Here is a 41,246-nt window from a genome sequence, read left to right on the forward strand (position 1 = left end):
GGCACACCCCAGCTCATCGTGGAGTTCACGGAAGCCCCTCTGGACGAATCTGCGCCGCCTCCCGGCCCGAGCTCCATCCGCTGGCTCACGCCCGGAGTCGACCGCGGCGATCCCTGCGCGCAGCTGAGAAGACCACGCTAGCGCGAACCATTCATGAGCACTGGTTGCCGGGACCTGACCCCCTCACCCTGCCCTCTCCCCCTTCGGGGGCGAGGGATGGAAAAGAATCCCTCAGCCTGCCTCGCTCTCCCTACGCGAGCCAGGGATGGAAAAGAATCCCTCAGCCTGCCTCGCTCTCCCTACGTGAGCCAGGGATGAAAGAGAATCCCTCAGCCTGTCTCGCTCTCCCTACGTGAGCCAGGGATGAAAGAGAATCCCTCAGCCTGCCTCGCTCTCCCTACGTGAGCCAGGGATGAAAGAGAATCCCTCAGCGTGTCCCTCTCTACTGGGGCGAGGGATCAAAAAGAATCCCTCTCCCTCGGAGAGGGAGAGGGTGGGGTGAGGGTGGCGTTGTATTCGCGGCTAGTTCGCGCTAGGCCGGCTCGGGGGCGGTATGGGCCTCGATGGCCGACATGCGGTTGTAGCTGATCCCCACCTTGCTGCCATCGTCCTGGTCGATCATCACGCCATCATCGGTCACCTGCGCGAGCGTGCCCTTGATGGGATCGGCGGCATTGCGAACCGCCACCAGCACGCGTTTGCCCAGGAGCGGCTGGGCCTCGGTCTTCCACATCGAATCGAGATCCCCAAGGCCTCCCGTGTTGGTGGGGGGCTTCAACTCGGTGATCCGTCCCATGCCGGGGACCACGAGGCCGGCCCGGCCGCCCGTGCTCTTGGGTTTTCCCGCCGCGAAGGGGCTTGGCCGGTGGGCGGGTGGCGTGTTTCTGGGCACTCCGGGCGCCGCCATCCCGGGCGTGGGCTCCACCGCCGCCGTCACCACGGTGCCGGCCGGCACCGCCGGCGGCGCGGGCTGCGCGTCGGCTTCTTCGAGTTCGCGGAGGATGGCGGAGAGCCGGGAGATCATGACCGAGTAGATATAGAAGCCGATCAGCGACATGACGAGCGCGGAGGCGAGGCCGATCTGGGCGACACTCTGGTGAAGCGCGTTGAGGGCGTACAGGGTATACACGAAGAGGAGCAGGGGGAGGATGGAGATCATGCAGAAGACGACGGACGAGGCCCGACGCAGGGTATACGTCCGCGCCTTCCCATTCTTGGCCATAGATCGAATCTAGCGCGTCAAGCCCTTCCGGCCAGCGGATTTTCGCCGGCCCCGCCGCGGCCCGCCCCGGCCGTTCTGGGCGCATGGTACGATGCCGCCGTGACCCGAGCCCGGCGCGGGCTGCGCGAAATGCGCGGCTTCATCTTCGATCTTGACGGCTGCGTGTGGACCGGCGACGTGCTCGTGCCCGGGGCCGCCGAGGTGCTGGCGCTCCTGCGCAGCCAGGGGCGCGCCCTGACCTTCCTCACCAACAACTCTCGCGCCCGTGCCGCGACCATGCAGGCCAAGCTCGAGCGACTGGGCGTGCAGGCGGCCACGGATGAGGTGCTGACCCCGCTCGAGATCCTGGGCCGCGTGCTCGACGGCCACGTGGGGCCCGCCTCTCGCGTGCTCGCCATCGGCGGCCCCGAGCTCGAGGCGGCCCTGGTCGACGGTGGCCACACCCTCGTCTCTGTCGCGGCGTATCGCGAGGCGCAGGCCGTGGTCGTGGGCAATGACTTCGAGTTCTCCTACGAGCGCCTGACCGCGGCCTCGCGCGCGGTGGCCGGCGGCGCGGCCTTCGTCACGCCCAACCTCGATCCGCGGCTACCCGTCGAAGGCGATTTTCTGCCCGGCTGCGGCGCCATCGTCGAGGCGGTGGCCGCGGCGGCGTGCGCTCGTCCGCTCGTGGTGGGCAAGCCGGAGCCGCCGCTCTTCGAGCTGGCGCTCGCCCGCATGCGGCTCGAGGCCTCGGAGGCCGCGATGGTGGGCGACAGCGTGGACTCGGATATCCGGGGCGCCCGCCGTGTCGGGCTGACCGCGGTGCTCCTGGCTCGCAAGGGCGCGCTCGACGGCGTCGCGCACTACATGGTCAAGTCCATGGCGCAGCTGAGGCGCCTCGTCGAGACGTACACGCCCTGATGCGCGTCCTGCTGCATTCGGGCGGACCGCTCGGCCCCGACGGTCGGGCGGGGCTATCGGCCTTCCTGGGCGAGCGCCGGCGCGTGGCCTTTGTCACCGCGGCCAGCCTTCACGATGAAGCGGCCTACTTCGCTCGGGTGAGCGCGATGCTGCAGCCGCCCCCGCCGGACGGGGCGGGGCTCGAGCTCATGCATCTCCGCTGGGATGACCGGCCGCTCGACGTGCTCGCCCGGACCGAGGCGCTCTTCATGGGTGGGGGCAATACCTATGCGCTCTTGAAGCGGCTCCGCGAGTCCGAGCTGCTGCCGGTTATCCGCGAGCGCGCGCGGGGCGGCATGCCTTATGTGGGCGCCAGCGCCGGCTCCAATGTGGCGGGGCCGACCATCCTGACCACCAATGACTGGAACGTGGTGGCCCTCGAGCGCTTCGACGCCCTAGGCCTCGTCGCCTTCAATATCAACCCGCACTACAAACAGACCGATCCCGCCATGGCGCCCTACAGCGAGACGCGCGACGATCGGATCCGCGAGTATCACGTGGTCAACGGTAATCCGGTGGCGGGGCTCGAGGAAGGCGCGTGGCTGACTGTCGAGGGCGGGGTGGTGACCGCGCACGGGACGGCGCGCATCAAGATCTTTCGACCTGGCCAGGAGCCCACCTGGCACCAAGCCGGCGAGCGCCTGCCCCTCTAGCCGGGGTCAGGTCTTGCAATGCCACATGAGGTAGGCGACTTCTCTGCGAAAATTCTACCCGATGTAGGATTGCAAGACCTGACCCCCGCTACTCGGCGCGCATGGTGGTCAGGGTGATGTTCTGGGCGCCCAGGGTGCCCGTCGCGCGATTGACCTGGACGATGACCTGAATGGTCACGAGGCGGTTCGGAGCCACCGTGGCGCCCGCCTGCACGACGGACCAGGCGCGGGTGATGCCCGGCTCGGGAGTGTCCGTGCCATTGAGCGGGCCGGGAGTGAAGGGCTGGTTGCGGAGCTGCTCCATCATCTGCCGGCCATAAGCGGTGGCCTTGGACTGGCCGCCGCCCGCGACCACGCTGACCGAGCCCTGCGTCAGCATGCTCAGCAAGGCCACCAGCGCCACCGCAAGGAAAGCCACGGCGAGCATGACCTCGATCAGGCTCATGCCCGCCTGCCCGCGCAGCCGACCACGCATTGCCGTCACCCCTATTGCTGGGACCAGGCGCCGCGCAGGAGGAGCACCCCCTGAGGCGTGCCGGGCGGCGGATTGGTGTTGAAGAGCGTGTCGTAGCTCCAGATCCGCTGAGGTGGGGTGTAGTACTGGGTGCCGCCGGAGCCGCAGCACTGCCACTGCCCGACGGCTTGGTGGCTATGCCAGAGGTCTACGATGGAGCCGCGGTAGGTGAACGCGTTGCCGTTCCAGTCCTCGAGGAAGCGGATATCGTTCTCGAGCTGGCCATTGCCCTGGTTGAGCACGGACTCCGCGGAGGGCCCCAGCGCGAAGCCCGCGTTCACTGTGGTCGCCGTGGCCTGCCGAGTATCGGTCGCGAGATTGCCCTTGCTGTCGCTATTGTTCGGCGCCCAGTTGTTCGAGAGCACGGTGATGGCATCGGCCAGCACCGCCGCGGGCACCTTGGCCACCGTGTTGTAGTCGCCCCTGATGTACATCGGGTTCTCGCTCACCACCGTGAGTCCCTGTGAGGGCAACTGTGAGCCATTGATCAGCCTCACCGCAGCTCCCGGCGTGCCCGTGGTCGCCACGTAGAGCACCCCGTTGGCGGGGGCGGCGCTCGCCGAGCGCAGGAGCCCGATGTTGACATCGGTTACGCTCATGGTCCGCTGCTCGCGCATGTCATAGAAGGTGTTGGTGGTAATCACGCCCGCAGGCAGGGTGACGGGACTACCGCCCATGTCGGTGGCCCCCCCGTTGACGATGCGCAGGCCGGACTTGGAATACATCTTGGCTGCCGCCAGGTCCGGGGCATCGCCGACGTTGGCGACCTCGATGAGCTGGTGCGAGACCACGTCAGGACTGGCCGGATTGTAGAAGAGCTGGGGGATGGGCGGGATGATCTGGCCCACGCCCATGGCGTTGTCGCGGACTGTGCCGCCGAAGGTGGCCATGGCCCGCGCCTGCCAGGCGGCCGCCGTCCAGCCGCTGCCGAACCCGGGCTGGAGCGCGCTGTCGAAGTTGAGCGGCTGATAGGTGCCGCCGGAGTCCTTGATGCGCGGGTTGTTGCCCCAGGGGATCGAGGTATCGCGCTTGATGCGGCGGAAGATGCTGCCGGCTGTCGTGATGGTCGAGTCGAAGTCGAGCGAGGAGCCGGCGCCCACATAGATATTGCTGTTCGAGTGCACGCGGCCATTGAAGGTCATGTTCGGGCCCGGCGCGATCTCGAGGTCGACGCCGGCGCCGTAGAAGACGCCGAACTGGAAGAGCGGCACCTGGACCTGACGGAGAATCTGGGTCAGGCGGGCGCGGGTGCCATTGTCGCCTCGGACCTCTGAGGTGATGAGGTAGTCTGTGACCTGGCCGCTGAAGCCCGCGTAGGGTCCGGTCGTGAACGTGGTCGCGTAGGAGTTGGGAGGCGTTGGCACGACCCAGGCCACCGAATAGGTGACGAAGGAGAGCTTGGGATCGCTGAGGGCGGGCGCCGTGATGCCGGCGAGCTGGGTGGCACTCGGGGTCTGGGTGCTGGCGAGGATGGTCCGCAGCGCGACCACACCAGACTCGATGCCGCCCTCGGCCGCGTAGAAGGCCGCGCTGTACTGCTTCCAGCTGCCGGAGATCTGCATCTCGGTCATGCCCATGGCGACCAGGGTGAAGCCCAGAATGGAGCAGAGCAGCATGACGATCATGGCCAGGGGCAGGGCCGAGCCGCGCTCGGACCGGCACGCGACACCAAATCCTTTGCGAATATTCATGGACGGGTCCTCCTCGCCCTCAGAGATTCCGCGGGCGGACGGACGACGTCAGCGTGAAGGAGCGGACCTCGTCGGTCCCGGCCGACTGGGCCGTTAGCGTGATCACGACGCGACGGATGATCCCGAGGCTCGCGGCCAGGCTGGCTACAGGAATCGCCACGTCGTTCGTGTCGAAGTAAGTGAGCTGAAACCCGGTGACGCCCGTGGCGAGCGGCTGGAAGCCGAGTCCCGTGCTCGTGTCCTTGAACAGCGTGCTGATCCCGTCCCACTGATAGCGGATCTGCTTGGGCCGCCCCACCTGGACGCCCTGGGGCAGGGCCACCGGGATCCCGGGGGTGGGGATGAGGATGGTGGTGGCCGAGGCGGAGGAGACGGTGACCGTCCAGAACTGGTCGGTGTTCATCAGATAGATCACATCGCCCGCCGTGAAACCCGCGCCGCTGGCGACGTTCAAGAGCGTGTCGCCCGCGTTGGCGTTGGCGGTGATCCGGGTGGAGGCATTGGTCAGGTCCGCCCAGAACGTGATGCCGGTCGGCGAGGCGGCCAGGATCTTCGGCTGGGCGGTGGGGAAGCCATAGCCCGCGAGCCGGAGCTCCTCCTCGACGATCATGGCCGCGCGCGCGGTCTGCTGAGCCTGAGCGCGGTTGTCACCCTCCACGCTGACCTGTCCGCCTGTGGAGAGCACGCCCGCCACCCCGGCCATCACGAGGCCGAGCACGCCGCACGAGACCAGCAGCTCGGGCAAGCTGAAGCCGCGCCGGTCACTCATGACTCGCGCAAGCCTCCACGCGGCCGGCCGCGACATCACGGGATGGTCACCTGTCCTGACGGCTGCACCGTGACGGTCAGGGTCTGGGCGCCGTGGCTCACGCTGATCACGCTGGGGACGCTCGCGGTGCCGAAGGGCGTGAAGACGGGGGCGGGCCCGCTCGCGATCACGTCATTCGAGACCATCGCGATGCCCGAGGCATTGGTGCTGGCACCGATCCAGGCGACGCCGCCGCAGCCGCCCTGGAGGTACTGATACCCACCCGTGACGGGCTGAGCGCAGATCGGCTGACGGGTGCTGATCGCCACCATCCGTGCCTGCATCAGCACCGCCTGGATCTCGCGCGCGCCGCTTCTCGCCTGGGCCGCGGGCAGGTAGTTGAGGCCCATGGGCAAGGCCACCGTAGCGAGGACACCGATGAGACCGGCGCTGGCCACGAGCTCCGGCATGGAGAAGCCGCCGGTCCAGCGGGCATGGGGGCTCGGACGCGGCCTACTCATGGGGCCCGCCTAGAGAGCAACTTCCCTGCCACCCGATGGCCTCCCGGGTGACTGACAAGGACCGATTAAGTCAGACGAAGTCGCGGTGTCCGCCCAGGGCAGCGGGGGCGGGCTGTCACGGGCGTTGTCAGACCCCTTGACACTGTGTCAGACGCCGGACAGACACGGCCGATGGCCAGCCAGGAGTCAAACCACTTTCGGCAGGACCTCGCGCGCGAACAGCTCGAGAGCGGAGATGTCCTCCTGATCGAGCATCTGGAGGAGCACCCGCTGAACCCCCACCTTTTCCCAGGCCTTGAGGTCCGCGACGATGCGCTCCGGCGAGCCCGCGAGAAAGGACGCCGCGTGCCAGGCCGCCTCGTCCGCAGGCAGGGCGGGGAAGAAGGCCCGGGCGGCCGCGATGCGCTTGGCCACATCATCCGCGTCGCGCCCGATGGCGAGCGGAATCATCAGGGAGCGGGCCATGGCCTCCGGATCGCGGCCGAAGGCGCGGCAATGCTCGGCCAGGATCTGGCGCTTCTGGGTGAAGGTCGCGTGGTCCACTCGCGTGACATTCCACTCGTCAGCGAACTCGGCCACGATCTTGAGCGTGCGCTTCTCGCCGCGCCCGCCGATGACGATGCGGTAGCGGCCCGAGGGCGGGCGCGGATAGCTCTCCGCGCTCTTGAGCGGGAAGAGCGGCTGCGGGAGCGTCACCGGCTGGCCTTTCTCGAGAGCGCGGATCACGCGCGCGCCCGCCTCGAGCCGATCGAGCCGCTCCTTGACGCTTCCGAACGGGATGCCAAACATCGCGTGCTCGTGCTCGTTCCAGCCCGCGCCCAGGCCCAGGTCGAGGCGGCCTCCGGACAGATTGTCCACGGCCGCCGCCATCTTGGCGAGCAGCGCGGGATGATAGAAGGTGAGGGGCGAGACCATGGGACCGAAGCGGATGCGCTTCGTCCGCGTGGCGAGCGCCGTGAGCGATGTCCAGGTCTCGAGAGAGGCCCGCTTCGAGTCTCCGCCGAGCCCCGTCAAGTGATCCGAGCGGCACAGCGAATGGTAGCCGAGGTCCTCGGCCGCCTGGGCCAGCCGGAGCCAGCGCTCCCACGTGAGGCCTTCCTGCGCTTCGATCATGATGCCCGCGTTCATGGATTCCCTCCCATTCAGCCCTCGCCTCACCGTGCTCCTCGCCTGCGGCTCGTCGGCCACGTTTCGGCTCGAAACTCAGTCGGTCGTCGAAGAGGCATTGGCTTGACACCTTACCGCATCGCGGGCCAAATGAGACGGCCATGTACCGCGACGAATGGATGAGCGTCAATGGCGTGCGGCTTCACTGGCAGGACTGGGGCGCGAAGGAGGCGCCGGCCATCCTGATGCTGCACGGGCTGACTCAGCAGAGCCACACCTTCGACCAGGTCGCCGCGCGCTTGGCCGGGCGCTACCGCTGCATCGCGCTGGATTTTCGCGGGCGGGGCGAGAGCGAGTGGGCCGCGCCCGAGACCTACGCGATCCCTCACTACGTGCGCGACGTCGTGACGCTCCTCGATGAGCTCGGGCAGCCGGCCGTGCATGTCCTCGGCACCTCGCTGGGAGGGCTCTGCGGACTGTCGCTCGGCGCTTTCGACCCGAAGCGCGTCCTGAGCCTGGTCCTCAATGACATCGGCCCCGAGATCGACAGGGCCGGGAGCACCCGCATCGCGGCCTATACGGCGACGGTGCCCGAGAGCTTTCCGAGCTTCGACGCCATCGTGGATTGGGCGCTCCAGCGTTATCTCTGGCTGCGCCGGCTGCCGCGCGCGGACGTGGATGAGGGACTGCGCGGGGCCGTCCGTGCGAATGCGGGCGCCTGGCGATTCAAGTTCGATCCGGCCATCGGCAAGCTGCCCCCGCCGACCGCGGCGGTGATGAAGGCGGCGGGCGAGCTATGGTGGCAGACGCTGGGATCGCTCCGTTGCGCGATGCTGCTCATCCGCGGCGCGGAGAGCGATGTCCTCAGCCGGGTCACCGCGGATGAGATGGCGCGCCGCCAGCCCGCCCTCGTGCGCGTCGAGGTGCCGGACATGGGACATGCGCCGACGCTCTCCGAGCCGGTCGCCGTGGAGGCGCTCGCCCGCTTCTACAAGGGCTGACCGTGGCGAGGCCGCGCCTCCTCCTGCTCGTGCCCACCACCACGTATCGAACGGAGGACTTCGTCGAAGCGGCGGGACGGCTCGACGTCGACCTCGTGGTGGCCGCCGAGAAGCCCAATGCGCTGGCCGAGGCCGTGCCGGAGCGGCTGCTCACCCTCCCCTTCAAGGACCCGGCGGCCAGCGTGCGGCAGGTCAGCGACTATGCGCGGAGATATCCCATCGCCGCCGTGGTGCCCGTCGACGACGCCACCACCGTGGTGGGCGCCGCCATCGGTCAGGCCCTCGGGTTGCGCGCGAATCCCATCGCCGCCGTGAGCGCCACGCGGAACAAGCTTGCCATGCGCGAGGCGCTCGGGCGCGTGGGCGTGCCCCAGCCTGGCTTCGCGGCCTTCGGAGTGGAGGAGGATCCGGCAGGGGTGGCCATGGGCGTGAGCTATCCATGCGTGCTCAAGCCCCTGGTCCTCTCGGCGAGCCGCGGCGTCGTTCGGGCAGACACGCCGGCCGAGCTCGCCGCCGCCTGGGCGCGGATCGCGGCCATTTTGCTTTTGCCGGAAATCCGCGAGATGGGCGAAGGCGCTTCGAAGATCCTGGTGGAGAGCTTCGTGCCCGGCATCGAAGTCGCCCTCGAAGGGATGCTGACCGCGGGACAGCTCCAGACGCTGGCCCTCTTCGACAAGCCCGATCCCCTGGACGGGCCCTACTTCGAGGAGACGATCTACGTGACGCCCTCGCGGCTCCCGGAGGCGAGGCAGGCCGCCGTCGCCGACTGCGCGGCCCGGGCCGCCCGGGCTCTTGGCCTCACCGACGGCCCCATTCACGCGGAGCTGCGAATCAATGACGCGGGCCCGTGGCTCATCGAGCTGGCCGCGCGCTCCATCGGAGGGCTCTGCGCGCGGACCTTGCGCTTCGGCACGGGCATGACGCTCGAGGAGATCATCCTGCGTCACGCGCTCGGCTGGCCCATCGCCTCGCTCGAGCGCGAGCGCCCGGCCGCCGGCGTCATGATGATTCCCATTCCCCGGGGCGGTATCCTGCGCGGTGTCGACGGGCTCGATCAGGCGCGCGCGGTACCCGGCATCGAGGACATCACCATCTCGATGCATGCGGGCCAGCGGATCGTGCCGCTGCCCGAGGGCTCCGAGTATCTCGGCTTCATCTTCTCCCGTGCCGCTTCACCCAACGAGGCCGAGGCCTCGCTCCGGCGCGCCCACGAGCTGTTGCGATTCCAGATCGGTAGCTAGCTCGGAGGGGGCTCCGCCCCCCTTCCGAAACCGGATCAGGCGTGCGCGTAGGCGAGGCCGCCGGGGGCCTCGAGACAGAAGACCGACCCCAGACCAAGCTCGGCGATCTCCGCCTCGGTGAGCCAGACCCCGTCCAGACAAAAGGCCCCGTTGCGGAAGAGCGCGTTCAGCGCGCTGCGCACGTCCTGGGGGCAGATGTGCAGCGGCCCCTGGAGGAAGGCCACGAGGTGCTGCCAGCCCTTGAAGCGGCGCGGGGGCCGGCCGAGGTGAGTCACCCCGATCGGCGCATAGGTGACCACGTAGTTGGCATTGGCGTCCCGCTCGATGTTGACCGTCCCGTTGAGCCTCATGTCCATTTCTCCCTTGGGCGCCCTCACGCGCCTCTCCTGATTGACCAGACGGGCGACAGGCCTCCGGTGTTTACGGCCGGTGGGCTGTAAACAAAGACGGACGGCCGCCAGTCTTACGGGCAGCAACAAGGAGAGCAGCAACAAGGAGAAAGGAGAGAGAGCGATGGTGCGGACGCCCCTGAAGACGATGCTGAACTTCGTGGTGGTCGTGTACCTGGTGACGCACGGGGTGTCGGTTCCGGCCGAGGGCCAGGCGGACCTAGTGAGCGGCTTCTGTTGTGCGACTCGCGCCTGGCTCGAGTCCCGCCTGGTCGACCTCAGCGCTCTCCTCGATTCCCGCGCGACCCTCGCCGGAGCCTAGCTCACCCGTCCTCTCGCTACCACTGCCGGTCGCGTTGTCAGAGGCCGGCCTCCCTCTCCTGTTGTGCGAGAGCGCCGCGGCCCGTCCGTGACTCCGCATGCGGGGGCTTCCCTACCCAGAGGATATGATGGCCAGGTACGGATGATTTCATGCACATCACCCCAATCCGTCACGGAGTCTTGATGGCTCGCGCCAAGGCTGGGAGCAGCGTCGCTCAACGCGGTGATTCGCGAGACGATCAGCGGTCCGCGCGCGCCCGGCCTCGTGGAGGAGCGAAGGTCAAGGGCCGCGTGCGACTCAGCCCGGCCGCGAAGCCCTGCCTCCGCGTGCTCCTCATCCAGTCCGACCCCGTGGCCACCCGCTCGCTCCTGGCTGCCTTCGGGCGGAGCCGGACTCCCGTCGTCGAGGTCCAGCAGGTGAGCAAGCTCGCCGAGGCTATCGAGCGCCTGGGGGGAGGAGACATCGAAGTCGCCCTGCTGGACCTGGGACTGCCCGAGATGTCGGAGGCCGATGCCCTCCACCAGATCCACGCGGCTGACCCCGGCGTGACCCTCATCGGCCTGGCCAGGCGTGACGATCCGAGCCTTTCCCGCCGCGCCTATCACGAGGGCGCCGACGATTGCCGGGTGATGAGCCGGGGCTGGGCAGGCCGGCTCGCCGTCGCTTTGCCCCACATCGTCGAGCGACACCGTATCCTGGCTGGGCTCCGCCTCCAGAGCGAGCAGCATACGGCCATCGTGGAAGGCTCGCTCCAGGGCATCGTCATCCACGAGGGTGGCGTGATCCGCTACGCCAACCCATCCATCGCGCGCCTCCTCGGCCACGAGAGCCCCGCCGACCTGCTCGGCCAGAGCGTGTTGGCCTTGGTGGCGCCGCATGACCGCGAGCGGGTCCTCGCCATGGCGCGGGCGCGCGAGCGGGGCGAGAGCGTCCCCGCCCGCTACGAGTTTCAGGCCTCGCGATCCGATGCCACCCTGGTGTCGCTCGAGTGCCTCGTCACCCCCATCACGTGGCGAGGCCGCTCGGCCATGGTGGCCGTGATGCTGGACATCACGGAGCGCAAGCGAACGGAAAGCGCCATGCGCGCCCTCGCCCACCGAGCGGCATGGCGCGCGGAGAACCTCGCCGTGCTCGCGCGGGTGTCCAGCGTCATCGCCGCCGCCACGGACAGCCAGCGCGTCTTCGAAGCGGTCGCGGGGGCGGCCGTTTCCCTTCTGGGCGCGAAGGTCGCGGGGGTGCTCGTCGACGATCCCGCCACCAAGGCCCTTCGCGTCGGGCAACACTACACGAGCGGCCCCGCGGCGTCGCCCGTGATGGTCGAGATCGCCGAGGTTCCCTACGGCCGGGGCGTGGCGGCGGTCGTGTACGACTCACGCCGCCCCATCTTCGTCGAAGATATCGACCACGAGCCGCGGTGGCTCAACCCCCACCTCGTCCAGGAGGCGGGTCTCCACGCCTACGCGGGGCTCCCGTTGATCGCGCGGGATCGAGTGATCGGCGTGCTGTCCATCTTCTTCGGCGAGCATCGGAAGTTCGCCGACGAGGAGCGGGAGCTGATGGGCTTCCTCGCGAGCCAGGCCGCCGTGGCCATCGACAACGCGTGCCTCCTCCAGGAGACGGAGCGGCGGCGGCGCACCGCCGAGGCCCACGCCGCCGTCGGCCGCCTGCTCGGCCAGTCGCTCGACCTCGCCGACGTCTCGGATCGCATCGTGGAGAGCGTCCGCACCCTCCTCGGCGTCGCGAACGCGGCCCTCTTTCGCCTGCGGCCGGAGACGGAGGATCTCGAGGCGCTGAGCCTCCGCGGCGACCACGGCGTGGTCGAGGGCAGCCGGCTCGTTTACCCGCTCGGCCAGGGCGCCATCGGCCTCGCCGCGCGCTCACGCCGCCCCGTGGTCACCTCGGATTTGCTGGCCGATCCGCGGATACCCCAGCCCCCCGACCATCAGGCGCGGATGAAGCGGGCGGGATTCGGGGCGGTGGTGGCGGTACCGCTCGTCGTCCAGGACCGGGTCATCGGCGCCCTGTCGCTTGGCGATTCCGTGGGCCGGCAATTCACGGATGAGGAAGTGCAGGTCGTCGAGGCCTTTGCGGACCGGGCGGCCATCGCGCTGGAGACGGCGCGGCTCTACCAGGAGGTCCGGGATGCGCGCGACTTCCTCCAGTCGATCGCGGAAAGCTCGGCGGACGCCATCGTCACCACCGACGTCCACGGCCGGATCACGTACTGGAGCCCGGGAGCCGAGGAGATGTTCGGCTACGCGGCGGGAGAGGCGTTTGGCCGCACGGCCGCCGAATTCTATGCCGGCGGTCCGGAGGAAGCGCGCGCCATCATGGCCCGCCTGCTCGCCGAAGGCCGGCTGCGGGACTACGAGGCGGTCGTCCGCGGCAAAGATGGTCGCACGCTGGCGGGCTCCGCCTCCATCTCCCTGCTCCGGGACGCGAGCGGAGCGCTCACGGGGACGGTCGGGGTGCTCAAGGACGTCACGGGGCGCCGGATGCTCGAGGAGAGCCTGCGCCAGTCACAGAAGATGGAGGCGGTGGGTCGCCTCGCCGGCGGCATCGCGCACGACTTCAACAACCTCATGACCGTCGTGCTCGGGCGGAGCGACCTCTTGCTCAGGCGGCTCCGTCCCGAGGACCCCATGCGCCGCGACATCGAGCTCTTCCGGAAGACGGCCATGCGGGCCACCGAGCTGACCCGACAGCTCCTGGCTTTCAGCCGCAAGCAGGTGCTGCAGCCCAAGGTTCTCGACCTCAATGCCGTCGTGGAGAACATGGAATCCATGCTGCGCCGTCTGATCGGCGAGGACGTCGCCCTGCGCACCGACCTCGCGCCGGCCCTCGGGCGAGTCAAGGCCGATCCGGGCCAGATCGAGCAGGTCATCGTGAACCTGGTCGTGAATGCCCGCGACGCGATGCCGCAGGGGGGCAAGCTCACCATCGAGACCACCGAGGTCGAGCTGACGGAAGGCGATGCCCAGCAGCACGCGGGGCTGCGCCCCGGCCCCACCGTGGTGCTCGCGGTGTCCGATACCGGCACCGGCATGGACGAAGCGACCCGGGCGCGGATCTTCGAGCCGTTCTTCACCACCAAGGAGCAGGGCAAGGGGACGGGACTCGGCCTCAGCACCGTGTACGGCATCGTCCAGCAGAGCGACGGCGGCATCTCTGTCCACAGTGCCGCCGGCAGGGGGACGACCTTCAGGATCTACCTCCCGCGTGTCGAGGAGAGCGTGGAGATCGCCCCCACCCCCGAAGCTCCCATGCGAGCAGGGGGTGGAACGGAGACCGTCCTGCTCGTGGAAGACGAGGACGAGCTGCGGGCCGTCGTGCTGGAGACCCTCCAGTTGTACGGCTACACGGTGCTCGAGGCGGGTCACGGTGGCGAGGCCATGCTGATGGCCGAGCGCTACCCGGGCCCCATCCATCTCCTCCTCACCGACGTGGTCATGCCGACGATGAGCGGGGCGGATCTCGCGCGCCGGCTCGCCGCCGTCCGGCTCGAGATGAAGGTCCTGTTCGTCTCGGGCTACACCGACGACGCCATCGTCCACCACGGCGTGCTCGAGCCGGGCACGGCCTTTCTCGAGAAGCCCTTCAACCCCGAGCAGCTCGTGCGTCGCGTTCGCGAGGTGCTGAGCGGCCGAGACTAGAGCCGGGGGGCGACGTCGCTCGCGAGCTGCTCGAGGTGCTCCGCGTGGTCGAAGACGGGATTGAGCAGGAGCGACTGGGCGCCGGCGGCGATGATGGCGCGAAGACCCTCGGCGCATTCCTCCGCGCTGCCCCAGACCGAGACCTGCTCGGCCATCTCCCCTCGCCGATAATAGGCGGCGAACCACTCCGTGAGCCGCCGGCCGGCCCGCCCCTTGTCCCGATCTACCGCGATGTAGACACGCTTGCCGATGGGGAAGGAGGTGGGATCGCGTCGGGCGGCCTCCAGGAGCTTCCGGACCACCGAGACCTCATCCTTAAATACCGGCGTGGGAGAGGATCCCGCGCCCATGAAGCCCTGCCCCAGATCGACGGCGCGCTTGAGGGCGTCGGGATGGTGAGCGCCGAACCAGAGCGGCGGGTGCGGCTTCTGGATGGGCTTGGGCTCCATGGCGGCATGGTCGAGCTTGTAGAACTCGCCGTCGAACGTTACCTGCGGCTCGGTCCAGAGCCGGATCATGAGCTTGAGACCCTCCGTGAAGCGCGCGGCGCGGCGCATCGCCGTCATGCCGAAGGCGGGATAGAGCTTCTGCGCGGCGCCGAGCCCGACGCCGACGATGAGCCGGCCCTGCGACAGGTGATCGAGCGTGGCCAGGCTCTTGGCGGTGTGCACGGGGCTGCGGAGCGCGGTGAGCAGCACGGCTGCGCCCAGTCGCAGGCGTGTCGTGCAGGCCGCGGCAAAGGTCAGGAGCTCGATGGGCTCGTAGGTCTTGGCCGAGCCCAGGATCTGCTCCTGGACCCAGCCGCTCTCATAGCCGAGGGATTCCGCGCGGAGGAGAAAGTTCCGAATGCCGTCGGGGCCGACCGGCTCGTCCTGGAAGATCTGCGGAATCGCGATCCCCAACGCCACCCGCGACTTCATGCAATGACCTCATGCATTCGCAGCCTCAGTTGCAAGCTTCAAAAAGTCCTGCCGCTCCTTGGCCCCCGCCGATGCACATGGTGACCACGCCGTAGCGCGCCTTGCGCCGCAGCATCTCGTTGGCGATGGTGCCGACCATGCGCGAGCCCGTCATGCCGAAGGGATGGCCGATGGAGATCGACCCGCCGTTGAGATTGAGCTTCTCCATGGGGATGCCGAGCTTGTCGCGGCAGTACACCACCTGGGAGGCGAAGGCCTCGTTCAGCTCCCACACGTCGATATCGTCCATCTTGAGCCCCTGGCGCTTGAGGAGCTTGGGGATCGCGTAGATGGGGCCGATGCCCATCTCGTCCGGCTCGCAGCCGGCCACGGCGAAGCCGCGGAAGATGAGCTTGGGCTTGACGCCCAGGGCCTTGGCGCGGTCCATGGACATGAGGAGGGTGGCGGAGGCGCCGTCGGAGAGCTGGGAGGAGTTGCCGGCCGTCACCGTGCCCTGACCACTGTCCTTGTCGAAGTGCGGGGGCAGCTTGAGGAGCGCTTCCAGCGTGGTGTCCGGACGGTTGCACTCGTCCTTGTCCACGTAGTAGTCCTCCTTGCCCGCGATCTCGCCCGTCTTCTTGTCGACGATGCCGCGCACGACCTGAAGCGGGGCCAGCTCTTCCTTGAAGAAGCCTTCCTCCTGGGCGCGCGCCGTGCGCTGCTGGCTCACCAGAGAATACTGGTCCTGCATCTCGCGGGTGATCTTGTAGCGCTTGGCCACCACCTCGGCCGTGTCGCCCATGACCATGTAAATGCCGGGCTTCTTCTCCTTGACCCAGGGGTTCGGATCGCCGTCGCGCTTCATCATGCTGATGCTCTCGAGCCCGCCGCCGATGGCGGCCTCAGCCCCACCCAGCATGATCTGGTTCGCGGCCATGGCGATGGCCTGCAGCCCGGACGAGCAGAAGCGGTTGACGGTGGTGCCGGCCACGGAGGCGGGCAGCCCGGCCCGGATCAACGCCACGCGCGCCACGTTGCTGCCCTGGGGGCCGTTGGGCTGGGCGCAGCCGAGAATGACATCCTCGATCTCGGAGGAATCGAGACCGGGAACCTTGCCCAGCACGTCCTTGATGCAGTGAGCGGCGAGATCGTCCGGTCGGGTCATGTTGAACGACCCGCGGAAGGACTTGGCGAGCGGGGTGCGCGAGCTGGCGACGACGACAGCCTCTCTCATGGCGGCTCCTTTCTGAATCCGATGGTTCTGAATGCGATCGGTTGACGGGAGTATACGCCATTTTGCGGAAGCCGGCAGTTACAGGCTACGAGTCTGTCTCAGTAATCTGATGTCCTCGCGTGCACGATCGTTCCACTTCGAGCGCCGGCTTCGCCGGCGCAATCGGTTGGGGGGAGGCTTCGGAAGGGGGGCGAAGCCCCCCTCCGAGTTTGTCTAGGAGGCCTCGTCGCCCTCCCGAGCGCTCGGGCCGCCGTCGACCACGATGGTGGCGCCGTTCATGAAAGCCGAGGCGTCGGAAGCGAGAAAGATGCACGGGTAGGCGATCTCGTGGACCTTGCCCCAGCGCCCCATGCCCACGCGGCTCGCCACCGCATCGTAGGCCTTCTTGGCCACGGCCGGATCCTGCTTGGTCAGCACGCCCAGGTAGCCCTCCGTCTCGATCGGCCCCGGCGCGATGCAGTTGACGCGGATGCCCTGGCGTCCCCAGGCCATGCCGAGCGCGCGCGTGAAGTTGATCACGGCGGCCTTGGCCGCGCCGTAGTGGGACATCATGGTCGAGCCGTAGACGCCCGCGATGGAGGACACATTGATGATGACCCCGCCTCCGCCCTGGGCCATCATCTGCTTGCCCGCCCACTTGCAGCCGAAGAAGACGCCGTTGACGTTGATGCCGATCACCGCGTTCCAGCCGTTGGCGCTGATGTCCTCGACCTTGGAGCGGAAGGAGGCGCCGGCATTGTTGACCATGATGTCGAGGCGGCCCATCTCCTTCGCGGTGCGCTCGACGAGGGCCTTGACGGCGTCCTCCTGGCGCACGTCCACCGCCTCGCAGAAGGAGCGCCGCCCGAGCTTCTTGATCTCGTCCACCACGGGGTCGAGGTTTTCCTTCTTGCGGCTGCAGATGACGACATCGGCGCCGGCCTTGGCGAACTCGACGGCGATGGAGCGGCCGATGCCCACGCCGCCTCCGGTGACGATGGCGACCTTTTTCTCCAGCGAAAACGGCGACGCGGCCATGGTGCCTCCCGTGGGGACTTAGAGGTCTCCCGCTCCCTGAGGGGTTCGTGGAACGCGCGGATTATACCCAAGCGGCCGGCGCCGCGCTCTCGAAGCGCATGGCCAGACCGGTGTCCGGGTGACGGAAGCCGAGCCGCGTGGCATGCAGGCAGAGACGGCGAAAGGGGCCGGCCGGGCCTCCATGCTCGCGATCGCCGACTATGGGATGCTCCATGCTGGCAAGCTGGACCCGGATCTGCCGTCGCCGCCCCGTCCCGAGAGACAGCTCCAGGAGCGTGGTGGCGGATCCACGCGCGAGCACCCGATAGCGCGTGATGGCGGTCTTCCCCGCCGCGCCCGACGTGGCGCGAACCCGGAGACTCCTATCCTCCACGAGGCGACTCTCGAGCGTGCCGGACTCGCGGCGCACGTGCCCCTTCACGAGAGCGCGATACACGCGCTCCACCGTGCGCGCCTCGAACTGGGCCTGCAGGTGCTCCTTGGCCGCGGGCGACTTGGCGAAGACGAGCAGACCGGAGGTCTCGCGGTCGAGACGATGGACGATGAAGGGTCTCCCCCGCGGCCGGCCGCCCTCGAGATAGTCGCGGAGCAGTCGGTAGGCGGTGCGCGCACGCTCACGCTCGGTGGCCATGCTGAGCATTCCGGGCGGCTTGTCCACCACGATGATGGCCGCGTCTTCGTGGACGAGCTTGAGCTCGCGGGGGAATCGGAGGCCTCCGTGCCCGGCGAGCTCGACCTTGTCGACGTCGGCGATGGTCGCGCGGCCGTCGCGGCACACGCGGCCATTGACGTGGACCCGGCCGGACTCGAGCCACTGCTTGAGGCTCCGACCCGAGGCATCGGGGAACAGCGCGCGGAGCCGATCCGACAGCGTGGGCGAGGTCATTCCCCGCGAAGAACGCCGAGAGGTTTCCTCCCGAGGAGTCTCCAGGTGCCGAGGAAGCCCACGCCGAGGGCGAGAAGCGTTGCCCCGACCATGCCGGCGGCGACGATCAGCGGCGAGCCCGCTCCCACGCGGACGTCGAGGGCCCAGTGGAGGACGCCCCAGGCGAGGGCGGCCGCGAAGAGGGACCCGCAGAGCCCCGCCGCCATGCCGAGAAGCGCGTACTCCACGGCGAAGAGGCGCGCCACGAACCCGCGGGTGGCGCCCAGGGCCTTGAGGAGCACGCTCTGATAGAGCCGCTGATAGCGGCTGACGCCGAGCGCCCCCGCCGTGACGATCACGCCCGTGGCGACGCTGACCCCGGCCAGGAGCCGGATGGCCAGCGCGATCTGGTCGAGCACCCCGGAGAGGCGCTCGAGGACTTCGCGGACGGGGATGACCGTGATGTTCGGAAAGGCCGCGATCACGGCTGACTGGATGGCGCCTTCCTCCTCCGGCCTCGCGCGCGCCGTGGCCAGATAGGTGGCGGGCGCGGCGTCCAGGGCCCCCGGGGAGAAGATCACGAAGAAATTGGTATTGAAGCTCTGCCAGTCCACCTGCCGGAGATTGGCGACTCGCGCCTGCACCGTCACCCCCTGGATGTCGAAGCCGAGGGTGCCGCCTATCGTGATGCCGAGGCTCTTGGCGATCTCCTCCTCTACGGAGATCAGGGGCTCACGCCTGGCTTCCTCCTCGGTCCACCAGCGACCCGTCACGACCGTATTGTGCTCGGGCGGCCGGGCGCCCCAGGTCAGCACGTACTCGCGCGAGAGATACCAGGTTTCCTCGCGCAGGTGCCGGGGGGCATGGGCGACGGGCCTGCCATTGATCATGGCCAGGCGCGAGCGGACGACGGGGGTGAGGTCGGGCGGGCGGCCGGTTCGATCGGTGACGAGCTTCCGGAAGGGCTCGGCCTGATCGGGCTGGATGTCGAGGAAGAAGAAAGCCGGAGACCGTTCCGGTCCACGGTCGACCAGGTCAGCGCGCAGGCTTTGCTCGAGAAGGGCCACCGTCACGATGAGCATCACGGCCAGACCCAGGGAAACCAGCACCACGCCCGTGTGGGAATCGGGACGGTGGAGATTGCCCACGGCCTGACGCCAGGCGAGCGATCGGGCGCGCGGGAGCCGGCGGGCGGCATGGATCATGAGCCGCGCCGTGGCCCCGAGCAGGACCAGCGCGCCAGCCAGCCCACCCACGAAGAGCGCGCCGATCTTCAACGATCCCGCCTGCCAGAAGGCGAGAGCGGCCAGGCCCGCCACCATAGGTACCGCGGCCAGCCAAGGTCGCCGCCCTGGCAGCCGCGCCTCGACGTCGCGACGCAGGATCAAGGCCGGCGGTACGCGACGGATATCGAGCAGCGGCCACAGCGCGAAGAGCAGCGTGAGCCCCGTGCCCATGGCTAGCCCGGCCGCTACGGAACGAAGCGAGAGAGAGGCTTCGAGAGGAAAGGGGAGGAGCGGTGAGAGCGCGGGCACCAGGGCCCGCTGGAGCCCGGTGCCCAGCGCGGCGCCCAGCAGGCTGCCCGCGAATCCCAGGAGCACGGTCTGGAGGAGATAGGCAGCGAGGATCTGGCGCCACCCGGCGCCCAGGGACTTGAGCACGGCAATGGTGTCGAGCTTGCCGCGGACGAAAGTGCGCACGCTCGTGGCCACGCCGATGCCGCCCACCATGAGAGCGACCAGGCCGGTGAGGCCGAGGTAGACGGTGAGCTGGTCCCAGAAGCGGCGCATTCCCGGTTGCGCCTGCCCGTACGTGATGATCCGCACGGAGGGATCCGGCAGCCTCTCGGCGAGCGCCTCCTTGAAGGCCTCCGCGCTCGTGCCCATGGGAAGGCGGAAGAGCATCCGGTGACGGACGCGGCTGCCGGGCCGCACGAGGTGCGTGAGCGCGAGATCCTCGGGGGCGATCATCACGCGCGGCCCGAGCGAGAAGACACCCACGGCGCGGTCCGGCTCCTGGCGGATGACGCCGCTGATGAGAAAGTCGCCCTCGCCTATCCTCATGGCATCGCCCACGGAGAGCCCGAGCTTCTGCAGCAGAGACGGGTGAACGAGGGCCCGGCCATTGCCGACGAGCATGGCCAGCGGCCCTGCGGGCTCCGTCAAGAGCTCGCCGTAGAGCGGGTAGCCCGGCCTCACGGTCTTGAGCTCGACAACCTGGCTGCGTCCGGCCACGCTCGACATGGCGACCAGCTCGTGGAGACCGAGCGTCTCGACCCCGCCCCGCGCGAGCTCGCTCACCGCGGCTTCCGCGGGGACCGACAGCGGCTGGCTGCTTCGTATCTCGACGTCACCGCCCATGAGCGCGCGAGCCGAGCGGCCCACCGTGCGCTCGAGGCTCGCCGCGAAGCTCCCCACGGCGACGAGGGCGGCCACGCCCAGGGTGATGCAGGCGATGAGATACGAGAACTGGCGCGAGGCTCCCCGCGTCTCCCGCCAGGCCAGCCTCAGCGTGAACTTCACCTCTCAAGATCCCTCTCCCCTCTGGGGGGAGGGCCGCCATTCGAGCCGAGACACGGCCGAGCTGCCGCAGGTACGAGCGTGGCGAGGCGAGGACCGGTCAGTGAGGGGCCGTAGTCATCCCGCGCCATTGCTCATCTCGTCGCTGACGATGCGACCGTCGCGCAGGGTGATGACACGGGCGGCGAGCGCGGCCAGGGCTGGGTCGTGGGTCACCAGCACGAGCGTGCTGCCGAGATTGCGGTTGAGCGCGACGATCAGGTCGATGATCTGCTTGCCCGTGGCGGAGTCCAGATTGCCGGTGGGCTCGTCGGCCAGGAGCAGGGACGGTCGCCGTGCCACCGCGCGGGCCACGGCCACCCGTTGCTGCTCTCCCCCGGAAAGCTGGACGGGATAGTGATGCCCGCGCTCGGCGAGCCCCACCTCGTCGAGGAGAGAGCGGGCCCGGTCCATGGCGCCGGCCTCGCCGCTGAGCTCGAGAGGCACGGCCACGTTCTCGAGGGCGGTCAGGGTCGGAATGAGGTGAAAGGACTGGAACACATAGCCGATGGTGTCGCGACGGAAGCGGGCCAGCTCGTCTTCACCGAGCGAGGTGATCTCGACGCCCCGCACGGTGACGTGGCCGGTGGTGGGGCGGTCGAGGCCCGCCATGAGTCCGAGCAGGGTCGACTTCCCGCTGCCCGAAGGGCCGGCGATGGCCACAAACTGCCGGGCGGGCACCTCCAGCGTGATGTCGGTCAGCACGTCCACGGGCCGGCCGCCGCTTTCGAGGCGCATGCTGAGCCCGCGCACCGTGATCATGATGACAGCCATACTACACACGCAGAGGATCGGCTGCAGCCGGAACAGACGGCGGAGTGCGTCGGGCAGATAGGGCGGGCACCTCGGGGTGCTGCTGCCGAACCAGGGGCACCCAGCTCGGGCTTGAGAACCCGGGAGTCGTTGGTTATGTTACCGTCGTGCGGTGCCCCGGTCGACTACCATCGCGGCAGCATCTGAGGAGGATCCCATGCTGAGACGATTGCCCCTGGGCGCTGTTTTGCTCGTCTGCCTCCTCGCGCTCATCATCCAGGCCCCGGCCGGCTCGGCCCAGGACCTCGTGGCCAAGGGCCGGGCGCTGTTCAACGACACCAAGCTCTCGGCTGACGGCAAGTATTCGTGCGCGTCCTGCCACCCCGACAACGGCCACACCGACAACAGGACGTACATCGGCGTGGAAGTCGTGAAGGACGGCGATCCCAAGGGCCGGAGCACGCCGACGCTCTGGGGCGTCGGCACTCGCGCGGCCTACTCGTGGGCCGGCACCGCGCCGAGTCTGTCGGCGAACATCCGCGGTATCATCGTGAACCGCATGAAGGGGGCCGAGCCCTCCCCGGAGACGCTGGAGGCGCTGGTCGCCTACGTGCGGTCGCTCGACTACCCCGCGAATCCCTATCTCAAGGCGGACGGTTCCCCGACCGACGCGGCGCCCGCGGCCGCCAAGCGCGGATACCAGATCTTCACCGTGAAGGCCGGGTGCAAGGCGTGCCACCTGCCGCCCGTCTACGACAAGAAGGATCTCGAGGACGTGGAGTCGGGCGGGAAGTTCAAGGCGCCGTCGCTACGGGTGGTCTCCCGCACCGCCCCCTACTTCCACGACGGGCGGTTCGCGACCCTCGAAGAGACGGTGCGCTTCATGTGGAGCTACATGCAGAAGGCCGGCACGACCGAGAAGCTGACAGACGGCGACCTGCGCGACCTCGTGGAGTTCCTGAAGATCCTCTGACGCCGGGATTAGCGGAACGCCGGGGCGATCTCCGTGATGAAGCGGTCGAGGTCGCGGCGCAGCTCGGGTAGCGGCCGGAACATGCTCGGGATGAACAGCACGCCGCAGCCGGCGGCCTTGGCCTGCTGGAGCTGCTCGCGGATCTGCTCCGGCGTCCCGGCCAGGCAGGTGTCGCGCGCGTCGGCAGCGTGACGGCCCATGCGCGTCTCGATCGTCTTTGCGAGCGCCTCGACCTCTTCCTTCTTGTCGGTGATCGAGCAGCGGACAAAAAGCTGACAACGAGCAGGGACGCGCGCTCAGGCTGCTGCACAGAGCCCTAAAATTGCTGCGGTTCGCAGCCCGCGCCGGAGCAGGTGAGTTGTCCATACTACACTAGCGATATGCGCCGACTCTGGGCGGTGGTCCTGCTCGCCGTCTCCGTGGTCTCTCTGTCCGCCGCTCCGCTCGCCGCCGAGCCGCACGTCATCGTCGCCTTCGGCGACAGCCTCACGGCCGGCCTCGGCGTCAAGCCCGAGGATTCCTATCCCTCGCGTCTCGAAGCGCGCCTGCGCGCCGCGGGCTATGACTATCGCGTCGTCAATGCCGGCGTCTCGGGGGACACCACGGCGGGCGGCCTGCGCCGCGTGGACTGGGCGCTCCGGAGCAGGCCCGAGATCGTCATCGTGGCCCTCGGCGCGAATGACGGCCTCCGGGGCCAGGAGCTCAAGAGCGTGCGGGTCAATCTCGAGGCCATCGTGGCGCGTTTCCAGAAAGCCGGGGCGCACGTGCTGCTGGCCGGGATGGAGATGCCGCCCAACTACGGGGCCCGCTACACGGCCGACTTCCGCGCCCTCTTCGCGGAGGTGGCGCGCAAGCGCGGCGCGACCTTCATGCCCTTTCTCCTCGACGGCGTCGCCGGCAATCCGCAGCTCAATCAGGTCGACGGCATCCATCCCACGGCCGAGGGCTACGCCGCGGTCAGCGATCGCCTCTGGCCGTATCTCCAGCCCCTGCTCAAGCGGTAGATGGCTCGGAGGGGGGCTCCGCCCCCCTTCCGAAGCCTCCCCCCGACGCAGTGCGAGCCGCAGGACGTCGCGGGGCTGGGGCCCCGCCCTCCGAGGCGAGCAATCCGAGAACTGCGCCGGCAAAGCCGGCGCTCGAAGCGGACCATTCCTGCTCGCCAGACCTGTGAAATGCTTTGACAAGCCCCTGCTCGGACGTCAGGCGAGCTTGGGGTAGCCGGCGGCCTCCGCCGCGCGCTGGCGCTCCAGGAAGACTTCGAGGTCGGCGGGGTTCACGCGTACGAAGCGCGTGAGGAGGAGCTCATCGAGGGTGGCGGCAATCTCGGGAGCGGCGTGAGCGTCCAGCAAGGCCCTGGTCATTCGCTCCCGCGCGTCCGCGTCCACCATGGGCGAGGCGACGAGGGGCGCGCTGGGCGCGGTGATGGTGGTGGCCACCACCCTCACGCGCTCCGCCCGCTCCGAGCGGTGGCGCCGCAGTAGGTCGAGCGCGTATCCGTCGACGGGCCCGACGTCCGCTCGGCCCTCGATCACCGCGTCGATGACGGGCACCTGGCGATGGAGGGGACCGAGCAAGCGCCCGTAGAGCGTGGGCCGCGACGGGCTGCGGTACGGGAGGAGGTGGAAGCGCGCGGCGTTGTAGCCGGAGTGCGAGTGCTCGGCAGAATACGCGAGGCAGCCGCCGAAGGTGTCTTCGATGGTTCGGTAGGCGCTCTCCGCCCGTACGATGAAGTCGGTGACATAGACGGGCTGGCCCCCATAGCGCGGCGGCGAGGGCACCGGCGCCGCCAGCAGGTGAGGTCGGTCGCTCCGCAGCGCCCATGGATATCCGCACATGAACACGCAGCCGAGGTCCTCGCGCGCCCACAGGTCGTCGAGCGAGACAGGGTCGGCGAGGTTGAGCACCTCGAGCGATACCCTCGCGCGGGCCGACACCCACTCGAGCAGCCTCTGCCAGGCCGCGGTCAGCGAGGGCGACCACGAGTACATGCGTGCCGAGGCGACGGGGAAGGTCTGCACGGCGGGGCTCATCGGTACTCCCGGGCCTGGCGAATCACCGCCGGCTGGTCGAAGCGATTGATCTCGTCGACGAGCGCGTTCGTGAAGACCTCGCTCGCGTCCACATTGCCCTGGATGAGCCCCTGCTCCTGGTAGATGGCCTTGAGACGGTTCCACTGCGCGGTCGAGGAAGATCCCCAGCGCTTGTCGTCGCGGTTGTCCACGCGCTGGGTCTCGAAGCGGGCATTGAACACGTGGATGGATTCGCGAAGGGCGCGCGCCTCGTCGGCGATCTGGGGCCGCGTCTGCGGATACATCTTCCAGTGCATGCGGACGGCCGCGGGGGGATTGGTGAGCCCGAAGAGCGTGGCCTTGGCCATGCCCCGGCCGAAGGCCACCGCCACGTCGGGATGCTGGGCGAGGTAGTCGTCGCGGGCGATGACGACCTGACCGAGGAGATCCTTGAGGAAGGGCGCGGTGATCTCGCGGAACTGGAGCCCGAGATTCTCCAGACCCGCCTGGAAGTCACCCCAGAGAGCCATGGCATCGATGTTCTTCTGACCGAGGGCGAGGGCGGCGGGCGCCCCGATGCCCACGGCCAGCCACTTGACGTCGCGGTCGGGGTTGAGCCCGCCCGAGGCCACGATGGCTCGGGCCACCGGGACGGCACCCGAGCTCAACGCGGAGACACCGATCGTCTTGCCTCGAAGATCCGCCGCCGTCTGGATCGGGCTGTCCTTGGGGACGACGACGCGGAAGATGGTGACGCTGTTCACCACGTAGAACGACTTCACCTTCACGCCCTTTTCGCGAGCCATCAGCGCGACCTCCGGACCCACCGTGACGAACTGGACATTGCCGGCGGCGAGCTGCTGGAGACCGGCGGTGGAGCCTTCCAGCGAGGTCACTTCCATGTCCACGCCTTCAGTGGTCCAGTAGCCGAGCGTCAACGGGATCGAGGTGTGGGCGGAGAGGGCGACCGAGATGTTCTTGGTGGTGACGGTATAGATGGCCTTCTGCCGGGGCTTGTCCTGACCGAGCGAGCCCGTCACCAGGCCCGCCACGGCCAGCACACCGAGCGTGAGGATCGATAGTCGTTTCATTTACTTACTTGCTCGCGGCGAGGAAGGTCTTGGCCTGCTTGAGCTCGGGACGCTCCGAGTCGGCGGGGCGGGCCAGAGCCAGGAGCCTGGTGTAGAAGGTCCGCGCCTTGGCGCGGTCGCCGGAGAGCTCGGCGGCTCGCGCCACCCCGGCGATGGTCTTGAAGCGGTTCGGCGCGCGCTCGAGCGAGGCCTCGTACTCGCGCACGGCGGCCCCCGGCTGGCCGAGCTCGATCAGGAGATCTCCCAGGAGCTCGCGCGCGGTGGCGATCGGCCCCGGCGTGATGTTGTGCTTCTCGGTGGCGTCCTCGGTCTCGGCGGCCGAGCGCGCGAGCCCAAGGGCCGCCTCGTTCTGCCCTTCGGCGCGCGCCACCCAGGCCGCGGCGGCCCGGCGCTGGATCTCGACCTGCTCGGCCCAGTAGGGATCTTTCAAGGCGTCCCGGAGGGTGGCGAGCTTCTCCACGTCCGCGCGCGCCTGCGCGGCCTGACCGCTGCGGGCGGCTCCGATCGCGCGGGCGAAGTAGATCATGGACTCGGTGTGGGGGAAGCGGTTCGGCCGAGGCTCGATGGCCGCGGCCTCCGCCCAGCGTCCTCGCTCCATGGTCCAGCGCGCCTCGATGGCGGCCATGGCAAAGTGCGCGGTGGGCCGCCCCGAATCGTACTGCTTGGCCGCGAGGTCGCTCACGATGCCGCGCGCCTCGTCGACGACGCGCTTGGCCTCGGCGTCCTGCGCCTGCTGCAGGTAGGCGTACACGAGGTAATCGAGCGCGTGCATGCGGTCATCGGGATTGCCGCGGGCCTTCTCCGCCGCGGCGGCGGCGATGTTACCCTGGATGGTCTCGGGCCACATGCCGAGGAGCACGTAGGTGTGCGACGGCATGTGGAGAGCGTGCGGCACCGAGGGCGCGAACTTCGCATAGCGCCCCGCCGCCGGCACGGCCCGCTGCGCGAGCGAGGGGTAGTCGTAGGCGTGGATGATGTAGTGCGCGGCGCCGGGATGATCCGGCTGCACGGCAAAGATCTTCTCGGCGATCTCCGCGGATCGCTTCTGCTTGGCGTAGGTGCGATCGTGGGGATCGGCGGTGGCCTGAAGGGCGAGGGCGTAGAAGGCCTGCGCCTCCCGATCTTGAGGATAGCGGGTGAACACCAGCTCCATCGCCTTCTCGTAGGCGGCGGCGCGCGTGCGGTGATCGAGGCGATCCGAATCCTTGAAGAAGGCGTCCGCGGCCGCGATGTAGTCTCGCTCGCGCGGCGTGGGGTTTCCGACCGTCTTGGCCTTCTCCATCGCTTCGACGCCTCGCTTGAGGGCGGCGGGGGCCGGAGGAGACCATATCTGGTACCACTGGCTCATGGCGATGCCCCAGTAGGCGATGGCGCAGTCCGGGTCGGCCTGGGTCACGGCGGTGAAGGCCCTCGCGGACTCCAGGTACCAGAAGGAGTGCAAGATCGCCACCGCCTGATCGAAAGCCTTCTGCACCGCCGGCTTGCACGAGACCGGGAAGCTCACCTTTCCGATCCGGTCCGACGGGTCGATCCCTTGCTGTGACCATGTCGTGGGCACCGTCAGCGCCAGGACGGCCACGATCGCGACAAGCCCCACCGCAGTCTTTTTCATTCGGGTCAGCCTCCTTGGACCAAGCTCGTTGACGCGATCTTAGTGACGGCGACGACCGAAGGCAAGGCTACTCCGAGTTTCCTAGACGCGGAAGGAGGCGTGCTCCACTGTCCATTGCTTGAGCAGATCCGCGTCGGGCTCCTGGGCGATGCCCGGCACGCGCGAGGTGGCGACCTCGCCGCGGCCGCTCAGGACGATCTCGGGCTTGCCGATGTCGTTCTTGTAGAAGTACGACGAGGGGAAGATGTCGCCGGGATAGGTGAAGTTGGGGAGGGTGGCGAGCTCGGCGCAGATGGCGCCGCCGATGGCGCTCTCGAGCATGCCGCCGATCCAGCAGGGGATCCCGTGCTCGGCGCAGAGAGCCTGGATGTCCCTCGATGCCGTCAGACCGCCCACGCGGGCCATCTTGATGTTGACGACCTTGCAGCTTCCTAGTCGGATGGCCGCCTGGACATGGGTCAGGCTGAGCGCGCTCTCGTCGAGGCACACAGGCGTCTCGATCCGCTTCTGCAGGTCGGCGTGGTTGATGAGGCTCATCCCATCGTCGGCGAGGGGCTGCTCGATCATGGCCAGGCGATGGCGGTCGAGCTTGCGAAAGAGCTCGGTGTCCGCCGGCGTGTAGGCGGCGTTGCAGTCGATGTGGAAGGTGAAGTCGGGGAAGGTGGAGCGGACGGCCTCGACCATGTTCAGATCCCAGCCCGGCCGGAACTTCAGCTTGATCCGCGGGAAGCCTGCGTCGATGGCGCCCTGGATCTTCTCCATCAGGATGTCGAGGGAGTCCTGGACGCCGAAGTCCGCCCCCACCGCGACACGATCGCGGGAGCCGCCGAGGGCGCGGTGCAGGGGCAACCCGCGCCGCTTGGCGTCCAGTACCCACCACGTGATTTCCAGGGCGGCCCGGGCGAACTGGTTGCCCTTGATGAAGCCAAGGCGATCCAGGAGGTCCTGGACGGAGGCGATCTCCTGCCCGATGATGCGCGGGGCCATCAGCGCGCGGAGGGTGTGGAAGGTGCCCGTGGTGTGCTCCGCGGAGTAGGAGGGGACATACGGCGGGCAGCTTTCGCCCCACGCGTACTGCCCCTCGCTCTCCATGCGCACGAGCATGGTCTCCGTGTAGAGCTGGTCGCCGTAGGACGTGCGAAAGTTGAAGGCGAGCGGGAGCTTCACCCAGTAGATGTCGAGGCCGTCGATCTTCATGTGCCTGCGATGGTAGTCAGAGCGCCCGTCAAATTCAAGCGGTCCCGGTTGACGGTGTGGAGGGGCTCTGGCACGATGGCGGCCACTCGACGGAGCCACTCATGACTTCCCAGAGCTTCGATCTCATCGTGATCGGCGGAGGTGTGTTCGGGCTCAGCGCGGCCTTGGCGGGCGCGCGTCGCCGCCGGCGCACGCTCGTCGTGGATCGCCGCGTCGTGCCGAATCCGATCGCCGCCTCCTACGGCCCCTCGCGAAAGATCCGCTCCACCTATCTCGACGCCCACTACACGCGCCTGGCGCTCGAGGCCATGGCGGGCTGGCGGCGCATCGAAGCCGAGACGGGCCGGGAGCTCTATGTCGCCGTGGGCAACCTGAACGTGAGCGACGGCGGGGCGGAGGCGCACCTCGAGGAGCTCGAGCGCAACGCCCGGCGCGCCGGCGCCAAGGTCCGCTGGCTCGAGGCCGCCGACCTCCGGCGTGAGTTCCCACAGTTCCGCCCGGGGAAGCGCGCGCTCCTGGAGGAAGAGGCGGGCTTTCTCCGCGCCACGGACTGCGTGGCCGCCCTCCGGGCCCTCGGCGAGAAGGCGGGCGTCCAGTTCGCCACCGAGCGGGAGGCGGGCATCGAATCGAGCGGTGGAGGCGTCGAAGTGCGCGCAGGCGGCGCGACGTACCGCGCGCCACAGATCGTGGTCGCCGCCGGCGGCTGGTCGAAGCGGCTTTTTCCCGAGCTTGGGCGCGCCCTCTGGCAGTGCCAGCAGGGCATCATGTATCTGGAAGGCGTGCCCGCGCCGTTCTGCCGGCCCGCCTTCGTGCCCTACTCGGCCGCCGACACGGGCTTCTATGGCTTCCCCGCCGAGCCGGGCCGCGTCGGCCTCAAGCTGGCCCGGCATCTCGTCACCGATCCCATCGACGATCCCGACTTCGACCGCCGGACGACCCCATCAGGCTTTGTCGAAGCCGCCACCGAGTTCGTCGGGAGCTGGTTCGGCCTCGATCCGAAGGACTACCGGGTCAGCTGCGATAGCTGCATGTACAACCTGTCCACGAGCAATGACTTCCTCCTCGACTTCCATCCGCAGTGGCCAGGCGTGTTTCTCGCCACCGCGGGATCCGGCCACGGGTTCAAGTTCGGCTCGATCCTCGGCGAGATCGTCCTCGATCGTCTGGACGGCCTCGCGAACGACCGGTGGTCGCCCCAGTTCTCCTACGCGTCTTTCCTCGCGGCGGGCTCGCGGCCCCGACTGCTCTGACCGCCGGCGTCACACCACGCGCGCGGCTCTGAGCTCCGCGATCTCCGCCGGCGACATGGCGAGAAGGCCCTCGAGCACCTCGTCGGTGTGCTGGCCGAGGGGCGGTCCCGCGTGCGTGACACGGCCCGGGGTGGCGGAGAGTCGCGGAATGACCGCGGGCTGCGCGAGCGGTCCCACCTTGGACGGCACCTCGATGATGGTCTGCCGCTCTCGATAGTGCGGGTCCGCGAAGATGTCGGCCATGCTCATGATCGGGGAATGAGGGATGTCGTGGCCCTTGAGCCCTTTGATGGCCTCGTCGAGGCGCCGCGCCTTGAACCACGCCTCGACCATTCCGAGAATCTCCCCCATGTTGGACGCGCGCCCTTCGTGGCTCGCGTACCGCGGGTCTTTCGGCAGATCCGGCTGCCCGAGCATGACACAGAGCCGCTCGAAGAGGTGCTGGGCCGGCGTCGTGAAGACTATCCACCGCCCGTCCGACGTGGCGAAGGCGCCGCCCGGCCAGCCAGAATGCTGGATGCCGCCGCGCTCGCGCACCACGCCCTGACGGCCATAGAAAGTGGGCGTGTATTCGAGGATGCGGAAAACCGACTCGTAGAGGGCGGCATCGATCCACTGGCCTTCGCCCGTATGGTCCCGGTGGCGGAGGGCCGCCATGACGCCGAAAGCCGTGAAGAGCCCCGTCAGATAGTCGGGATAGACGGGCGTGGGTCGCGACGGCGGCCGGTCGGCGGGGCCATTGAGAAACCACGTGCCTCCGAACGCCGAGGCGATGGCGGCAAAACCGGGGCCCTGGCGGAGTGGTCCCGTCTGCCCGAAGGCCGTGATGCGCGCCATGATCAGCGACGGGCGGAGCCGGTGGAGTTCCTCCCAGCCCAGCCCCCACGATTCCAGCACACCCGGCCGGAAATTCTCGAGCACGACGTCACAGAGCGGCACGAGGCGCCGCACGATGCCCTGCCCTTGCGGCGTGCGCAGGTCGAGGGTGACGACCTTCTTTCCGCGATTGTCGACGGCATACCAGTAGTTGACTCCGTCCTCGGTGGGCCCAAGCCGGCGGAGGTCGTCACCCTTGCCCGGCAGCTCGGTCTTGATGACCTCGGCGCCGAACTCCGCCATGAGGGCGCCGCAGAAAGGGCCGGCCACGATCTGGGCCAGCTCGAGGACGCGGATGCCGGTCAGGGGCAGGGGGCCGTCGGTCATGGCGAACGGGCGGCATTGTAGCAGAACCTACGGGTGGCAAGGTCCGAGCCTGTTTCCAGACCAGGCCCTGCGAACGGCGGGACCTCAGCCGTTCGCGAGATGGTCCACGAGCCAGCGCGCGGTGCGCAGAAGGCGCGCGTCGCCGTGGCGCGGGCCGACCATCTGGACGCCGAGAGGAAGCTCGTTCGCGCCCTGCATGAGGGGCACGCTGATGGCGGGCATGCCGCAGAGCGTCCACAGCGAGCAAAAGGCCGGATCTCCCGTGGAGTCGAGCCCCGCCGGCGCGGTGCCGGTGGAAGCGGGAGTCAGGATGGCGTCATAGCGCTGAGAGAAGAGCTCGGCGAATCCCTCGTGGAGCTCGGGCAGGTGGGAGAGGGCGGCCAGATAGTCGAGGGCGCGCGTCGCGCGGCCGCGCTCGATCCGCGGCCGAATCGACGCGGACAGGTGAGCGCGACCTTCGTTCCACTCCCGGGTCAGGTTCGCCGCCAGCTCGACTTCCATGATCGTCCGATGCCAGTCGAGCGCCGCGTCCACCCCGCTGGACAGCTCGATCTCTTCCACGCGATCGCCCAGGCGATCCGTCAGCTCCGCGAAGGCTTCCTGGGCATCGCCGGCCACGCGATCCCAGCGAGCGGTCTTGACGAAGGCGAACATGGGCGGCAGGGGAGGCTCCTCGGCCGCCACCTCCGCGAAGGGAATGCGCGCGCGCGGTCGTGTATCCGGATCGCGCTCGTCGTAGCCCACGAGCAGCGAAGCGAGCAGCGCGATGTCCTCGATCGTGCGCGCGAAGAGCCCGACGTGATCGAGCGTGCGAGAGATCATGAACATGCCGTGGCGCGGGATGAGGCCATGGGTCGGCTTGAAGCCATACACGCCGCAGAACGACGCCGGCCGGATGGTGGAGCCGCCCGTCTGGCTCCCCAGGGCGAGCGGCACCATGCCGGCGGCCACGGCCGCGGCCGAGCCGCTGGAGGAGCCGCCCGGCGTGTGCGCGGGATTGTGCGGATTTCGCGTCTTGTTGGGGAAGGCGCCGGCAAACTCCGTGGTCACCGTCTTGCCTATGATGACGGCACCCGCCCCGCGCAGCATGGACACCACCGGCGCGTCGCGCGATGGCGTGCGACCCGCGTGGAGCGGAGAGCCGTTCTCGGTCGGCATGTCCGCGGTATCGATGATGTCCTTCAGGCCCACGGGAATGCCGTGTAGCGGGCCAAGGGGCCGACCCCCGAGCCGCCATTCGTCCGCCGCGCGCGCCTGCCCGAGCGCGTACTCCGGATCCAGAAAGGCCCACGCCTCGATCCGCCCATCGGTCTCACGCACTCGGGCCAGACAAGCCTCGACCAGTTGCTCCGACGAGATCACGCCATCCCGGATCAACCGCGCCCCATCCGTAGCCGACAGCGCATACAGGTTACTCAGATCCATCGAGCTTTCTCCTTCAGCGACTGAATTCTACGCTCCGAGCGGCGGCTTTGCCGCCGCAATCGAAGAATTGGGGGGAGGCACGGAGGAGCGCGCCGCAGGCGCGCGACGACGGTCGGAAGGGGGGCAAAGCCCCCCTCCGAGTCATCGACGAAAGTCCCCCTCCGGGGATTACTTCCCATACAGGAACTCCGGCAGCCAGAGGCTCATGCCCGGCCAGATGTACATGAACACGAGGCAGATGCACACGATGATCATGTACGGCATCATGCCCGCGAAGATCTGGTTGAGCGTCACGTGCTTCGGCGCCACCCCCTTGAGATAGAACGCCGACATCGCCACCGGCGGCGAGAGGAACGCGGCCTGGAGATTGACCGCGACCATGGTGCCGAACAGGATGGGATCGATCTTGAAGTGGCTCAGCAGCGGGATGAAGATCGGGCAGAAGATGATGATGATCTCCGTCCACTCGAGCGGCCAGCCGAGAAGGAAGATGATCACTTGGGCCACGAACATGAACCCGAGCGGCGAAAGGTTCATGCCCAGCACCCACCGCTCGATCAGCGACTGGCCGCCGTGCAAGGCGAACACGGCGGAGAACAGCGCCGAGCCCACGAACAGCCAGCACACCATCGCCGTCGTCTTGGCGGTCAGGAAGGTCGCCTGCCTCAGGTTCTCGCGGAGCTCCGCGGAGGTCCTGAGATACCAGAGCCCGGGCACGACGGTCCCCACGAGCGTCCCGCCGATCGAGCCCGCCACGACCAGGGATGCCCAGTCCTCGCCCTGCCACCACCCGAGGGCAACGCCGATGATGAATCCGACCAGGCTCCACCACAAGACCTGCCGCAGATACTTCGCCATCACGGCAAGGTACATCGCGCCGAGGGCCCCGATCGCCGCCGACTCCGTGGCGGTACAGATGCCGAACAGGATCACCGCAAGGACCACCACGGTGAGCACCCCGAGCGGCACCACCGATGCGCACAGCTCCTTCAGGATCTCGAGCTGCTCGCCGTCCATGCGCCAGAAGTAGAAGAGGAGCAGGAACCCCGAGACCGCCGCCAGTCCCCAGAACCAGGCGTAGAAGTGCTCCGGGATCCTCCCCGCTCCCGACGCCAACGTAGGGTCCCTGAGTGACGTCATCTCCTCGGGCGGTCCCTCGGCCTTCGGTCGGTTCTCCGCCGGCTCCGCCGCGGATTCCGCGGTGCCAAGCTCCTGCGGTTTCTCCTCGGCCGGTGCCCCCTTCGCGGCGGGCGCCGCGGGGACGGCCTTGGCCGGCTCCGCCGGCGCGGCGGCTATCGCCACCTCGGGCGCGTTGTAGATGACCACGTACCACCACCCCGCGACGAAGGTGCCGACGGTCAACAGCAGCGGCACCGACAGCACGAGCAGGTTCTTGGCAATCACGTCGTAACCGGCCGCGCCCTTCAGCAGGGCCGGACGAAACACGCTCGCCACGAGGCCCGGGACGACGCTCCGCGACCGGCCGCGCTCGAGTCCTTGAAGCCAGTCCGGCACCGCCACGCGGTACTGGTCGGGCCGGAGCTTCGGGGCGATCTTGGAGTTGATGATCGCCCAGCCGAGGATGTAGACGAGGTAGAGGGAGGTCAGGAAGAACCCCGGCAGCATCGCGGCCGCGTAGAGCTTGACGATGGACTGCCCGGCCACCGCGGCATAGACGATGATCATCACGGAGGGCGGGATCAGGATGCCCAGCGTGCCGCCCGCGGTGATGACGCCCGAGGCGAGCTTCACGTCGTAGCCTGCGTTGAGCATCGGGCGCAGGGAGATGACGCCCATGAGGACGACCACGGCGCCGACGATGCCGGAGGCGATCCCCCAGAACGCGGACACCAGCATGGTGGTCACGGCGAGCGAGGCGGGAACGCGCCGGAAGGCGAGCTGGACGCTGTGGAACATCTTGTCCACCAGCGCCGCCCGCTCCATGACATAGCCCATGAAGACGAACAACGGGATCGACAGCAGGACGTCGTTGGTCATCACGCCGTACGTCCGCTGCGCGATGAGATCGAAGATGCGGTTGTCGTACCAGTGCGCGCCCGGGATCCAGAACGCGATATAGCCGAAGACCATCCCGAGGCCCATCAGGGTGAAGGCGGTGGGAAAGCCCATCATGATCGCGATCACGATGAGCCCCAGCATGGTCAGGCCGAGCGACGGGTCGCTCATGAATCCTTCCGCTCGTCCTCTTTGACCGCCCGCTCGTGGATCACGCCCTCTTCCATCACGCTGCGGTGGCGGGCGGCCTCGTCGATGGCGTGCGCCGTCTCCAGGGCCGCCCGCCGCGACTCCTCGTCCACGTACTCGCTGCGCCCGAGCTGGGTCTCCACGACATCGATCTCTTCCACGTCCTCGAGCCGCACGGGCCAGGCCCCCGTGCGCAGGCACATGATGCAGCGGGCGATCTCAGCCAGCCCCTGGAGCATGACCAGGGCGCCCGCGACAGGGATCACCGTCTTGAACTGGTAGACGGGCGGCCCCTCCGCGGTCACGGTGGAATGCTCGTGGATGCGCCAGGAGTCGGCCGCGAAGCCGCCCCCCGCGTAGATCAGCCCGATCATGCAGGGGACGAAGAAGAGCAGGTAGAGGGCCAGATCGAGAGCCGCCTGGCCGCGCGGCTTCATGTAGATGTAGACGAAGTCGGCGCGCACGTGACCCGCCGCGGCCAGAGTGTAGGCGCCGCACATCATGAACAGCGTGCCGTACAGCATGCTGTTCAAGTCGAAGATCCAGGCCGTCGGAGCGTTCAGGATGTAGCGCTTGAAGACTTCGAGCGATACCACGAAGGTCAGGGCCACGATGAGCCAGGCGAAGGCCTTACCCGACCAGTAGCTGACGTGGTCGATGGCCCCGAGCAGGCGCTGGGCGTTCATGCGAGCAGAAGCGAGGCCAGCCGTCCGGCGTGCACCGGACGGCTGGCCTTCCCTGAAGACGTCACGGAAAGTCAGCTCTTCTTGTCAGCGGGCTTGGCGGCCGGCTTTGCAGCAGCCTTGGCGAAGTAGTGGTTGTAGGCCATGCGGCGGCTGACGTTGGTGTCGAGGTCCCACTTCACCGCCCGTGCGGCGAACCCCTTCTGCGACTCGGCGATTTCCTTGAACATCGGGTTCTGAGCCGCATACTTGGTCTCGACCTGGTCGAAGATGTCGAGCTGCTTCTGCAGCACCGAGTCCGGGGTCTTGTAGAACCTGACCTTGTCCTTGGTCTGCAGCTCGATGTAGTCCTTCGAGTAGCGGTCGATCGACTTCCAGGCCATGTCGGCCGAGGCGGCTTCGACGGCGTTCTCGATGATCGCCTTCATCTTGTCCGGCAGGGCGTCGAACTTGGTCTTGTTGAACGTGATCTCGAGCTGCTCGGCGTTCTGGTGGTAGCTCTGCAGCATGCACACCTTGGAAACGTCGGCGAAGCCGAGGATGCGGTCGGAGGTCGCGTTGTTGAACTCGGCGGCATCGAGGAGCCCCCGGTCCATGGCCGGCACGATCTCGGCGCCGGGCAGCGCGTTCACCGCTGCGCCCAGGCCCTGGAAGAGATCAATGGAGATGCCCACGGTGCGGAACTTGAGCCCCTTGAAGTCGTCTGGCTTGGTGATCGGCTTCTTGTACCAGCCGAGAGGCTGGGTGAACATCGGGCCGTAGGGGAAGGACACGACGTTGATGCCGATCGACTGGTAGAGCTTCTGCAGCAGCTGCTTGCCGCCGCCGTACTTGTGCCAGGAGAGCAGCATGTTGGCGTCCATGCCGTAGGCGGGACTGGACCCCCACAGAGCCAGCGCCGTCTGCTTGCCGTAGTGGTACACGAGCACCCCGTGACCGCCGTCGAGCGTGCCCTTCGACACCGCGTCGATGAGGCCGAAGGCCGGCACCACGGCGCCCGCCGGCAGCACGTCGATCTTGAGGTCGCCGCCGGTCATGTCGTTGACCTTCTTGGCGAAGTCGTTCGCGTACTCGTGGAAGATGTCCTTTTGCGGCCAGGTGCTCTGCCATCGCATCGTGATGGGCCCCTGCGCCTTGACGACCGTCGGGAAGCCGAGGGCGGCCGTCCCCGCCGCGGCCATGGCCGCACCTTTCAGGAACCTGCGACGTGGCGATTCGGTCGTGGTCTGCGGATCGCTCATGCGGCACCTCCTCGTGCGCGGAACGTGGTGTGAGCGGTCGTCATCACCGACAAAGTATGCGTCCAGCCTAACTCAGGCTTCCCGGGTTGCCTCCCCGCCGGCCCTGCGAGCCGCGGGTATTCTAGCCGCCGCCCCCGCCCCCGTAAAGCAACTTCCGGCGGGCATTCCGGTTCCCGAGAGTGTCTGGTGGAGCCTCGGAGGCCGGCCAGGATAGTTGCCTCAGGACGGCTTCCCGACTACCATGTGACGCGTCATCCAAGCTGACACCGCCATCCCCTGAGGGGGGTTCATGACCACCACGACTCACGTATTCTCGCTGGACGCCAAGTACACCCAGGAGGAAGGGCGCGTCTTCCTCTCGGGCATCCAGGCGCTGGTCAGGCTGCCCCTGGACCAGCATCGTGCCGACCAACGCCGGGGGCTCCGCACCGCCACCTTCATCTCCGGCTACCGCGGCTCGCCGCTCGGCGGCTTCGACCAGACGCTCGAGCGCGAGCGGAAGCTCCTGGACGCGCATCACGTGGTGTTCTCTTCCGGCCTGAATGAAGACCTCGGCGCGACGGCCATCTTCGGCAGCCAGATGGCCGGGCTCTTCCCGCGCCCGAAGTACGACGGCGTGCTCGGGATGTGGTACGGCAAGGCCCCGGGCGTCGACCGGACGGGGGACGCCTTCAAGCATGCCAACTACGCCGGCGTCGGCAAGAACGGCGGCGTGCTCGCTCTGGCCGGCGACGACCCGGTGTCGAAGTCCTCCACACTGCCCAGCGCCTCCGAGGTGGCGCTCTACGACGCGCTCATGCCGACCATCTTCCCGGGGAGCGCCCAGGAGATCCTCGACCTCGGCCTGCACGGCTTCATGCTCTCGCGGACCTCCGGCCTCTGGGTCGGGATGAAGATCGTGACCAATGTCGCCGACGAGGTGACCACGGCCGAGGTCGGTCCCTCTCGGGTGAGCCCCATCATCCCTGTGGTGGAGCTCGACGGCCGGCCCTTCGAGCACCACATCAACGTCAATCTCATCCCGCCCTACGGTCTCGACATGGAGCGCACGCTCTACCATGCCCGCCTGGAGCTCGCCCGCCGCTACGCGTGGGAGAACAAGCTGAACCGGATCGCCGTGCCCACGCCGGATGCGTGGCTCGGCATCATGACCTCGGGCAAGACCTACTACGACGTCCGCCAGGCGCTCCGCGAGCTCGGGCTCGACGACGAGGCGCTGCGCCACCACGGTATCCGGATTCTCAAGATGGCCATGCTCTTCCCCCTGGAGCCTCGGATCGTCCGGGAGTTCGCCCGCGGGCTCGAGGAGATCCTCGTCGTCGAGGAGAAGCGCGCGTTCATCGAGATGTTCGCCAAGGATGTGCTCTACGGTATGCCCGACCGCCCGCGCGTGGTGGGCAAGCAGGACGAAGAGGAGCGGATGCTCCTGCCCATCGTCGGTGAGCTCGACCCCGACACCATCGCGCGCGCCATCGCGAAGCGGCTCGCCCGGAAGATGCGGGTCGAATCGGCCGAGGCGCGCGTCCGTCACCTGGACGAGCTCAAGGCCAGGCCGAAATTGCTGACCCTGGCCCGCACGGCCTACTTCTGCTCGGGCTGCCCCCACAATCGCTCCACCGTCGTGCCCGAGGGCGCGGTGGCCGCGGCGGGCATCGGCTGCCACGGCATGGCCATGGGCATGGACCGCGGCATCATCGGCGTCACCCACATGGGGGCCGAGGGCGCGCAGTGGGTGGGCATCGCGCCCTTCACCGAGACGCCGCATCTCTTCCAGAACATCGGCGACGGTACCCTCTTTCACTCGGGCAGCCTGGCCATCAACTACGCCATCGCCGCCGGCGTCAACATCACCTACAAGATTCTCTACAACTCCGCGGTGGCCATGACGGGCGGCCAGGACGCCGTGGGCGCCTTGCCGATTCCCGCCCTGACCCGGCGGCTGGAAGCCGACGGCGTCAAGCGCATCATCATCACCACGGATCATGTGGAGAACTACAAGAGCGTGTCCCTCGCCGGCCACTGCGAGGTGTGGCACCGTGACCGGCTCCTCGAGGCCCAGTCGGTGCTGGCGGCCACCCCGGGGGTGACCGCCCTCATCCACGACCAGCAGTGTGCGGCCGAGAAGCGCCGGCTCCGCAAGCGCGGCAAGCAGGCGGAGCCTCAGATGCGCGTCTTCATCAACGAGGCCGTCTGCGAGGGGTGCGGGGACTGTGGCCGGAAGTCCAACTGTCTCTCCGTCCAGCCCGTCCAGACGGAGTTCGGCCGCAAGACCCAGATCCACCAGTCCTCCTGCAACAAGGACTACTCGTGCTTGCTCGGCGATTGCCCCTCCTTCCTCACCATCGAGCCCATCGGTGAGCCGAAGAAGCGGCAGAAGCGTCTGACGCCTCTGGAGGCCGAGCTCCCCGAGCCCGAGCTCCGCGTGCCGCGCGACGGCTTCGCCCTGCACATGATGGGCATCGGCGGCACGGGCGTGGTCACCGTCAACCAGATTCTGGGCACGGCGGCCATGCTCGACGGCCGCCACGTGCGTGGCCTCGATCAGACGGGGCTCAGTCAGAAGGGCGGGCCGGTCGTGTCTGACCTCCGGCTCGCCTCCTCGCCGATAGAGATCTCCAACAAAGTCTCGGCGGGCGGCGCCGATCTCTATCTCGGCTTTGATCTCCTCGTCGCCACTGACCCCGTCAATCTCGACAAGGCGGAGGCCGGGCGCACCGTCGCCGTGGTCTCGACCAGCCAGATTCCCACGGGCCAGATGGTCGCGGATACGAGCGTCCAGTTCCCGGAGCTAGCCAGCGCCCTCATGAGCCTCGATCGCGTCACCCGCAAGGACGCCAATGTCTATGTCGACGCCCTGGGCATGGCCGAGGCCCTCTTCAACGACCACATGGCGGCCAATTTCATCCTGGTGGGTGCGGCGTATCAGGCAGGGGCGCTGCCCATCTCGGCCGGCTCCGTCGAGGCCGCCATCCGTCTCAACGGCGTGAGCGTGGACATGAATCTCCTCGCCTTCCGCTGGGGCCGCATGGCCGTGTTGGACGCCCGGCGCGTCGAGTCGGCGGTCCAGACGGCTACCGGCAAGGTCGAGACGAGGCGGGCACTCTCCGCCGAGGCCGCGGCGCTCGTGGAGGCTTCGGGGGCACAGGGGGAGCTCCGACGGCTCCTCGAGGTACGCGTGCCCGAGCTGATCGCGTACCAGGATGCCGCCTATGCCAGGTCCTACGTGGATTTCATCACCCGCGTGGCGCGGGAAGAGGCTCGAAAGACGCCCGGCCGTACCGGGCTCTCTGAGTCGGTGGCCCGCCACCTCTTCAAGCTCATGGCCTACAAGGACGAGTACGAGGTGGCGCGACTCCATCTCTCAGCCGCCCTCGAGGCCGAGCTCTCCGCGCGTTTTGGGCAGGAGATCCGCTACTACTGGCACCTGCACCCGCCGATCTTCCGCGCGCTGGGTCTCACGAAGAAGATCCGGCTCGGCTCCTGGTTCCGCCCCGTGTTCGGTGCCCTCCGGGCCATGCGGGGGCTCCGGGGCACCGCCTTCGATCCCTTCGGCTACGCGCGCGTGCGCCGCGAGGAGCGGGCGTTGGTAGACGAATACCGCGCCCTCGTCGTGCGAGTGCTCGAGACGCTCGGCCCCAATTCCCACGACGCGGCGGTGGCCCTGGCCGACCTGCCGGACATGATCCGCGGCTACGAGGAGATCAAGCTCGGCAATATCACGCAGTTCCGCCGGCGAGTGGCGGAGCTTTCGGCCCAGCTCGGTTGAGGCCGGCGGGCTCAAGAGGAAGACGGTGACCGAGCGCGAAGAGGAGATGCCGTCGCCGGCGGCGCCCATCGAGGCTCCCGGGGGGCGGGGACGGGGGCTCACCCTGGGGCTGCTGATCGGCCTCGTGGTGTGCGCGATCCTGGCCGTGAGCGTGGCGCTCTATGCTCAGAAGCAGATCGGCTCGCTCGAGCAGCAGCGGGACGCCGCGCAGCGCGACAATACGCGGCTCATGGCGTCGAGCGCGGCGGCGGCCGCCAATGCCTCGAAGGTCGAGCAGGCCCTCGCGGCGGCACGCGCCGAGCGCGACGAGCTCGCGCAGATGGTCGTGGCGATTCGCCAGAACCCCAATACGGGGAAAGACATCAAGGACCCCAAGCTGCCACCCTCGATCGACGGCAAGCGACGCGAGGCGCTCCTGGCGGCTTTCTCCCTCAAGGAGGAGAAGGTGCCCTTCAAGTGGGGCGGCCGGACGAAAGAGGAGGGGCTCGATTCCGCCGGCTTCGCCGCCCTCGCCTTGGCCCAGGTGGGCGCGCTCGAGAAGGTCGAGGGGGCCACGGCCAAGATCCTGCAGGCGCAGCTCGCCCTTTCGACCGAGGGCGAGCCCCAGCCGGGCGATCTTCTTTTCTTCGACGGCGGCAATGTCCTGCTGTATCTCGGCGGCGACAGTGCCGTCGGCATGCTGCCCGAGGGTCCGGTGACGAAGAACGGCGTCATCAAGGGCAAGGGGATCGGCTTCAAGTACCTCGGCTTCGGTTCCGTAAAGTACGACTAGCCAGTCGCTACTTTTGGACAGGCGGCTCACTGCTCCGGGAGCGGGCGTCCCGCCTTGATGGCGGACTCACGAGCTGCTTCAGAAAAAATACCACGCGTCATCAGCGCCTCAGAGTTTTGCGCGCGGGCGAGATAGACATCGGCACGAACGTCGTGGACCGCCCAGTTTTTGGGCGCCGCGGCGGCCGCCCAGTCCACGAGGTGACTGGCCAGCTCGAGCCGTCCTTCGGCGGCGAGGGCTCGGGCCCGGGCCAGGAGCGCATCGATCCCCCCTGCGAGATTCGCCACTTCCAGGCCGATCTCCGCTTCACGAGCGGGCTTCAGATGGGCCGGCCGACCATCCCACCAGCCGCCGTAGAGCCGCCAGATGTTCCGGATGACGTAGTCGGGCTCATCGTAGACGGCCTGGAGGTACGGCCGCTCGCTCAGATGCGCGGGAGGCTTGACCTCGGCCAGGATGTCCTCGAGCGTGAGTCCGGCATTCATCCGCGCC

Annotated in this window: 35 protein-coding genes; 11 read left to right on the plus strand and 24 right to left on the minus strand. The window is 68.4% G+C overall.

The features are described 5' to 3' along the window. Window positions 1–532 precede the first annotated feature (532 nt). Entirely contained in the window at window positions 533–1,222 is a 690-nt protein-coding gene (locus tag VGT00_16055) for a hypothetical protein (GenBank protein HEV8532936.1), read from the minus strand. 99 nt (window positions 1,223–1,321) lie between these two features. Between VGT00_16055 and VGT00_16060 the strand changes: the two genes are divergently transcribed. Further along, window positions 1,322–2,122, plus strand: coding sequence for an HAD-IIA family hydrolase (locus VGT00_16060; protein HEV8532937.1), 801 nt, complete (start codon window positions 1,322–1,324; stop codon window positions 2,120–2,122). Beyond that, window positions 2,122–2,814 carry a dipeptidase PepE gene (pepE, locus tag VGT00_16065; GenBank protein HEV8532938.1) on the plus strand — a complete coding sequence of 231 codons (693 nt, stop codon included), beginning with the start codon at window positions 2,122–2,124 and terminating at the stop codon, window positions 2,812–2,814. Before VGT00_16060 ends, pepE begins: the two co-directional genes overlap by 1 nt. Before the next feature lie 88 nt (window positions 2,815–2,902). Here the strand turns inward: pepE and VGT00_16070 are convergent, their stop codons facing one another. From VGT00_16070 to VGT00_16090, 5 genes are all read right to left on the minus strand, one after another. Further along, window positions 2,903–3,259, minus strand: coding sequence for a hypothetical protein (locus VGT00_16070; protein HEV8532939.1), 357 nt, complete (start codon window positions 3,257–3,259; stop codon window positions 2,903–2,905). 41 nt (window positions 3,260–3,300) lie between these two features. Then, on the minus strand, window positions 3,301–5,019 hold the full coding sequence (locus VGT00_16075) for a PilX N-terminal domain-containing pilus assembly protein (GenBank protein ID HEV8532940.1): 1,719 nt from the start codon (window positions 5,017–5,019) through the stop codon (window positions 3,301–3,303). Between the two features lie 19 nt (window positions 5,020–5,038). Further along, window positions 5,039–5,788 carry a prepilin-type N-terminal cleavage/methylation domain-containing protein gene (locus VGT00_16080; protein ID HEV8532941.1) on the minus strand — a complete coding sequence of 250 codons (750 nt, stop codon included), beginning with the start codon at window positions 5,786–5,788 and terminating at the stop codon, window positions 5,039–5,041. Between the two features lie 35 nt (window positions 5,789–5,823). After that, window positions 5,824–6,288, minus strand: a complete 465-nt coding sequence (locus VGT00_16085) for a GspH/FimT family pseudopilin (protein HEV8532942.1) — start codon at window positions 6,286–6,288, stop codon at window positions 5,824–5,826. 186 nt (window positions 6,289–6,474) lie between these two features. Further along, window positions 6,475–7,416 (minus strand): TIGR03560 family F420-dependent LLM class oxidoreductase, encoded by a 942-nt coding sequence (locus tag VGT00_16090; protein HEV8532943.1) that lies wholly within the window; start codon window positions 7,414–7,416, stop codon window positions 6,475–6,477. Window positions 7,417–7,556: 140 nt separating this feature from the next. Between VGT00_16090 and VGT00_16095 the strand changes: the two genes are divergently transcribed. Both VGT00_16095 and VGT00_16100 read left to right on the plus strand, forming a co-directional pair. Continuing rightward, window positions 7,557–8,396 carry an alpha/beta hydrolase gene (locus VGT00_16095; GenBank protein HEV8532944.1) on the plus strand — a complete coding sequence of 280 codons (840 nt, stop codon included), beginning with the start codon at window positions 7,557–7,559 and terminating at the stop codon, window positions 8,394–8,396. 2 nt (window positions 8,397–8,398) lie between these two features. Continuing rightward, entirely contained in the window at window positions 8,399–9,637 is a 1,239-nt protein-coding gene (locus VGT00_16100; protein HEV8532945.1) for an ATP-grasp domain-containing protein, read from the plus strand. Between the two features lie 35 nt (window positions 9,638–9,672). Here VGT00_16100 and VGT00_16105 read toward each other — a convergent pair whose 3' ends face one another. Beyond that, window positions 9,673–10,014 (minus strand): hypothetical protein, encoded by a 342-nt coding sequence (locus VGT00_16105; GenBank protein HEV8532946.1) that lies wholly within the window; start codon window positions 10,012–10,014, stop codon window positions 9,673–9,675. A 136-nt stretch (window positions 10,015–10,150) separates the two neighbouring features. Between VGT00_16105 and VGT00_16110 the strand changes: the two genes are divergently transcribed. Both VGT00_16110 and VGT00_16115 read left to right on the plus strand, forming a co-directional pair. Beyond that, the gene (locus VGT00_16110) at window positions 10,151–10,348 is read left to right on the plus strand and encodes a hypothetical protein (protein HEV8532947.1); all 198 of its coding nucleotides are present in this window, start codon (window positions 10,151–10,153) and stop codon (window positions 10,346–10,348) included. Between the two features lie 290 nt (window positions 10,349–10,638). Continuing rightward, on the plus strand, window positions 10,639–14,001 hold the full coding sequence (locus VGT00_16115; protein HEV8532948.1) for a PAS domain S-box protein: 3,363 nt from the start codon (window positions 10,639–10,641) through the stop codon (window positions 13,999–14,001). Here VGT00_16115 and VGT00_16120 read toward each other — a convergent pair. The 6 genes from VGT00_16120 to VGT00_16145 all read right to left on the minus strand — a co-directional run bounded on the left by VGT00_16120 (window position 13,998) and on the right by VGT00_16145 (window position 21,336). Next, on the minus strand, window positions 13,998–14,921 hold the full coding sequence (locus VGT00_16120; protein ID HEV8532949.1) for a TIGR03619 family F420-dependent LLM class oxidoreductase: 924 nt from the start codon (window positions 14,919–14,921) through the stop codon (window positions 13,998–14,000). The genes VGT00_16115 and VGT00_16120 overlap by 4 nt on opposite strands. Before the next feature lie 25 nt (window positions 14,922–14,946). Continuing rightward, window positions 14,947–16,134, minus strand: a complete 1,188-nt coding sequence (locus tag VGT00_16125; protein ID HEV8532950.1) for a thiolase family protein — start codon at window positions 16,132–16,134, stop codon at window positions 14,947–14,949. Window positions 16,135–16,347: 213 nt separating this feature from the next. After that, a complete protein-coding gene (locus VGT00_16130; GenBank protein ID HEV8532951.1) occupies window positions 16,348–17,151 on the minus strand; it encodes a glucose 1-dehydrogenase in 804 nt (267 codons plus the stop codon). A 61-nt stretch (window positions 17,152–17,212) separates the two neighbouring features. Beyond that, window positions 17,213–18,037 (minus strand): RluA family pseudouridine synthase, encoded by an 825-nt coding sequence (locus VGT00_16135; protein ID HEV8532952.1) that lies wholly within the window; start codon window positions 18,035–18,037, stop codon window positions 17,213–17,215. Then, window positions 18,034–20,538, minus strand: coding sequence for an FtsX-like permease family protein (locus VGT00_16140; GenBank protein ID HEV8532953.1), 2,505 nt, complete (start codon window positions 20,536–20,538; stop codon window positions 18,034–18,036). The genes VGT00_16135 and VGT00_16140 overlap by 4 nt, the downstream gene beginning before the upstream one ends. Before the next feature lie 114 nt (window positions 20,539–20,652). Continuing rightward, window positions 20,653–21,336, minus strand: coding sequence for an ABC transporter ATP-binding protein (locus tag VGT00_16145; GenBank protein HEV8532954.1), 684 nt, complete (start codon window positions 21,334–21,336; stop codon window positions 20,653–20,655). Between the two features lie 208 nt (window positions 21,337–21,544). Here VGT00_16145 and VGT00_16150 point away from each other — a divergent pair, with 208 nt between their 5' ends. Next, window positions 21,545–22,300, plus strand: coding sequence for a cytochrome c peroxidase (locus VGT00_16150; GenBank protein HEV8532955.1), 756 nt, complete (start codon window positions 21,545–21,547; stop codon window positions 22,298–22,300). A gap of 8 nt (window positions 22,301–22,308) precedes the next feature. On the opposite strand, the gene VGT00_16155 is transcribed toward VGT00_16150, so the two are convergent. After that, window positions 22,309–22,500: a hypothetical protein gene (locus VGT00_16155; protein ID HEV8532956.1), complete on the minus strand. Its 192-nt coding sequence runs from the start codon at window positions 22,498–22,500 to the stop codon at window positions 22,309–22,311. Window positions 22,501–22,680: 180 nt separating this feature from the next. Between VGT00_16155 and VGT00_16160 the strand changes: the two genes are divergently transcribed. Continuing rightward, window positions 22,681–23,304: an arylesterase gene (locus VGT00_16160; protein HEV8532957.1), complete on the plus strand. Its 624-nt coding sequence runs from the start codon at window positions 22,681–22,683 to the stop codon at window positions 23,302–23,304. A 195-nt stretch (window positions 23,305–23,499) separates the two neighbouring features. Here the strand turns inward: VGT00_16160 and VGT00_16165 are convergent, their stop codons facing one another. The 4 genes from VGT00_16165 to menC form a co-directional block, all read right to left on the minus strand. Then, a complete protein-coding gene (locus VGT00_16165; GenBank protein ID HEV8532958.1) occupies window positions 23,500–24,330 on the minus strand; it encodes a PhnD/SsuA/transferrin family substrate-binding protein in 831 nt (276 codons plus the stop codon). Beyond that, window positions 24,327–25,400, minus strand: coding sequence for an ABC transporter substrate-binding protein (locus tag VGT00_16170; protein ID HEV8532959.1), 1,074 nt, complete (start codon window positions 25,398–25,400; stop codon window positions 24,327–24,329). The genes VGT00_16165 and VGT00_16170 overlap by 4 nt, the downstream gene beginning before the upstream one ends. Before the next feature lie 4 nt (window positions 25,401–25,404). After that, entirely contained in the window at window positions 25,405–27,012 is a 1,608-nt protein-coding gene (locus VGT00_16175) for a hypothetical protein (GenBank protein ID HEV8532960.1), read from the minus strand. A gap of 81 nt (window positions 27,013–27,093) precedes the next feature. Continuing rightward, window positions 27,094–28,209, minus strand: a complete 1,116-nt coding sequence (menC, locus tag VGT00_16180) for an o-succinylbenzoate synthase (GenBank protein ID HEV8532961.1) — start codon at window positions 28,207–28,209, stop codon at window positions 27,094–27,096. Window positions 28,210–28,310: 101 nt separating this feature from the next. Here menC and VGT00_16185 point away from each other — a divergent pair, with 101 nt between their 5' ends. Beyond that, on the plus strand, window positions 28,311–29,459 hold the full coding sequence (locus VGT00_16185) for an FAD-dependent oxidoreductase (GenBank protein HEV8532962.1): 1,149 nt from the start codon (window positions 28,311–28,313) through the stop codon (window positions 29,457–29,459). 9 nt (window positions 29,460–29,468) lie between these two features. Here the strand turns inward: VGT00_16185 and VGT00_16190 are convergent, their stop codons facing one another. From VGT00_16190 to VGT00_16210, 5 genes are all read right to left on the minus strand, one after another. Beyond that, entirely contained in the window at window positions 29,469–30,662 is a 1,194-nt protein-coding gene (locus VGT00_16190; GenBank protein HEV8532963.1) for a CaiB/BaiF CoA-transferase family protein, read from the minus strand. A gap of 84 nt (window positions 30,663–30,746) precedes the next feature. Then, window positions 30,747–32,087: an amidase gene (locus tag VGT00_16195; protein HEV8532964.1), complete on the minus strand. Its 1,341-nt coding sequence runs from the start codon at window positions 32,085–32,087 to the stop codon at window positions 30,747–30,749. Between the two features lie 168 nt (window positions 32,088–32,255). After that, window positions 32,256–34,274 carry a TRAP transporter large permease subunit gene (locus VGT00_16200; GenBank protein HEV8532965.1) on the minus strand — a complete coding sequence of 673 codons (2,019 nt, stop codon included), beginning with the start codon at window positions 34,272–34,274 and terminating at the stop codon, window positions 32,256–32,258. Then, window positions 34,271–34,978: a TRAP transporter small permease subunit gene (locus VGT00_16205; GenBank protein HEV8532966.1), complete on the minus strand. Its 708-nt coding sequence runs from the start codon at window positions 34,976–34,978 to the stop codon at window positions 34,271–34,273. The genes VGT00_16200 and VGT00_16205 overlap by 4 nt, the downstream gene beginning before the upstream one ends. 71 nt (window positions 34,979–35,049) lie before the next feature. Continuing rightward, window positions 35,050–36,216, minus strand: a complete 1,167-nt coding sequence (locus VGT00_16210; protein ID HEV8532967.1) for a C4-dicarboxylate ABC transporter — start codon at window positions 36,214–36,216, stop codon at window positions 35,050–35,052. Window positions 36,217–36,505: 289 nt separating this feature from the next. On the opposite strand from VGT00_16210, the gene VGT00_16215 reads away from it, so the two are divergent. Next, window positions 36,506–39,982, plus strand: a complete 3,477-nt coding sequence (locus VGT00_16215) for an indolepyruvate ferredoxin oxidoreductase family protein (GenBank protein ID HEV8532968.1) — start codon at window positions 36,506–36,508, stop codon at window positions 39,980–39,982. Window positions 39,983–40,007: 25 nt separating this feature from the next. Further along, window positions 40,008–40,754: an NlpC/P60 family protein gene (locus VGT00_16220; protein HEV8532969.1), complete on the plus strand. Its 747-nt coding sequence runs from the start codon at window positions 40,008–40,010 to the stop codon at window positions 40,752–40,754. A gap of 26 nt (window positions 40,755–40,780) precedes the next feature. Here VGT00_16220 and VGT00_16225 read toward each other — a convergent pair. Then, window positions 40,781–41,246: alkyl sulfatase dimerization domain-containing protein (locus VGT00_16225; protein HEV8532970.1), on the minus strand; the 466-nt coding region annotated here is incomplete at its 5' end.

Source organism: Candidatus Methylomirabilota bacterium, assembly GCA_036002485.1.
In the GTDB taxonomy this organism is placed as follows: domain Bacteria; phylum Methylomirabilota; class Methylomirabilia; order Rokubacteriales; family CSP1-6; genus AR37.

Bases quoted from the DNA above. Each gene is read 5' to 3' on its own strand.
- VGT00_16055 (HEV8532936.1), bottom strand. From the start codon at position 1,222: ATGGCCAAGAATGGGAAGGCGCGGACGTATACCCTGCGTCGGGCCTCG.
- pepE (HEV8532938.1), top strand. From the start codon at position 2,122: ATGCGCGTCCTGCTGCATTCGGGCGGACCGCTCGGCCCCGACGGTCGG.
- VGT00_16070 (HEV8532939.1), bottom strand. From the start codon at position 3,259: ATGAGCCTGATCGAGGTCATGCTCGCCGTGGCTTTCCTTGCGGTGGCG.
- VGT00_16075 (HEV8532940.1), bottom strand. From the start codon at position 5,019: ATGAATATTCGCAAAGGATTTGGTGTCGCGTGCCGGTCCGAGCGCGGC.
- VGT00_16080 (HEV8532941.1), bottom strand. From the start codon at position 5,788: ATGAGTGACCGGCGCGGCTTCAGCTTGCCCGAGCTGCTGGTCTCGTGC.
- VGT00_16085 (HEV8532942.1), bottom strand. From the start codon at position 6,288: ATGAGTAGGCCGCGTCCGAGCCCCCATGCCCGCTGGACCGGCGGCTTC.
- VGT00_16090 (HEV8532943.1), bottom strand. From the start codon at position 7,416: ATGAACGCGGGCATCATGATCGAAGCGCAGGAAGGCCTCACGTGGGAG.
- VGT00_16095 (HEV8532944.1), top strand. From the start codon at position 7,557: ATGTACCGCGACGAATGGATGAGCGTCAATGGCGTGCGGCTTCACTGG.
- VGT00_16110 (HEV8532947.1), top strand. From the start codon at position 10,151: ATGGTGCGGACGCCCCTGAAGACGATGCTGAACTTCGTGGTGGTCGTG.
- VGT00_16120 (HEV8532949.1), bottom strand. From the start codon at position 14,921: ATGAAGTCGCGGGTGGCGTTGGGGATCGCGATTCCGCAGATCTTCCAG.
- VGT00_16125 (HEV8532950.1), bottom strand. From the start codon at position 16,134: ATGAGAGAGGCTGTCGTCGTCGCCAGCTCGCGCACCCCGCTCGCCAAG.
- VGT00_16130 (HEV8532951.1), bottom strand. From the start codon at position 17,151: ATGGCCGCGTCGCCGTTTTCGCTGGAGAAAAAGGTCGCCATCGTCACC.
- VGT00_16135 (HEV8532952.1), bottom strand. From the start codon at position 18,037: ATGACCTCGCCCACGCTGTCGGATCGGCTCCGCGCGCTGTTCCCCGAT.
- VGT00_16145 (HEV8532954.1), bottom strand. From the start codon at position 21,336: ATGATCACGGTGCGCGGGCTCAGCATGCGCCTCGAAAGCGGCGGCCGG.
- VGT00_16150 (HEV8532955.1), top strand. From the start codon at position 21,545: ATGCTGAGACGATTGCCCCTGGGCGCTGTTTTGCTCGTCTGCCTCCTC.
- VGT00_16155 (HEV8532956.1), bottom strand. From the start codon at position 22,500: ATGGGCCGTCACGCTGCCGACGCGCGCGACACCTGCCTGGCCGGGACG.
- VGT00_16160 (HEV8532957.1), top strand. From the start codon at position 22,681: ATGCGCCGACTCTGGGCGGTGGTCCTGCTCGCCGTCTCCGTGGTCTCT.
- VGT00_16165 (HEV8532958.1), bottom strand. From the start codon at position 24,330: ATGAGCCCCGCCGTGCAGACCTTCCCCGTCGCCTCGGCACGCATGTAC.
- VGT00_16170 (HEV8532959.1), bottom strand. From the start codon at position 25,400: ATGAAACGACTATCGATCCTCACGCTCGGTGTGCTGGCCGTGGCGGGC.
- VGT00_16175 (HEV8532960.1), bottom strand. From the start codon at position 27,012: ATGAAAAAGACTGCGGTGGGGCTTGTCGCGATCGTGGCCGTCCTGGCG.
- menC (HEV8532961.1), bottom strand. From the start codon at position 28,209: ATGAAGATCGACGGCCTCGACATCTACTGGGTGAAGCTCCCGCTCGCC.
- VGT00_16185 (HEV8532962.1), top strand. From the start codon at position 28,311: ATGACTTCCCAGAGCTTCGATCTCATCGTGATCGGCGGAGGTGTGTTC.
- VGT00_16190 (HEV8532963.1), bottom strand. From the start codon at position 30,662: ATGACCGACGGCCCCCTGCCCCTGACCGGCATCCGCGTCCTCGAGCTG.
- VGT00_16195 (HEV8532964.1), bottom strand. From the start codon at position 32,087: ATGGATCTGAGTAACCTGTATGCGCTGTCGGCTACGGATGGGGCGCGG.
- VGT00_16200 (HEV8532965.1), bottom strand. From the start codon at position 34,274: ATGAGCGACCCGTCGCTCGGCCTGACCATGCTGGGGCTCATCGTGATC.
- VGT00_16205 (HEV8532966.1), bottom strand. From the start codon at position 34,978: ATGAACGCCCAGCGCCTGCTCGGGGCCATCGACCACGTCAGCTACTGG.
- VGT00_16210 (HEV8532967.1), bottom strand. From the start codon at position 36,216: ATGAGCGATCCGCAGACCACGACCGAATCGCCACGTCGCAGGTTCCTG.
- VGT00_16215 (HEV8532968.1), top strand. From the start codon at position 36,506: ATGACCACCACGACTCACGTATTCTCGCTGGACGCCAAGTACACCCAG.